A 57,671-nucleotide genomic window follows, 5' to 3' on the forward strand; every position below is an offset into this window, starting at 1 on the left:
GATATCAATGTACTGGAAGATACTTATATTTTTAAAATTCCCGCACAGGCTGTTACCGAGATCCCCATTGTCTATTGGAAATTACTCGAATCCTATGAAAAGCGAATGAGAGTGTTATAATTTGCTAAGCTACCATCGCAGAGATATGTTTTACCAGGCTTTTGGATGCTATCGGCAACAGGGTTTCGTTGAAGGGGCAGGTTACCTTTGAATACACAAGGAACGTTGCCGGGTTCGGCAAATCCTTGAATTTTTTGATCAATTGCAGTTTGATCTTTTCGTAAGGGCTTCCCACTGATTTTTTGATGCTATCCAGATAGTTAATATGAATGTCCCGGTATTTTTCATGATGAGAAGCGTAAACCGAGATTTGATAACGAAAGATTTTCGTGAAAATGTCTTCTTGTACATGAAGAAACAAATATCCCTCGTCCATATACAAAGGGGTAATGCCGATATGCTCAATTTCCAATTGGGCTTCAATGTATCCATAAATCTCCCTGCCCTCTTCCAGTAGTTGTTTGAACCTTGGGAGAGCGTATTGTAAAATTTCTTCTATAACCTCCATCACGTCATCGTCTTGCACCATTTTGGTATAAGAGAGCTTGAGCTTCTGAAAATCAGCCCGGCTCAATGATTCCGGAAAATGCTCATAGAGTAAAGATTTCCGGTTTTTAATGTTTAATAAGTTCTGGTAGTGAAAGAGCAGATCCTTCAGAATAGGAAATAGTTTTTTGATGTTCAATTCCTTATTCGCCTCTTGCAAATATGCCAACAGGATGTATTTCTTGTATTCATAGTCAATGATTCCCTCCGTAAGCCAATTGAATTGCAGCTGTTTCATTTTCAAAGAGTGTTTGGTTTCTAATAGTAAAATGAGATTTAACCGGTTAAAATTCAACTTTTATACCCAGTAGCCTTACATTTAAGTTCCCTTGAGTGAATTTAATTTTAAATTCGATAATTATATAACCGGTTGATTTGTAAAAGGTTATACAGCGTAAATTCGCTGCGTTTTCTCCCCGGTCAGAATCCCCATTTCGCATAGCCATATTCTGAATTTTATTGTTATTTTTGCTTACGAATTTAGTTTATTGGTAAACCTCTAAAGCGAAATTACTATGTCTAAAACTAGAGTAGCTATTAACGGATTTGGCCGGATTGGTCGGCTTACGTTTAAAGCATTGTTGGAGAAGGAAAATGTGGAGGTGGTAGCATTGAATGACCTTACTGACCCTAAAACCCTTGCACACTTATTGAAGTACGATTCTGTTCACGGTAAATTTAACGGAACCGTAGAAGTGGACGGGGATACTATCATCGTAAACGGAAAAAACATTAAAATATATGCCCAAACGGATCCTGCTCAGCTTCCTTGGGGTGATTTGAATATAGATGTAGTGTTGGAGTCAACCGGCCGTTTTGTTGATTCGGAAGGTGCTGGAAAACACTTGACTGCCGGAGCGAAGAAAGTGGTAATCTCTGCTCCTGCCAAAGGTGGTGTGAAAACCGTAGTATTAGGTGTGAACGAGGAAGACCTGACCGGGGAAGAAAATATCGTATCAAACGCTTCTTGTACTACTAACTGCTTGGCGCCAATGGCGAAAGTATTGGACGAGAAATTTGGTATCGAAAAAGGGTACATTACTACTATCCACGCTTACACTTCTGATCAAAGGATCCAAGATGCTCCTCACAAAGACTTGAGAAGAGCTAGAGCGGCTGCGTATTCTATCGTTCCTACTTCAACCGGAGCGGCCAAAGCAGTAGGCTTGGTATTGCCTCACCTGGCAGGCAAATTGGATGGTAAAGCGATGCGCGTGCCAATTCCGGATGGTTCTTTGACTGACCTTACCGTAGTATTGAAAAAAGAAGCTACTGTTGAGGAAATCAATGCTGCTATGAAAGAAGCGGCTGAAGGTGCTATGAAAGGTATTTTGGAATACACTGAAGATCCGATCGTGTCTATTGACATCGTGGGTAATCCTCACTCTTGTATTTTCGATGCGGATTTGACTTCTGTAAACGGTACCTTGGCGAAAGTGGTTGGCTGGTACGACAACGAAGCCGGTTATTCTAACCGTGCCGCTGACTTGATCGAGAAGATTGCAAAGCAATAAGCATATTTAAAATATCCAGTATGAAAGGGCTCAATTTATGAGCCCTTTTTTTGTAATATTATGAGATAGAAGCCGGAAATTGCTTTAATGTTACCCATTTTTTGCGTATTCAACTAAGGAAAGATTGATAAGAACCAAAAGCTCCTTTATATTTAAGGGTTCAATCAATTAAAATGACTTAAAATACACTAACGAAGAGTACACTATGGCAACCAGAGGAGGTTTTTCAAGTAAATTTGGATTTATTGCAGCGGCAGCCGGATCGGCCGTGGGATTAGGTAACTTATGGGGGTTCCCATTTGAAGTCGCAGACGGGGGAGGGGCGGCTTTCGTCTTGATCTACCTTGTTTGTTGTTTTGTTTTATGTTTCCCCGTGATGGTTACAGAAATTGCCATAGGTAGAAAAACCGGATTAAACCCGGTGGGGGCATTCAAATCTTTAGGATATAAAAACTGGAATATAATAGGAAAGTTAGGCGTGCTCAGTGGCGTCTTGATCCTCTCTTATTACAATGTGGTAGCCGGTTGGGCATTTGGCTATTTTTTGGAATTGGTACAAGGGCGCTTTGAGATCGGTTCGGAATTCGGAACCTTTACTGCAAATTTTACTAAAGTAGGCTTGTATGCTATTTTGTTTATGTTTGCCACGGCCTTTATCGTTTCCAAAGGCATCGCCAGCGGTATTGAAAAAGCTGCAAAAATATTAATGCCCAGTTTGATTATTTTGATACTGATGCTAGTGATATATGCCGTTACCTTAGAGCATGCCACCGAAGGGCTTCAATTCTATTTGATTCCCGATTTCTCTAAAATTAACCTGGAAGTTGTTTACGATGCGTTAGGGCAAGCATTTTTCTCTCTCTCTTTAGGAATGGGAGCGTTGATCACGTACGGGAGTTATGTATCCAAAAATGACAATATCATTTCTTCTGCAGCACTGATCACCTTAGCCGATATTGGAATCGCATTTATTGCCGGATTGATGATGTTCCCTTTTGTAGCGTATTTGTTAAATGGAAATATGGACCAAATCCCTTCGGGAGCCGGGTTGATTTTCGTGACCTTGCCAGGAGTGTTTGAAACCTTAGGACCCAATTTGGGGGTCATTATCGGGGCGGCTTTCTTCTTATTGTTATCCTTTGCCGCTCTCACCTCTACCGTTTCTTTATTAGAGGTTCCCGTATCGTATTTGGTGGATGAGCATCAAATCAGAAGGAATCGCGCGGTATGGTTAGTGGCTTTAGGGATCTTTTTAGTGGGAATTCCATCGCTGTTGGCCAATGGGGGCAGTGATTTCTTCTCCCAGTTTATTACCTATTTTGGCGCTGAAAAAGCCGTGGACTTTATGAGCTTTCTGGGGCACCTGGCCAATGATACATTCCTTCCTCTGGGGGGATTGATGATCGTTTCTTTTGCAGCTTATATTTGGAAAAAGGAACAGTTGTACAATGAAATTGAAACGGGAAATAGTAATTTCAAAGGCTCCTTTATCGAAAAATACATTGGTTTTGCGATTACTTATATCTGTCCGGTCATTTTAGGGATGATTTTTATCTTAACCGTGTTGAACCGCTTCTTCGGCATAGACCTTCTCGGACAGTTTACCGCTTAAGCAACCCACCCGGTTATATTTTCGAATCCCCCTGTCTCACAATGAGGTTGGGGGATTTTTGTTTCCTACCGGAAAAGTAACCCGTTATGACGAAAGTTTGACTTCATAACAATGCAAAACTGTTAAAAAGACAGAGAGCAAAACCTTGCACTAAACTACTTGTTAGTACCCGAATATCCTCCCTTCCCATGCCACTGATCGCCTGTTGTAAGAGGTGAGTTATATACCTCTTTATAGTGAGTATTGAAATTGTATTATTCAAATACTAGGTATAGTATAGAAAGTAAATTTTAAGTAAAGGAATTATTAAACTTAAAAAAATATTGTTAACTTAAAACATATCCAGCCAAAAAATGATTATCCTATAACAATGCATACCAAAGTATTGTATTCGCTTTTAACTCCTATGGTCGTTTATTCTTTACTATATTATTTTAATATCGATTATGAAACTGTCAACTTCACTTTTCGCTCTATTGGCACTTGCCTTGGCAAGTTGTATGAATTATAATGAGTATTTAGTCGAGTCGGATTATAGTTACCAAGGAAAGTTTAAAAATTATCGCTCTTATAAGTTTATCAATCAAATTAGTGCCGTTCCTGATTCCAGCATTTATAATCCTATCATTGAAGATGCTATTGCCTACCGGATGAAACTACAAGGCTATCGAATGGACGATAGCAAGCCCAACCTACTGGTATCCTATAAGATTTTTTTCAACGATCTTGAATTCAGAGGATACAACCAACCTAAAATCGAATATTGGGTGAAAACGGAAAATGATGAAGAAGCTTATGATCCCATCGAATACGATTTGAAACGGGGAACATTGTTGATCTTATTTTTTGACCGCAAAAGAGAAAAAGTCGTTTGGCAAGGATATGCAAGTGGAGTATTTGGGAATAAATATTTTGACAACAATCGCTATTTAAAAAGAGCTGTTCGCTCCATCTTTGACCAGTACCAATTCTTAGCCGAAGGGTTTATGGTCGAAAGAAAAGGAAACTAAAATTCGTGTTCTCAGTAAAACTTCAATGCAATACACAAAACCTCCAATTGGGAAGGGATACTCCCAATTGGAGGTTTTGTAGTATACCCTCTATGCATATGCAAGCCCCTTCTTCATTTAAGCCGGCTATAAGAGTTGAGCCATTCTTGTTGTAATGCCATTGCATTAGGAAAATGCAATAAAATCAACTAAATAGTACATGGTGGGGGCTGTATTCCTACAGCTCCGTACTTCTTGTGACTTTAAAAAGAAAAGCCGGTTCCTTTTCCTATTGAAGAATTCTGTATCGTTTTTTTATAAAAGACAAGAAGAATTGATTTTATTCTTTCCAAAGATTTGTTAATTTTTATGTGTAAAAATTTGAAATTTAGCACATCCTGGATACCTTAGTAAAGTGAAAATTATTGTACCGTAAATACAATTTGGTATGCTTTCTATACTTCAATTCAAGGAGCTGTCGAAAGACGAAAAGCTAAAACAAATATTGGATAAAGGGATCGTATTGTGCAGTAGGAATTTTGCCAATAAAAAGGTTTTTCTTTATGCATTGGATAAGTTCTATGTGGAGATCTGGTTCAATCAGAATATGGATTCCATTGAGAATATCCTTCCTTTTACAACGACCAGATGCTTGAAGGCTTACCTTGACAAAATTGATATAACAGACGGGTTTCAGTAAACCTGTAAAGGCTCATGTTTAAGAATTTAACACGGTAAGTGTGTCTTCCTTGTCGCGGGCAATTTGATCGCGTAGCTCTTCCATGGAGTTAAATTTAAGCTCCTCTCTCAAATATTTTTTCAATAAGATTGTCAGATATTCTCCATAGATCTCTTGATCAAAATCAAAGAGGTTTACTTCAATCGTAGTGCTGAGGTTCTCTTTTAAGGTGGGCCGGTTGCCAATGTTTAGCATGCCCTGGTACGTTCCCCCCTGATATAAAACTTCTACCGCATAAATCCCGGTTCGGGGAATTAATTTAAATCGCTCTGAAATTTCCAGATTGGCCGTGGGATAACCCAGTTTCCTGCCGATTTTGTCACCATGCACCACTTTTCCACTCAAACTGTAATCATGCCCCAAATACTTATTGGCAATATCCACTTGGCCTTCTGCCAAGGCCTGACGTATTTTGGTGGAACTGACCGTGACTTCCTTGACTTCCTGGGGAGGAATTTCTTCTACTTCAAACCCAAAAGAAGTAGCATTTTGCCGGAGGTACTCAAAGCTCCCTTCCCTGTTTTTGCCAAATCGATGGTCATAGCCGATGACTAATTTTTTGGTTTTTAATTGATTGATAATGATTTTTTTGATAAAGTCAGTAGAGCTGAGTTGAGCAAACTCCGGAGAGAATTCTGCAATAACCAAGTGGTCGATGCCGTAACGCTCAAAAAGGGCAATTTTTTCCTCTAGGGTGGAGAGGAGTTTAAGGTCCGTTTGCTCCGGGAATAAAACAAGGCGTGGGTGAGGCCAAAAAGTGAGTACTATACTTTCCCCCCCTTCCTTCCGGGCAATCTCTTTCAAACGGGAAAGGATTTTTTGATGACCGATATGAATGCCGTCAAACGTTCCACTGGTGACAATGGATTTTCCTTCGTTACGAAAAGATTTGAGCTTATGGACCTTCATATGCGAATCAGTTAGATAAGGCGTTGGCTTCTTGGATGAAATCTTCCAGCTCCCAGGCCTCTTCAAGTTGAAATTCTCCGATACGGCTACGACATAAAGCCGACATATAGGCTCCCACACCCAGAGCTTCTCCGAAATCTCTCACTAAACTCCTTACATAAAAGCCTTTGCTGCATACAACTTTAAATGTAATCTCGGGAAGGGAAATATCGGTAATCTCAAACGATTTAATTTCTACTTTTTTGGCTTCTATTTTAAATTCTTCTCCTTTTCTGGCTAAGTCATAAGCGCGTTTTCCATTGACCTTGACCGCGGAAAATTTAGGAGGTATTTGTTCGATGACACCTTGGAATTTATCCGTATGGCTCCGGATTTCCTCCTCGGTGATATGAGAAATATCTTTCTCTTGATCCACTTCAGTTTCCAAATCAAAGGAAGGAGTGGTTTTACCGATAATCATAGAACCGGTATACTCCTTTTCCCAAGATTGAATCTCATTGATAGTTTTGGTCTTTTTTTGTGTGCACAATACGAGCAATCCTGTTGCCAATGGATCCAAAGTGCCGGCATGCCCAACCTTCTTGATTTTCAAAGTATTGCGGACTTTCTTTACGGCATCAAAAGACGTCCATCCGTAAGGTTTATTCAGTAGGATGACTGCCCCCTCTTCGTTTGATAAATTATTAAATTGCATAAGACCTTAAAAAATACTCAAAATTACCTGTCAACAACCCTGTTTTCAATATGCTTCAGGATGTATCTTATAGTGAAGCAATAATAGCAGACACTCCCACAATGAAACAATAAACGGCAAAATAAGCAAGTTTGCCTTGTTTTACCAATCGTATCATCAAGGTACATGCAAGAAGTCCGGTGATAAAGGCTGCAATAAAGCCGATAGCAAGGATAAAGCTGCTGACTTGCCCGCTTGCAACCGGAGTCTCCATATAATCTTTCACTTGTAATAAAGTAGCACCGATAATGGGGGGGAGCACCATCAAAAAGGAGAATCGCGCTGCCTTTTCACGAGAAACTCCGATCATTAATGAAGTGGAAATTGTTGCTCCTGAACGGGAAATACCCGGTAAGATGGCAATTGCCTGCGCCAACCCAATAATTAGTGACTGGCCAAAACCAACCTCCTTTCCTTGCTTTTTTTCCAGAAAGGTGGTTAACAATAGTAATACTCCGGTGATCAGTAACATAGAACCCACTAACATCACCCTGCCCTCAAAAAAGCTTTCGATTTGATCTTTAAAAAATACTCCGGCGATACCTACCGGTAGCATGGAAATGATAATTTTTAAGGCAAAGGCTGTGGATTCATTCCACTGAAAGGTAAAGATATCTTTGAGCAAGTCCAGAATATCTTTCCGGTATACAATGATGGTACTCAAAGCGGTGGCAGCATGTAGTACAATCGAGACCAATAAGTTCTCCTTGATATGAATGTCTAATAAAGCTTTGCCCAGTTCTATATGCCCGCTGCTGCTGACAGGCAAAAACTCAGTAAGCCCTTGGATGATGCCAAGGATTAATGCGTCAATCGTGCTCATGTAGTTGAGGATAATAGAAAAAGTCCGAAATTAACTTTTGGGTTTTTGTAAAATAGCAAAAAATTGTACCGCAAACCCTAATAACACAACCAAGGGGCCCAGTGTGATGCCCAAAAAACCAAAGCCGTGAGGTTCGCTATCGAGGGTCATAATGATAAAACCTAAGCCAAGAATGACCAGGCCGATTAACATGTATTTGTAATTTTCAGAACCGAAGGGTAATTTGTTATTTTCCATGATTTTTTCGTATCGTATGATGGCAAAAGTAGTCTTCACGCAGATCAAATTAAAACAACTGTTGAAAAAACTACTAGTTTTAAGATAGTTTAAGCTTTTTGATGTTTGGCCTTTTCAATACAAATCATCCAATTTCATTGTTAAATACCTGGATACGGCTCTAAATGCACTGGAAAATCCAATCAAAGCCCCCAATAGAATTAAGGCGGTAAAAATAGCCCCGATGATGGTCAAATTCGTAAGCTCCTGGAGTTCCGGGATTCTTTCAAAGGCCAGCCAAAGCATAGAACCTAATAGACAAGAGGCTAAAAAACCACTTAGTGCACCTTGAAAAGCTGCCCGTTTTAAAAAGGGCATTTTAATAAAAATCGAAGTGGCGCCTACCAGTTGCATACTGCGAATCAAAAACCTTTGTGAGAAAAGGGCAAGTTTGATTGCATTATCAATAAGGATGAAAACCGTTAAAAGTAGAATACATACGAATACACCAATGACGGTTCCGATATTCCGGATGTTGTTATTGATTTCTTCCACCAGGCTTTTCGTGTATACTACCTCAAATACTCCGGGAAGTTGTTCCAAATTTACCACTACCGATTGCATTTGATCCGTTTCAAAATATTGTTCTTCCAAATACACGATATAGGCATCCCGGAGGGGGTTATCCCCTAAAAAGCTGATAAAGTCTTCCCCTGAGTCCCTGATCATTTCACGGGCTGCTTCATCTTTGGACAAAAAGTGGACCCTGGGTACTCCATTCTTTTGGTCTATATATTCTTTTTCCTCTAGTTGTTGCTGTAGGTCTGCAACTTCCGTAGAGCTGAGGTCTTTGTTCAGGAACACCCGGATTTCTATGTTGTTGCGCATTTTTTCCGAAAGCTCCTTGGCATAAAAGGATAACAAACTAAACATGCCAATCATAAAAAGAGCTGCCGTAATGCTAAATAAGACATTGGAATAGGGGTAACTACCCAGTCTTTTTTTCTTCCTCTTATGTTTCTTTTGGGTTTGCATTCTATATCTTAAGTGAATTCTGAGGGCAACTTCAATTGACCGGTTATGATCTACTGTGTATGCCACAGTGAATACCAAGGTCAATGTAGTTGCAAAAAAATGCCCTTGGAGTTTTTACAACAGAGACCTGATACGAAGATAGAAACTGTTACATAACTCTGTCAAAAATATAAAAATCCTGTAATCACCCGGCTAAGATAAACATTTACCGACAAAACTTGGGAGTCATCGTATGGATTCATACCCTTTGAGAAACCTGGATTTTCGAATAAAGTAACAATCTGTACGCTAAACCGAATCGTTGCTTGGGTTTGAGAGCTTGAATTGCAAATAATTGTTAAGGTGTAAGTTTATTACATGGTAAAATTCATATTTAAAAAGTACAACTTATAAAGGGCTAGAGGCTGTGTTTTGTTTGATTTTACTCTGTTAATGCTTGTTTTATTGATATTTGTCGACTTTCTTGAATGCTTTATACTCTTGAATAAATTCAATTTTGTTAACAGGGTAGAGGTTTTTATGTATTGAAATATTACATACCTTTGATATAACTACTGACTGCAAACAAAACTCTGAGAACCAATCATTACACGAAATTACTCTAAGGCCAATTAATTTGGATTCACTCAAAATCCTCTATCATGAAAATTTCTATTGTCACGGTAGTCTACAACAATCAGGAAACCATTGCCGATGCAATACGTTCAGTCATCCGGCAAGACTATAAAAACATTGAATACATAGTGGTGGACGGGCAGTCCACAGATGGTACGGTAGAAGTGATCCGGCAATTTGAAGGGCAAATTCATCAATTTGTTTCGGAAAGGGATGAGGGCTTGTACGATGCCATCAATAAAGGTATCCGGATGGCTACCGGTGATGTGGTAGGTTTATTGCATTCGGACGATGTGTTTTATTCGCCCACTGTACTTTCCCAAATTGCAGAAGCCTTTCAGGATGAAAAAGTAGATTGTACTTATGGAGACCTGGAATATGTGGATCGTTCTAATCCCAACCAGGTGATTCGCAACTGGATTGCCGGGGAGTTTGTCAAGAAGTCCTTTGTTTTTGGGTGGATGCCACCCCACACTACTTTTTTTGCCAAGAAAAAATACTTCGAAGAACTGGGATATTACGATACCAATTTTAAAACGGCTGCGGATTACGAACTTATGTTGCGCTTCTTGTTCCAAAATGACCTGGAAGTAAAATATATCCCTTCCAAAGTGGTGAAAATGCGGGTTGGCGGCCAAAGTAACGGAACGTTAAAATACCGGATGCTTGCCAACAAAGAAGATGAAAGTGCCTGGGTGAAAAACCGCTTACAGCCTCGTTTTTATACTCGAATCTTAAAACCCTTGCGCAAAGTAGGGCAGTTTACCTTTTCCTATTTGAGCAATGCCTATTTGTTGCCCATATTGGCGATGTTATTGATCGTTGCCGGATCTTTAAATTCGGTTTATCCCGACCTTTTCGGAATACATTATAAAATAGGCTTGTCTTTTGCTACGGCTTGGGCGGTTTCTATGATGTCCATCCCGGTGATTGTACGGGTGGCGAGAATGAAACACCTGACCGATAACCCGAATGCCCGTAGTGCGCATAAAACTTCAACGCCTACACTCGGGGGGATTTCATTGTTTATTGCCTCCATTCTTGGTATTACCCTCTGGACGCCTTTTGAGGTGAACCATGGTTTCCAGTTTATCATCGCAGCCATCTTGATTCTCTTTTTTGTCGGACTGAAAGACGATATTTTACTGATTGCTCCCATGAAAAAGTTGGCTGCACAAATAGTGGCGTGCTTGTTAGTCATCCTGGGAGCAGACATCCGTATCGGAAGTATGTTTGGCATCCTGGGTGTGTTTGAGCTTTCCTATTGGGCTAGTGTGCTGTTTACGTTGTTTATCTATATAGTGATTATCAACTCCTACAACCTGATAGATGGGATTGACGGGCTAGCCGCAAGTATGGGAATTGTAGCAGCCTTGTCCTTTGGGGTTTGGTTTGCCTTGTCTGGCTATCACCCCTTGGCAATATTGGCTTTTACCCTTGCCGGGGCCTTGAGCGGTTTCTTAAAGTTTAACTTTTCCAAAAGCTCCAAAATCTTTTTGGGAGATACAGGGTCTTTATTACTCGGGTTTGTGATTAGCTTGTTGACCGTACGGTTTATCATGTACAATGAAGTTGCCAGTGGGCCTTTGCATGTTCAGAATGCACCCTTTATCGCCATTTCGTTTTTGATCATTCCATTATTTGATACTTTGCGGGTGTTTATGATCCGGTTGTCACAGAAGAAATCACCCTTTTACCCCGACCGCAACCATATACATCATTTGCTGATTGACCGGAATCCAAGTCATAAACGGGCAACCTTGTTTCTGGCGTTGACCAATCTGGTTTTCTGTCTGATATCTTATCAAATCTTTAAAAATGCCACACCTACGGCAACTTTAGTGATGTTGCCTCTCTTTTTCGGGCTATATGTCTTAATGTGTTATATCCTGAAAAATACCCAAGCAGGCATTTTTGAGAATTTTATCATGAAATACTTGCCCTTCCTGCATCCGGTATTCTGGAACAAGGGCTTTGATCAGGAAGAGAAGAAAGAATCTGCCTTTTTCCTTGCGGAGGAGAGTTGAATCCCTGTAAGGCACTCCTGAAATTCTAAAAAGAGCCTGGAAGTTTGCATTCCAGGCTCTTTGTTTATTTTTTCCATTTATTGAATAGGATATTTGCCATAATTCGGGGTTCCCAATAGGCAAATTCGGCAAACTCATGGAATGTGAGTTGCTGAACGTACTTACTTGCTATTTCATCATCCGCATCCAACTTCTTCGTTAATACCTCTTTACTAATAACGGTAAAGACCGGTTCAAAAACCGAAGCCAGTTCCTGATGGTTGATGAATTCATTGTCCGGCAAGCCTTCCTTTTCGCTTAGCTCTTCTGTCAGGGGCATTAAGCTTTGACTAATGGCTATGAATGGATAAAATTTGTTCACAAATACAAATAGCCCCTTATTTTCAGGGGTGAGGAATATTGCTTCGTGATACGAATGATTGTCCTCTAATTTTCTCCGGAGGAGGAATTTTAGTGTATAGTCTGTTTGTGCGTCTACAAGTTTGCAATGCTTCTCAAATTCACTCCAGTCTACTTTGGTAAAGATCTCTGCACCTTTGCTGAAAAAACCCGAAGCGTTAGGTGGAAATACCAAGTTATCATTTTCCCCAATCATAATTTTTTTCTTAGTTTACTAAATAACTCAGTAATAACGGTTAATTTCTATATTGGCTGAAACAGGGTTAACAAATAAAAGGAAGCGCTTGACAAAATCGGTTTTTGTGTGAATGCGCCAGAGAACCTCAATTCTTTTTGCTACCTCATCAACCTTACAATCGATTTTGAATTTAAGTGTGCAATTATCCTATTTATCTTTATAGCAAACAAGTATTCTTCTGTTTATGAAACGTGTACATCATATTACTACAAGTATTTTCTTATTGGTTTTTTGTGGTTTTAATATTTTACTACTGCATCCGGCTGTTTCCCAGACGAAAAAGAAATTAACCGTTGCTTTTTACAATACCCACCAACTTTACGATACGATTGACAATCCCAAGACAGACGATAATGCCTACTTGCCGCTTGGGCCTCAAGCCTGGACATTGGAAAAGTACCACCTGAAGCTGGAAAACATTGCCCGGAGTATAAAATCAATAGGGCATAAAGGACCTGATATTCTTGGTTTAAGTGAAGTGGAAAATAGCAAAGTCCTACGGGATTTATTACAGAAGCGCATATTAAAGAAAGCAAAATACCAAGCGGTTCATTTTGACTCTCCACACCCTAAGGGATTAGATGTGGTTTTGCTATATAAGAAAAAAGTATTGGAGGTGATTTCTCAAAGGGTTTTTCCTGTGTATTCGGAAGACGGCCGTTTGCAGGGGAGTGATATTTTATTGGTTTCAGGTAAAATCAAACAAGACGAATTTCATTTTATTATTTGGCATGTTGAGAATAATGAGAATACTTTATTTTTGGAAAAGGCAGGATTAAAGGTTTTAAAAGAAGTTTTACAAAACCTGCACCAACGAACCCCTAATGCCAAACTACTGGTGATGGGAGAGTTTGATAGCAATCCGTTGGAAGAGACTTTGGGAGAAGACAATTTCTTAACGAACCCCTTTCAACAAACGGAATCACCCTCTTCCGGTAAGATAATAGTCTCTCAGAACTTGGTTCGGGCTTCGGAAGGGTATTCTTATAAAAAAGACTCTGCGACTATACTGCCTGCTAAAACGGACAGCGAAGGCGGTGAACAGTGGCTGCCTGTATTCATACAATTAATCCGTTAACGCTGTTTTAATTTTGATCACAACCGATTTAGACGTAGGGGTATTGCTGATCTCGGCCGTACTGTTTACCGGGACTAATACATTGGCTTCCGGAAAGTAAGTGGCCACACATTGCTTGGGAATGGGGTAGGGTACCACGATAAATTTTCTGGCAATTCTTTCTTCGTTATCGTAATAAGAATATAGATCAACGATTTGTTCGGGGCTGAGTTGAGCGGATTTGATATCTTCCGGGTGCATTAAGATCACCCTCCGTTCATTGTAAATCCCCCTGTACCGGTCGTTTAATCCGTAAATCGTAGTGTTGTACTGATCATGACTGCGAATGGTCATCATTAAATACTCGTCTGCCAGAAGCCGGATAGACGAACACGAATTAATGGTGAACTGGGCTTTGCCATTAAGTGTATTGAATTTTCTGTCCCGGGCACAATTAGGTAAATAGAAACCGTTTTCTTGCCGTACTTTTTGATTGTAATGTTCAAAGCCTGGAATGACAGCTTCTATAGCATCCCGGATCGCATCATAATTATGAGTCATTTCGTCCCAATTAACGGATGTTTGATAACCCAAAGTAGCTTTGGCCAACCGGGCTACAATGGCAGGTTCGCTCAATAGCTGTGTGGAAGCCGGTTCTAAACGGCCTTGCGTTTTATGTACGATGCCCATGGAGTTTTCAACACTGACAAACTGGGGACCCGATTTTTGCATATCTTCTTCCGTGCGCCCCAGACAAGGCAAAATCAACGCTTCATTGCCATGTACCAAGTGGCTGCGATTGAGTTTGGTGGAAACATGTACCGTTAATTTACAATTTTGCAAAGCTTGTGCCGTGTATTCCGTGTCAGGGGTGGCTGACAGGAAATTGCCGCCCATGGCAAAGAAGACTTTGGCGCTTCCATTGTACATTGCTTTGATGGCCTCTACCGAATCAAAGCCGTGATGCTCAGGAGGAATAAAGTTGAAGTTTCTGCCCAGGCGCTCCAAAAATGCTTGACTAGGTTTTTCCCAGATACCCATTGTGCGATCTCCCTGTACGTTGCTATGCCCTCTTACCGGGCATGTACCGGCTCCGGGTTTGCCAATGCTGCCTTTCATCAAGAGGAGGTTGACAATTTCCCTGACATTGCCCACCGCATTTTTATGCTGTGTCAGTCCCATGGCCCAGCAGATAATGATGCGTTTTTTGGATGCCAGTAGCTCGCAAGCTTGCAGGATTTTGGCTTTTTCGATGCCTGTTTCCCGGATCAATTCGTCCAGGTCGTATTGTTTTAAGTCATTTGTAAAAGCCTCGAATCCTTCCGTATGTTGCTCGATAAATTCTTTATCCAACACGCTCCCGGGTGATTGCGCTTCTTTTTCCAACAGGATTTTGTTCATGGCTTTTAGCAATGCAACATCTCCATTAATTTTAATTTGCAAGAAAATATCAGTCAATAGCGTACCCTTGCCCAACATTTGAACCGGATCTTGCGGATGTTTAAAGTATTGAAAACCTGCTTCAGGCAAAGGGTTTACGATGATAACTTTGCAACCGTTTTTCTTGGCTTTTTGCAAAGCGGTAAGCATACGGGGGTGGTTGGTGCCGGGGTTTTGCCCCATAATCATAATCACTTCTGCCTTATAGAAGTCTTCTAAAGTAACCGAGCCTTTGCCGATACCTAAGGTTTGAGATAAACCGGAACCGCTGGACTCATGGCACATGTTGGAACAGTCCGGCAAATTATTGGTGCCAAATTGTCTTACAAACAGTTGGTATAGAAAAGCTGCTTCGTTGCTGGTGCGGCCGGATGTATAGAAAACCGCCTCGTCCGGCGAGTTCAATGAATTCAGATGCCGGGCAATCCATTGAAAGGCTTTTTCCCACGTAACCGGTTCATAATGTTCACTGCCTTCCCTTAATAGCATAGGCTCAGTCAGCCGGCCTTGTTTGCCCAACCAATAATCGGATTGTTGGGAAAGGTTGGTGATTGAGTATTTTTTGAAAAAGTCTGAGGTAACCCGTCTGATTGTGGCCTCTTCAGCCACTGCTTTAGCCCCGTTTTCACAGTATTCGCCCAATTTAGAACGTTTTTGAGGGTCGGGCCAGGCACAACCGGGGCAATCGAAGCCTTGTTGTTGATTAAGCTTAGTCAAAACACTTAGTCCTCTGAAGGGGTCCATTTCTTCGAGAATATGTTTTGCAGCGGATAAAATGGCAGGAATACCTGCCGCCATTTCTTTTGGTGGGGAAAGCTTTAAGCCCGTAAAATTAGCCGGGGGTTGGGCTTCTATTTTCTTTTTGGAAGGCCTTGATTGAGTGCTCATAATCGCATATTATTCTTGCTCTGCCAATGGGTTGGGGAAGTTGTCTTTTTCTTCTTCACTGGCTTGCTTGTGAAGGCATTGAAAGTCTTTCTCTATGCTAATGCTTAGTTCCCTTTTGCCGAATTGAATGGTATTGTATATGCCTGTTTGGTTGTTGTTGGCCCATTGCATTACCTGGTCCTTGGGGACAATAATTTTAACTTCGTTTTCAAGGAAAGAAGAAAGTACTTCATTGGCTCTTTCTTCGCTGACGACACTATAGATAAGGTCGGCTTCCGGATGAATTCCAAAGGGTACCCTTTCCGCTACCCGGCCGTTTTCTGACAGGTTTGCAACTTCCGATTTATTTAACCGGATTCTGAGTGAATTTCCTAAAAACCTGAGTTTCATGTTTGCTCTAATTTAATTCTATGAAAACTTAAAGGTCGTTTTTCTTCTTGTTTTATGTTGTTGTTGGTTCTGGTTGTCAAATGGCTTGGGATTACCCTTCAAACAAGAAGAAAGTTATTTTTATGTTATGGAAATGAATTAACCTTTTTCTTTTTCCTGAAAAATGTTTCAAAAAGGCTTCCTCTGTGTTATTTTTTTCAACAATAGCTTTGGTTATTCTTTTCAAAAAGTGCCTTGATGAGCCGATTTTGATTCCATTTTCGGTTAAAAACTATACGTTTAAACCACTTCTTTTCTAAAAACTAATCAAATTTATTCGTTTGCACAATGAATCGGCTGTTACTTTTTATTTGCAATTCTCCATTCTCCGGAATACACATTAAACTGTTGGTTTCTTAAAAAACCGACCAATGTGAGTCCAAATGCTTTTGCCGTATCTACAGCCAAACTGGAGGGAGCACCAATAGCACAGAAAACCGATACTCCTGCTTTGACAGCTTTTTGGATTAATTCAAACCCCGCTCTTCCACTTACCAACATCACCTGGGAATGTAACGGGAGTAAGTTTTTGTAAAGAGCAGCTCCTATCACTTTGTCCACGGAGTTATGACGGCCAATATCTTCCCTGGCAAATAATATATTGGCTTCCTTCTCAAAAAGTGCTGTGGCGTGTAGCCCTCCGGTATAGCCAAATACTTGTTGTGCTTCTTGTAACCGCTCAGGCAAAGAGAGCAATACTGCCGGGTTTATTTGTATGGTTTCTTTAGGAAGGGCAGGGCAAGCGGTCATTTGAATGGCTTCGATGGATGCTTTCCCGCAAATACCACAGCTCGAATTGGCCAGAAGGTTCCGTTTGAGTCTGTTTGTGTCGAAACAATGACCGGCTTGCAATTCAACCCTTACTATATTAGGGGAAATTTCATGGCTGTCTTCCGAAGTACAGTATTTAATTTGAAAAACCTGTTGATAGGAGTCGATAATACCCTCTGCCAATAGCAATCCTATAGCCAACTCAAAATCATGTCCGGGAGTGCGCATCGTAAGAGACAGTTGCATCACTTTGCGTTGATGCACAGGTCCATAGCCTAAACGGATTTCCAGAGGTTCTTCTACTGCCAGCAAGTCTGTGGTGCATTGTTTTTGTGTTGCTTGGTATTTTTGAATATCGACAGGTTGTACTATGGGTTGTGGCATAAGTTGCTTATAGGTTGAATTATGTTAATTTTGACTTATCCTTGGTAATTAAGAATACTCTCTTAAGTTTACCGATCATCAACTAAATGACGAAAATATAATGAATTCAAAGATCAAACTCTTTGGGATAGCCCGTGAAATTATTGGCTCCTCCGAATTGGAATGGGAAATCGCAGAAGCGTCTACTGTACAACAACTCTTGGATTCGTTAAAATCCAACTACCCCCAACTTGCGAACTTGAAATCCTTAGCTGTGGCGGTTAACAGTGTTTATGCAAAAGAAGGGGATAAGGTATCCTCCTCAGACGAAATTGCTTTGATTCCACCGGTAAGCGGGGGCTGATAGACCAACCGTTAACAGAGAATACGCCCCCTGTTCTGAACGGATAAGCAGTTGGTTACAAATGCTTAGAGTACGAAGTGAAATACCCTATTAAGAATTTAACGCTGAATACGATGATGTTTAAAATAGTAGACCAGCCTCTGAACCCTCAGGAAGTCATTGATTTGGTTGCCGGAGAGGAAGCAGGGGCTATTGATGTATTTATTGGGACAGTGCGTGGAAGTACGCAAACGAAAAAAGTTCTTCGCTTGGAGTACGAAGCCTATGATGCAATGGCTATCCGGGAGATGGAAATGTTGGCAGAAAAAGTCAAAGGTATTTGGCCTGTACATAAAATAGCGATTTATCACCGGAAAGGGGTGTTGCAAGTAGGGGATATTGCGGTTGTATTGGCAGTGTCTACCCCACATAGAAAGGAAGCTTTTGAAGCTTGTCAATATACCATTGACCGCTTGAAAGAGCGAGTGCCTATTTGGAAAAAAGAGGTGTTTGAGGATGGGGAAGAGTGGGTGGCAGCTCATCCATAAGGAGTGAATAGTTTGTTAGATGTAAAGGTTTTTGAAAATCATGATCGTAAAAAGTATTACCATATTTCCCGTGAAATCCCTTGATGGGATGAACGTAGACAGGGCAACACTAACTACCGGAGGGGGCTTTGAAAATGACAGGGAATTTGCTTTGTTTGATGAAAGGGGCAAAACTATCAATGGGAAACGCTTTCCGCGAATTCAACAAATCCGGACAGCATACGATTTGGCAAACCGTGAAATCACGTTAAGCCCGGAAGGGCAGACTGTACGTTTTCATTTAGACCGTGACCGTAGCCAAATGGAAGAATGGTTTGGGGATTTTCTGGGTGTACAAGTGCAAATCAAGCAAAATGCAGAAGGAGGGTTTCCTGATGACAGCGAGCGACCGGGACCAACCTTGGCAAGTCATGAAAGTTACGAAGAGGTAGTAAGTTGGTTTCCTCATATCGATCCGGCTACGATTATCAACCGTTTCCGGATGAATATAGAATTGCAAGGAGGGGGGAAGCCTTTTTGGGAAGATCAACTTTTTAAAAAGGACATGTCTGGTTGCCGTTTTTCGATTGGGGAAGTAATTCTGCGGGGAATCAAACCTTGTGCCCGCTGCCCGGTGCCCACTCGTGACCCGCTGACCGGTGAGGGGTATTCGGGTTTTCAAAAGGAATTTATGCATTTCCGGAAAAGCACTTTACCTGAATTTGTTTCTTTAGAGCAGTTTCCGCATTTCTATATGTTTGGTGTGAATACGAATACGGAAGAGAATCTAAAAGGAAAGGAGATTCGAGTAGGGGATGCGTTAACCTTGCTTTAAATACAACCTTTGTCTGGGTATCAAAAGCGTTAGAGGTTCTTAAGAAATGATTTTTGATTTAAATATGATTAAAGTCATATCCTATACAGTTGTGTGATCATCTTTTTCATGTCTTTCGGTGCGTACATTTGTGTATAGAAGTTTTTAAGGCAATTATATAGTTTGTTTTAGACCAGTTAATGATATTGCTTTTCACTTCATTTGATCTTGTATTTTAAATGGTATGTGAAGATCTTGACTACTATGGTAAAGACGTCTTGTTTATATGTTTAGATAGATAATTTAGGTGAAACAGGTCTCTTTGAAATGGATGGTTAAGATTCTAAAAAAGCAATTGAAAATTGTTAAAGCTAAACTTGTAGGTCAATACTTGTTAATTTAATGAGTAACGCTTTTGATCCGACTAAGGTAGCCCGGGAATATCCAGGCTACTTTTTTCATTTAGGGTGATTTGTGTTTTCTAATGCCCGCATGCTATCTCAAAAAATGAGAAAAACCCTTCGGAAAGTCAATTTTGAAGGGTTAAAATAGTCGGTTAGAAAAATCTAACGGGTATTTAGGGTTGAGGTTCCATACTTCTGATCCACTCTTCAATCAATTCCACTCCTTCCTTGTGAACCAAAGTCCGGCCCAGTTCGGGCATCATCACTCCGGGGTCATTGGAAGCAATCCGGTACATAAGAATGGATTCGTGGGGTTTTCCGGGAACAATGGTATAAAGGCGTCCTCCGGAGCCCCGTCCGGCAGCAACCGGGGTCTTGTTTACCCCCCAGGTCGTAGAGTCGGATTGGTGCCAGTTTAAAAACAGGCCGGATGTATTGGCCGGGCCATGGGCATTGTGACAGTGCGCACAATTGGCATCCAGCCAGGCGCGTGCCCGTAATCCCAAGGAGGCTTGACTGGGGTTGTCCCACACGGCCATTTGGGGGATTTGGTCCGGAGAAGGGAGACCCGCTAGCTTCCCTTGTGCTGCCCATTGTACAAGTTGGTTGGGTTTTTCATCTTCAAAAGGAGAGGGGCGGTTCAGTTGTCGCGCTGTAGGTCCGATAGGAATGATTTTATCGTCAAAGGCGTGGCATCCTTTGCACTGGTTCATGTTTGGAACCACATAATTGGTTTTCATCTTCTTTCCTTTCTCATTGATCCAGGTTACTGCTTGAATGTTCCCGGCCACGTCCAAGTAGGCTTCGGTTTGGGCTTCATTCCAAACATAGGGAAAGGCTACCCAACCCTCTTCTTGGTGCATCAGAATCCGGGTTTCAATCAATTGCCGTCCTTTATGTAGCTTGCGAAAATCTTTGGGGTAATAGAAGGTTTTGGCAATAATGGTTCCGACAGGGAAATCAAATGCCTGTTCGGGTTTGTATTGCATCGGGCTGCCATCCGGCAATTTTACTACCCGGAATTTATATGCATAATCCGTAAACAAGGGGCTGTTTAATTCATAAGCAAATACCCCTTGGGCCGGTTGTAATTCTGCAATATCTCCCTTGAAAAGGCCATAGTCAGAGAGCCTTGTGTTGGGGGCAAACGTTGGCTGGGCAGATTTGGATAATTGTATCCAGGAGCTGCCTAACATTACCATTGCGAATATTCCTATAAGAATATATAAGTGTTTTTGCATAATGTTTTTCTCAATCTAAATAGATCTTAGAGACAGTTTGAGGTTTTAGGTAGTGTGGTGTTCTCTCTAAGCTTCAAGAAAATGAATTCTAGTTGTGGAGTATTGTTTCTGTCATGTAGTGAATAAGTGAAAGTCATTACTCATAATTTCACTCATTCACCGGGTTGGTCACAGAATCTATTAATCGTTTACATTGGCTACTTTAGCCGGGCTTAAAGATTTCAACTCACAAGTAAATAAGGAAGTATCTCTGGATAAGCCTTTAAATTTGTTAGCGGCATCCAGGTTAGCAAAGGTGCCGTTTTTATTATTAGAAATACAGATTTGGTGAGAGGCTTTTAAGCGGCCGTTTTCGTCTACGGAATTCTTTTCGGGAATGCCATCGTAGATGATATGGGGGACTTTCCGTCCGAATTTGAAGTAAAATAACCAACCGAACGGGCTGATTTTCCGGGCGGAACGATTGGGCCGGATAAAGTCATTGTGGTGTACATAGATTTTTTTGGGATACGCATTATATTCTTGATCCTTGATCTCTTCTTCCGTGATATGATAACTGACAATCACCACACTGGCTGTACGGTTGTTGTGAATTTTATTATGGAACACCTCTACATTTTCCGTGGCCATGATCATCACACCGGTGCCCGGAGGAACTTTATTGACAATGTTGCCTTTCGGTGAAAAATTCTTGTAATTGTTTTCTTCTATCAGGTTGTCAAATACCCGTATATTCCGGCCGTGTTTTTGGGGAAGGTCAGGCAAGTCAAAGACCAGGATCCCTCCGGTATTGTTGTATGCGTGATTGTTGTATACATCGGCATTGATCGAATTTTCAATTTCTATCCCGGCCACATTGTGATAGGCTACACAGTTTCTGACAATAATGTTTTTCGATTGTCCCACATACACACCGGCATCGGAAGAGCCAATGGCGACACAGGAATCCATCAACACATTATTGCAGCTGACCGGGTAAAGTGCATACGCTCCGTTGTTTTTGTTGGGCTTGTTGGTCCATTCGGCTTTGATGTTGATAAAACTAATGCCATCGATATTCTGCGTCTTGATACAATCGCCTTTGGCGTCTTGTACGGTAAAGTCACGTAAGGTAATATTTTCCCCTCCGGTAATTTTCAATCCTTCGGCACCGGTAATTTGTCCTTTAAAGGATAAGATGGTTTTGTCCATCCCCTGCCCCTTGATTGTAATGTTCTTTTTTCCGTCCATAGAAAGGCTTCCTTTGAACTGGTAAAACCCTTCTTCAATTTCTATCACATCGCCATCCTGGGCCATAATCAGCCGTGTTTGCAAGGCTTTTTCTTTGTCTTGGTAATTCGTGCCTTCCTGGGCAAAGGTATAGGAGCCTGTCAGGATCAGGAAAGCGAGGCTAAGGTGAAAAGCATATGTTTGCAATCTGTACATAAGTAAAAGGAATTTGTGGATAAATTTTTTCATTTTCGTCAAAAACAAATAGCATTGCCTGTGCAAAGCCTGAAGGCATGGTGTCGAGCCGTATTCTTTTGGGAATAATCGATGTTGGTTGTGTAGGTGTACCCGGCTTTCAATTTTTGTCAGGGTGCGCCAAATGGCCCGGGCTTTCTTCAAAATTGTCAGGAATTTTCAATTGGTAAAGAAAAATTTGGTGAATAGCTCAAGTAAATGGTCAACTGCTTTACCTGCGATGTTCCTGAAATGAAAAGTTAAGAAAAAAACATATAGTATACTCTCAATAAATCTAAACAAGCAAGCTTGCTGACACCTATGACCCTACCTTTATTTACTAATAAAACAATTATTTTAGCCTCTAATTCGCCAAGACGGAAACAATTATTAAAGGAGTTGGGGGTGGAGTTTCAGTGTAGAGTGATGCCGGTTGAGGAAAAATACCCGGAAAGCCTACCTCCCGAAGAGGTGGCTCAATACCTTTCACAGTTAAAAGTCCGCCCGTTTCTGGCTGAAATTGCAGCCAATACTTTGGTGATTACGGCAGACACGGTAGTCGTAGCCGAAGGGCGTGTATTAGGCAAGCCTCAGGGAAATGAAGAAGCCAGGCAGATGCTGGAGAAAATCTCCGGAGCCTCTCATAGCGTATACACAGGCGTAACGATCACTACTCATGTAGAACAGGTCTCTTTTACCGAAGAAACCCGGGTTTGGTTTAGAAACTTGAACGCCCGGGAAATTCAAACGTATATTGAGCATTTCCAACCTTTTGATAAGGCAGGTGCGTATGGTATTCAAGAGTGGATAGGGATGATCGGGATCGAAAAAATTGAAGGCTGCTATTACAATGTGATGGGGCTTCCTGTAGGGCAACTATACCAACAGTTGAAAAAATTATGTGTTGAGTAAGAATTTTCTATTTTTGCGGGATCAAAATCCACTGGGGTAACCCCTGTTTTTTATCAAGATATGCCGCACTTGGGAGTTTAAGAAGGTTCCAAGAAGGTATATACATGGTTTTTTTAGTGAGTTGCAAGCAAAAAAAATATACAGTCTTTAATTAAATGTTATGGTATTATATCTTATTCCATTTATCTCAGGAGCGATTGGGTGGTTTACCAACTATGTAGCTATTAAGATGTTATTTCATCCCCGGCAAGAGCGGGATTTATTTCTGGTTAAATTACAAGGAATATTTCCCAAGCGGAAATCCATGTTAGCAGAGAGGTTGGGCAAAGTTGTGGCCAGAGACTTGTTTACGGCTGAAATGATTACGAATAAAATCGACACCCCGGACAACCGCTGCCAGTTGAAGAAAGGGATCATGCAGGAGATGGAAGATTATCTGATGAATAAATTGAAAGCGGGGAATCCGGTAGTAGCGATGTTTGTCAATGATAAAATGATCGATCAGATTATGCAGCAAATTGATAAATCGCTGGATGAAATGGTGCCGAGGTTGATGGGGCAAATTACCGGTAAGGTGGGTAATATCAATATCGAAGAGACGGTAAGAGAAAAGGTCAATAATTTTTCCGATGAGAAATTTGAAAACCTTTTAATGTCTGTCATTAAAAAAGAATTGACCTTTATTGAAGTTGCCGGGGCCGTGTTAGGATTTTTTATCGGTGTGGTCCAAGTGGCTATTCTTACTCTTTTTCCTGCTTAAGAGATTCCTTCTCTTTTTCTTGTTTTCCAAGAAATTTTCCTAAATCTATACCGAAGTACCGTAGTGATGCTAACAAAAGTGTCACTGCGGTGGCTTCGTCTATATTTCCGACAAAAGGAATATTGTCCGGAATAAATTCCGCTAACCCTGCAGTAGGATTCAGCAAATAGACCAACGACAACAAGCCGACTAAAAAGACAAAGGTTTTTTTCACAACACGTCAGTTTGGTTTATACACGAGTATACGAAAAAATATGCAAATGCTTTGGAGATCCCCAGCCGGTTTTTTTAAATTATTGATGCCATTGCTACTTGAGCGGATTGACGCTTGGGGTTTATTGTCCGGTTAAATTTTGAGTTTTTACTTTGTCTGCAAATATGCGCTTGTAAATAGGTCTCCGGTAGAGAAAAAGACAAAACAACAGGGGGTACAGTAAGTAGTCCAATACTAGCATTGGTGTGTGGTATTCTACCTCGTCCGTAATGATGGTGTGTTGTTTGGAGGTTTGTTCCAGTTGGTGAGTATGTTGCCAAGTCGACAAGAAAAAAGGCAATTGGATGCCCTGATCCGTAAAGGCAATGTATTGATTATCCAATTTGAAATTGACGACTTGGGATTTCCACCTCTGTTTGAATAGTACAAAGTCTAATTCCAGAATGATGAGGTCACCGGTATGATTGCCCTCATACCGTAATAACCGGAGAATGGGGTAGGGAGGGGTCAGTTGTTGCAAAAGTTGATCGTCAAATTTTTGCCATACTTTGACCAAAGGCTGTGGCACGGCCGTCTTTACTTTGAACTTCATGGTAAGTGAGTCGCTTTTGAGTGATTGTCAAATAGTTAGTTTTTTAGTCGGTTTTACATGTACATAAGAGGAATAGCCCGGTCATAACGATGGATAATTCCAGTGCATTTACCCTTGGGTGTTATGAATGCCAATTCCTCGGTGGGTTAGGACTGTTTATCCGTAAAAAGGCCAAAACCGACTCTAGAAATATAAGCTTTTTTCAAAGATTCTGAGAGAAAAAAGAAGGAAGAAATAAGTTTTTAAATTCTGGTAAGATATTTTGTGATAGCTTGCATATTTTCGCTGATAAAGTGTTATCTTTGCAGCCCTAAAATGATTACTAAAAGTAAATAAATTTTTGCCAATGGTAAAGAAACATTATGAGACAGTATTCATTGTAACTCCCGTTTTATCTGAGCAACAGATAAAGGATACTGTCGACAAGTTTAGAAACTTGTTAAAAGAATTAGGTGGAGATATTTACCACGAAGAAAGCTGGGGAATCAAAAAACTGGCTTACCCGATCAATCACCTGAAAACAGGTTTTTATCAATTGTTTGAATACAATGCTTCTCCTGAATTGATCGCAAAATTGGAGTTGGAGTTCAAGCGTGATGAGAAAGTGATTCGCTTCTTAACGGTGGCTCTGGACAAATATGCGGTAGAGTACAACGAGAAAAGAAGAAAAAAAGGAACAACTGTTAAGAAAGATTCTAAAGAAACTAAAGAACAGGAGGTGGCATCATGACATTACAAAACGAACCCATCAACAGACAAGAGCAAACCAAGAAGTATTGCCGGTTTAAAAAACACAGAATCAAATATATCGATTATAAAGATCCCGATTTTTTGATGAAGTTTTTGAACGAGCAAGGTAAAATTTTGCCTCGCAGAATCACTGGTAACAGCTTGAAATACCAAAAGAAAGTAGCCCGTGCAGTCAAAAGGGCTCGTCAATTGGCCTTGTTACCTTATGTAGCTGACGGATTGAAGTAGTCTGCTATTTTAGTTGGAAATTGTTTTACAAAGCAATCCTGATTTTAAAATGGAAATAATTTTAAAAACCGATATCAAAGGCTTAGGGTATAAGAACGATATAGTAAGTGTGAAGCCGGGCTATGGTAGAAACTACCTGATTCCTCAAGGGTTCGCAATGCTAGCCTCTGAAGCCAATAAGAAAGTTAGAGACGAGAACATCAAACAAGCTGCCCACAAAGCAGAGAAAGTCAAACAAGATGCCGAAGAGTTAGCAAATAACATTGGCGAATTGGAATTGGTGATCGAAGCAAAAGCGGGGGAAAGCGGTAAAATCTTCGGGGCTGTTACTACGACTCAAGCAGCTGAAAAACTGAAGGAGAAAGGTTATGATGTAGACCGTAAGAAAATTGGATTTACTTCTGAAATCAAAATGTTGGGCGATTACACGGCTGTGTTAGACCTGCATAGAGAAGTGAAGAAAGAGATCAGTATCAAAGTAGTAAAAGCCGAATAGTTTTTGCTCAAACGTATATTACAAAAAAATGCCTGACGGAGTAATCTGTCAGGCATTTTTTGTGTTAAGCCACCGGTGAACTTACTTTGAAGCGGTTACCGATGGCTTGCTTTATTGCTTTACAAACATTTTGTTCGCTTTGAATTTCGCATGCCGGATGTTCAGAATGTATACTCCGGGTTTTAAACCTTCGGTAGAAAGCCTTGCTGTATTGTCTTCAAAAAGCACTTGTTGTTGGCGAACCAACTTGCCAAAGGCATCCAGGAGAGTAATTTCTGCCTGTTGGAGTGTTTGAGTCCCTTGAATATAAAGATAAGCCTGCGTTGGGTTGGGAAATACATTGAATTGCTCAGGCAGGCCGGTAGTCAACTCCGGAATGGTAGTGACCAGGGTATTTTGTGTAGTATTGGTCACAATGGGTGGGTTGTAGTCAAAGTAAATCGAGGCCGTATTTTTCACTACGGTATGTTCCGGCAAGCCCGCCTTGGGCCGGATCTCATAGAGAAGATAGCCTTCGCTTTCCTCTACCTTGCCTTGTTGAGCACTGCTGGCACTGTCGGGTAAGTGGATATTTTCAAAGTAAAATTCCAGTGCTCCTTCTTCGCTCCGTTGGATGTTGACCGTATGGCTGACATCCAGAAGTTGGAAAGTGTTCCAATCAAAATGATTGTCCAAGGTATCGCGAATGGTAATGTTATACGCCTCGGCATTTCCCACATTCTGAAAGCGGATCAGGTATTTGACCGCTTGGTTTTTCAAAGTAAAATTCTCCTTGCCTACTCCGGCCGGAACGGTCTGTTTGTCATTGGGATCGTAAGCACACTCCAGGGGTTGTTCCAACGTATCACTCAGCACCTGGATGGTTTGTTGGGCAGCGTCTTTGAGCTGTACCTCGTAAAAGGACTTCAAGGTATCGCCTATATTATCCACTCCCGGTAACTTGAGCAACAATTCGATTTTTTGCTTACTACCCAAACCCACTTGGTCGAGGGCATAGGTGAGAGTTTGCCCGTCCACCTCCAGCGGGAAGGGGGTACTTTCCAGGTAAGTTACCGTTGGGTCCAGCGTGACTTTTACTGTGGCATCAAAGTCAATAGAGCCCGTATTTCTCAAGGTAAAGTAATAAGGGACTTCAAAGCTACAACGGGGCGCCTTGGAAGTAAAAGTAGCAGCCGCTTCATAAACCTCTTTAGGTTCCAACCCGAAGTTAAATTCCTGGTCTTTGTCCGCAGGTAAACTAATCTCATGCTGCTTGGCCGTAGTAATGCCCCATTTTTCCTGATTGTAATCCAAGGTAAGTTGGTAATCGCCCGGTTCTCTTCTTATGGCAAAGATGCCTTGTTCATTGGTATATACGGTAATATTGCCGGGATTTAGCCTCAATTTTTGATTAGAAAGAGTAGGTTCTCCTTCGTCAAATTGTCCGTTTGTATTCAGATCGGCAAAGACTTTTCCGGTTAGTTGATAGCTTTTATCACTGAGTTTGTAAAGGTTGGTCATATAGGGTTTTCCTTCAGCAAAATACAAGATTTCATTTTGATACAGGTGTACAGAACGAGGCTGAGAAGAAAAACTTGGGTCTGTCATGGTGCTTTCTATCATCCGGGTACCTTCTGAAGTACCGTCTGTTACATAAAGTTCTCTATGACTGTCAGTTGGAGACGCTGTGAAATAGACTTTTCCTTGGTGTTCAAGATAGGAAGTTGGAAATCTAATGTCTTTTTGAAATGTTCCTGAAGGTGTTCCATCGCTGATAAATAAACCAGAATTAACTTTACCGATAACTATATTTGTAAAAGCCTTTTCTACTGCTATATATGTATTATTCAAACCTACTGCAGAAGTACCTTCTTCAGTCCCATCTGTTTTCCAAAGATTATTTCCCCCTTGAAAATAATAAGATCCTTTCATAGACTTTGGAGAAATTTGGGTGGGATCATTACGATATAATTTAAAATTAATATCATAGAAAGGAAGATCGACTGGCAAATTTATTTTTTCAGTACCTATTTCAGTTCCGTCTGTTCTCCAAAGTTGGTTCTGATTTTCATACTTTCCGTCCTTTTTTATATAAGACTTACTTGCAAATAATATATGTTTTTCAAGGGTAGCGACCAAGTTTATGCCTCTAGCTGAAATCTTTTTTATAAACTTTGTGCCCTCCGTTGTTCCATCACTTTCCCAAATTTCATGATAATATCCACCTTCGTTCATTTTGAAAAAATAAAGTTTATTATTAAAAATGGATATACTGACTTGAAATGTTAGGTTGTTCCCAGGATAAATTTCTTTTAACATCATTGTACCTTCTTTGGTCCCGTCTGTTTTCCAGATTTCTGTTCCATGAATACCATCATTCGCTATAAAATAAGCTTCTCCTTTGTAAGTAAAGTCATACATTTTTAAGGAAGATGGATAATTCATAGTGGATAAATAAAGTCCACCTGAAAGTCCAGGCTTAATATCTTTTACCATGCCGATTGATTCATCTTTTCCAATCTTCCAAAGTTCTAAACCATAAGTAGTATCACTTGCAGAAAAATACAAATTGTTTCCTCGTTGTTCTGCAATAAAACCGAGAAGGCCTTTTACGTTTATACTGTGGAAATGGGTAATGCTTCCTTTTATTCCATTAGATTTCCAAATTTGTACAGTATTATTCAGTGGAACTGATAAATATAAGTTTTCTTGAAATGAGTATAATTTTACAAGGTTAACACTCTCAACAGAATTTACCATGTCAATAACTTCTACTTGATCATTTGCATACCTCCAAAGCTTTATTTGTTCTGGTTGTTTTTTTGTGGTGACGGTAGCAAAAAATGCCCCTTTGTCATTGCTTGCAATGGGTTGTAATATGACGTAATTCTTCTTCAGGAGATTCCAAAGAGGTAAGTAGTACCGGAGCCTGTGCAAAAAGAAATGTCTTTGTAACGAGCACAAAGACCAATAGGGTAAAAATCCGTTTCATAGAAATGTATTTGAATATGAGGAATTATTTATATGCCAGCGAAAGTACAAACAGGTCGGTAGGATATTAAAGAAAGTAGATGGGTTTTTTGGGGAAAAGAGGGAAGGTGTAAGTAATAGGAGGAGAATTGTATGGAGAGAAATAATAAAAAGCCCCGGAAAACTCCGGGGCTCAATATGGATAAAAGAAGTACTTAGTCTTCTTTCTTTTTCTGCATGTCTTCTTTCAATTGAGAAAGAACGCCAAGGTCGCCCAAGGTAGCTTTTGACTCGCTTTCCTTGGCTGCTTTTTCAGCAGCAGGCTTGGTGCTTGGTTTTTTGGCAGGAGCAGCTTTCTTCACTGGTTTTTTCTCTTCTTTGTACGTATGCACGTGCGAAAGGATGATTTTCTTGTCATCTTTAGAGAATTCCAATACTTTGAAGTCAAGTGCTTCACCTACTTCAGCAGCACTGCCATCTTCTTTCTTCAGGTTTTTGTTCAACGCAAACCCTTCGATTCCGTAAGGCAATTCCAAGGTAGCACCTTTATCGTTTTTGTTCAGAACAGTACACTTATGCACCGATCCTATGGTAAAGGTCTCTTCGAAAGCTTCCCAAGGGTTCTCTTCGAGTTGCTTGTGACCTAAAGCCAATCTTCTCTGCTCGATATCCAATTCCAATACAACTACTTCCAATTCTTCACTTACTTTGATGAATTCGGAAGGATGCTTGATTTTCTTGGTCCAAGACAGGTCAGATACGTGTACCAAACCATCGATACCTTCTTCCAATTCGATGAACAGACCGAAGTTAGTCAAGTTGCGAACGATACCTTTGTGGTGAGTACCTACCGCATACTTGATCATCAGGTCAGACTTGGTCCAAGGATCTTCGGAAAGTTGTTTGATACCCAAAGACATTTTTCTTTCGTCTCTGTCGATTGTCAATACTTGAGCCTCTAACTCATCACCTACTTTCAAGAAGTCTTGAGGGTTGCGTAAGTGTTGAGACCAAGACATTTCAGAAACGTGGATCAAACCTTCCACACCCGGAGTGATTTCCAAGAAGGCACCGTAATCAGCAACATTTACAATCTTACCTTTTACTTTGGTACCTACAGTGATATCCTCTGGTAATGAATCCCATGGGTGAGGAGTCAATTGCTTCATACCCAAAGAGATACGTTTCTTGGCATCGTCAAAGTCCAGAACCACTACGTTGACTTTTTGGTCTAAGTTCAACAGTTCTTCCGGATGGCTGATTCTACCCCAAGAAATATCAGTAATGTGCAACAATCCGTCTACACCACCCAAGTCGATAAATACACCGAAGTTGGTCATGTTTTTGATCACCCCTTCGAGTACTTGACCTCTTTCCAGGTTGTTGAGGATTTCTGCTTTTTGCTTTTCGAGATCTTTTTCGATGAGTACTTTGTGTGAAACAACCACGTTGTCGTTCGCGTAGTTGATTTTCACTACTTTCAACTCCATTTTCTTACCTACAAAGACATCGAAGTCGCGGATAGGCTTCACATCGATTTGTGAACCTGGCAAGAAGGCCTCGATACCGAAGATATCCACGATCAAACCACCTTTGGTTCTACGCTTCACCGTACCTTCGATCACCTCATCGTTGTCAAGAGCGGATTGGATTTTTTCCCAAGCTCTTACAATTTTCGCTTTTCTGCGAGATAAAATTAATTGACCGGCTGCGTCTTCTTGGTTTTCAATGTAAACCTCTACTTCATCACCGATCTTTAAGTCTGCTAAGTCTCTGAATTCGTTCAAAGCTACCAAACCGTCAGATTTTGACCCGATGTTGACTACTACATCCCGGTCGGTGATACTCACCACTGTACCTGAAATTACTTCTCTTTCAGTAATTTCATTCAGGGTTTGATCATACATTGCCAAGAGTTGCTCTTTCTCCTCCGGGCTATAGTCGTCTCCAAAGCCCTTTGACTCTAACTCGTTCCAGTTAAAATCTTGATTTTCAATAGATTCTGCCATATAAAATAAGCACTTGCTACATCTTTGTCCTAGTGCTATCAAACAAAGAATTTTGGGTTAAAAATGAAACATGTATTAAATTGGAGTGCAAAAATACGAATATTTACTTGTTAAGTAAATGCTTTTGATAAAAAATAACTGAGTTCTTCAAAAGAAAAGACACTCTCGACTAGTAGTCTGCCTCCAGGCGGCAAATATTTACTGGAAAAATACTACACGGACTCTGTAAGAGCTATTCAGCCAAGCCAAGGCTATACTGGTCATATTTGGTTTTGAGAGTAGGATATTGTTTGGGTAGAAACTTGCCCGTTTGATAGCTTTAACATTTGATCAGGTAGCGATCAAAAGGGATATTTCAATTTCAGCCTCATCCTTATTGGCAATTACTGCCTAGTTTTGGATATTTCGTATCTTCGGGCAAAATTCTTGTTTTTGAGGTTTATGAAAATTGCTTTTTTAGCTCCGTTTTATCCTTATCGTGGGGGAATTGCTCAATCGAGCACTGCCTTGTACAAAGCCTTGGAAAGTCTAGCCGAGGTAAAGGCCTTCAATTTTTCCTTACAGTATCCTTCTTTGTTATTTCCGGGAAGCAGCCAGTTTGAAAACGCAAAGGACTCCAATTTGAAAATTGATTCTGTCCGTTGTTTGAACAGTATCAATCCCTTGAGTTACTTTACCACAGCCAATAAAATCCAAGGGTTTCAGCCTGATTTACTCCTGACCCGTTATTGGATGCCCTTTTTTGCACCTTCTTTGGGATTGGTGTCCAAATTGGTCCGGAAGAAGGGGGCCCGGGTCATCAGCATTACCGATAATATCATCCCTCATGAACACCGCATGGGAGATCAAGTCCTCACTTCTTTTTTCTTAAAACAAAACGATGGTTTTGTCACCTTGAGTGAGGCAGTAAAACGCGATTTATTACAATTTCGCCCCAATGCCAAAGTCTTATTTCATCCACATCCTTTATATAGTCATTTTGGGAAAAAACAGGAAAAGGCACAGGCGCGGAAATTGCTCCAGCTTCCCAAAGAGCGGAAAATTATCCTGTTTTTTGGTTTGATTAGAGCCTATAAAGGATTGGATACTTTGTTAGAAGCTTTCGGGAAATTAGATGCTTCTTACCATTTGCTGGTGGCTGGGGAGGCCTATGAAGATATGGAAAAATACCAGGCGTTGATTGCTCAAAACCCTAATAGAGACCGGGTGCAAATGCACAATCACTATATTGCAGAGAGTGAGGTTCCAAACTACTTTTCGGCTGCGGATGTATGTGTACTTCCGTATAAAACCGCCACCCAAAGTGGTGTGACAGCGATCTCTTTTCATTTTGATTTACCTGTAATTGTCACGGATGTGGGAGGATTAAAACAAATGGTGGGCGAGTTTGAAGGGGGAGGCGTAGTACCTCCTGAAAATCCGGATCAACTTGCCAAGCGTATTCAAGAATATTTTCATCATAACCAACAAGAACAATACTCTCAGGCAATTCAGAAAAATAAAAAAACATATTCCTGGGAGCACTTAGCAGTGGAGTTAATTCGGTTTTCCGAAGGGCAGGCTCGCTAATTGGAATGGAATCACGCAGGTTGATACAATGCTTTTTGTGTTGAAAACAGGAACTAAGGGAAAACCTGATTTTTTACTTTTCGGGAGATGTCTCAAAAAAGACTCATTTCCAAACCAAAGCAGTGGTTTGGAAATGAGTCTTTCCTCTAAGAGGAAACCATTCTAAAAAGAAGATTGGTAATGGTTTTTGGAAAAGTCTTCCCAACTGATGCCTTTGTCGTATCCTTCTATGAGGTATTTCAAAACCGGGTCTAAGGTTTCAGGTTTCTGGTAACCCGGTAAGGGAGTGATAACTTCCATTTTTTCATTGAGAAAAACAATGGTGGGAAAGCTCAAACGGCCATTGAGCAAGGCGGCCGCCAATTCATGATAGCCTTTCCGGCCTTGTTCTATAAAGTTAAAGGTTTCCCCTTGAAATTCTATAGATGCTTTTTGCTCCGCATCCAGCTTGACCGCATAATAATTTTCATTGATATAGCTGGCAATTGTAGGGTTTGAGAAGGTATGGGCATCCATTTTTTTACACCAGCCACACCAATCGGTATATACGTCTATGATGATTTTTCTGGGGTTCTGTTTACTTAAGGCGGAGGCTTCTTCTATCGAATACCATTTAATCTTATCTGCTTTATTTTGGGGGGTGTTGGCTTGAATTTCCGGAATTTTCCGATTGTCGGTTTGTTTCTCACTTTGAGAAATATGAGGAGTGAATGCCCAAAGGCCTACGGCTATAGCAAATATTACAATTGTTTTTCTCATAGTTGCAGATTCAATAAGATAAAATAAGTGGAACTTAATACATACTAAAAACTTTTCTGCAAAGTAAAAAAGTTCAAGGGACATTAGTCTAGCATGGCCGCACCAAATACTCCGGCACTATCCCCCAGTTTGGGTTTTAAAAACAAGGTATCGAGCCGGTTGTTAAATACATGCTTTTTGGTTTCTTCCACTCCTTCCGTATACAGTAGGTCGATGTTCCCCACACCGCCTCCCAGTACAATTACGCCCGGGTCCAGGATATTGATTACTTGTGCAATGGCTTTCCCATAGTATTTAATCAATCGTTTAATGGTTTTTACGGCATTCATGTCTGTTTCTTGCCGGGCACGTACGTAAATTTCCGGGAGCAATAGAGATTTGTTTCCTCCCAAAGCGTAGTAGTACCTTTCCAGGGCTTTTCCGGAAAGAATTGTTTCCACACAACCGGATTTCCCACAATAGCAGTGCCCTCCCGAATCGTGCAGAAAATTATGCCCCCATTCTCCGGCAATGCCTTGCCGGCCGTTTATTACCTTGCCATTGGCTACGATACCCGCTCCCACACCGGTACCCATAATGACCCCAAAGATGACTTCCGCATTGGGGTACATTTCAGGGACAATACCCACTTGCGATTCTGCCAATGCAAAACAATTGGCGTCATTGGCAATGGAGATTCTCACTTTTAATGCTCTTTCCAGGTCGGCTTTCAGAGGTTTGTCAATCAAACAGGTGGTATTACTGTTTTTGATGGTTTGTGTTTCCGGGTCCAGAAGTCCCGGGGTTCCAATGCCTATTTTAGAAGGCATTAAGCCTGTTTCTACCACCATCCGGTCAATAAGCTTTTCTATTTGATGGATGATATGGTAGTAGCCCTTTTCTTGTTCTGTCGGTATACGCAGCCTGGTAAGTATTCTTTTATTCTCATTTGAGTCAAGGACCACACCTTCGATTTTGGTCCCGCCTAAGTCAATGCCCCAAAGTGGTTTCATAATTCAGTGTTGTTTTATGTTGTTGAATAAAGGTTGTAGTGTTGTTGGTTTCAGTTGAGTAAAGTTATCAATGGTCAGGTCTGCCCGGTGTAATTCTTGATAGCTATGGCTGGTTGTAATACCAATGACGATGCATCCGGCCTCTTTACCTGCTTCGATCCCGGAAAGAGAATCTTCAAATACGAGGCATTTTTTGGGAGGAAGCCCAATGGTCGATGCCGCTTTTAAGTAAACCTCCGGATTGGGTTTTCCGTTTGCGACCATTTCATCGTAGATAACTGCTTGAAAGAAGTGGCCCAGGTGGGTATGGGATAAAGTGAAATTAAGGTTAGCTTTTGGGGCAGAAGTGGCAATGGCACATGGAATACGGGCCTCTTGTAGCCGGGCTAAAAACTCTGATAAGCCCTCAACCGGTTGAATAGCGTCTTTATAGAGTTTCCTGAACATTTGTTCTTTCTCCTCCGCATATTGTTGTATTTCCTCAGGAGTTAACGAACGACCAAATACATAGGGAATCCACTCAACGTTTCTTCTGCCATATACCCGTTGTACCAGATTTGCTTCGCTAAGGTATATTTGGTGTTTTTTAAAAAAACGCTCCAAACAAATCTTGTGAAAAGGATTACTGTCGATAATCACACCGTCCATATCGAAAAGAACTCCGAAAGGAGGGGTGATAAACTGATCTGTCATATACGTTCTTAAGTTAGTAGGTGTTTGTCAGGCAAACATCTATACAACAAAGTATTTACTGAAATTTAAACAAAAAAATCGTATTCCCAGAGTAAGGGAGGGGGAGTTTCCGAATAATTCTTATGGCAGATCATGTCTGAATTTTATTCTTTGGATCGAAAGCTCTCATTTCAGGAAACCCGTTGCAGCATTTTGAGCCTCCTAAATGGAGGATTTTTTACTACTCAAGGGGAGACCTTTTGAAGCTCTTAAAGGGGCATTTCCCGCAAGGAATTTTAGACAGGAGCTTATAGTTTTTGGGATTGGACCTGCTGGAAAGAACTTCCTGAAAATGCAAAATCATACAGAAGCCTCTCACAGAGAATAGTCCGTTTTTGTAGAACAAACACAATACTCCCTTAGCTTTAAAAAAATATTAGCTTCGTCTTCTGAGAAGGGAATTCTTCAGTATGAGCGGGTTAGGATAATACAATCTTTGCCGTCTTTTTTACCTTTTTGAATTTCCAAATCAGAACCTTGAGTGTCCAAGGTGCTAATCAATTGGCTTATCTCTTCAAATAAGGGCCTTGTTTCGACTGGGTAATGTTGTTTTGCTTTTTTCTTTTGCACCATTAGCCAGAATAAAAAGAAAACAAGCCCGATAAAGCAAAATCCTAAAACCATTCTGGTAATTTCCATGAACTGAGAAGAGGCGGCTGCAGGTTCGGTAGCTTCGGCCAGACAGGGAATGGTGGACATGAACAGGCTTAACAAGGTGATGCTGCCGGTAATTTTGAAGGAGTTCATTGCTAAAGCTTGTTTTGAAAAACAAATCAGTTAGTAAGTTGAGTTGTAGAGGAAATGAAAAAAAATGACGAAAGAGAACAAGGTGAAGGATGATGTAATTGCCTTGTTTTCTTTTATTTATACAAGCAATCTTACATTGCTACATAAAAATACAAAAAATAGATTTTGGTATAAATGAATAGGAGATAATTTTTGCCTAAAATAAACTTTTGAAAAAATCCGCAGTTTTAAAATTTCTTACATGTGTGATTTACTCCTCTCTGTTTATCCGGAATAATAGCCTTGAGATTTCCATAAATAAATATTGTAAACCTTACGTTATTTTAAAAAAGGTTGAATAGAACCTTCTGCTTAGAGAATGGTTAAGTAGTATAATTGTAAATGTTTGTTAACAAGATGTAGTACTTTTGTAAAGTTGGGAGGCTAAAGGAAATTGATTATGGCGAAAGATTATTTCATTGAAATTGATATTGAGCAGAAGCAAATTTCATTTCAAAAGAACTTTATGGAGGAGGTACTGGGAGAGCCTGCAAACACGCCTTCCCGTATGTCAATAGATCTGTTTATAAGTAACTACTTGCCCCCCAGGCAAAGTAAACAAGCTCGAAAGTTTTTTGAAGATGCTCTTTCTACAGGGGCTTTGTCGGATAAAAACAATGCTTTTCCCATACACAATAAACTCGAAGAAGAAGTCTCTCTGGCCCTGAAAAGTATGATGCCCCTACAAATCCAAAAAGGAATGGGGGGGGCAATCGTAGGAATGGTTGAAGTAATGGAAGTGAAAAAAACGATCTCCCAGGAAGCCAGAAGTCAGGGGAGGGAAGGGTTGTTTGCCAAAATGTTCTCTTTTTTCTTATAATCTCCCGGTCCCATACCTTAATTTTGTATCTTTCCGGTCTACTATTTTTTTCGAAACTTATGGAGGCGGAAGCTACAATTGATTTTTTATTAAATCTCTGTTCACGGCAAGTTACGGACGAAGCGGAGCTTACCGGAAAGCATATTGCTAACTGGCGTCAGCAAAACCAATTGGCCGTTTTACAACTGGCCAAAGGGATGATAGAACAAGCCCAGATCCGGATAAAAAAAATCCCTGTCAAAACTTTAGCGGCCTTTCTGAATTATTGTTCCTATGAGGAAGAGCCAAGTTTACAAAACAAATGGGCTACCTTGTTGGTGAACTTGGTTAACAATGACCATCCCTCTCAAGTATCATATCTTTTTGTAGAGTTATTGAATCAACTCTCTCCCTTGGAAGGAGCGGTGCTGGATTATGTGTACCGGGAGTCATTTCTGTTAGACGAAGCAGAAAATCCATATTTTAAAAGACTTGAGTTGATTCAATACTGTCAACATACCTTTCATACTACGTATGAGGACAATCAATTGATTGTGGAAAATTTGCTAAGGTTGAGACTGATGGAAGAAAAACCTGCGACTTTGATCAAAAGTGAGGACACCGAAGACCTGCAATTGGTCTATTCAGATCAGTTGCGACTGAGCAAGTTGGGGGTGCAGTTACTTTCGGTTTGTATAGAATATTAGGGTAGAGGGTGGTAACCGGATATAAAATAGCCTGACAGGCTATAAGGGCATCCTGTCAGGCAGGTGGGAGGTAAATAGCTAGTCTATGCTTCTACAGCTTCGGCATTGGCTTCCAATGTCCGCTGAATTTCATTAGGTACAGGCGTGTATTCGGCAAATTGCAGTTTAAAACTTGCCCGTCCTTGGGTTAACGACTTGAGAGACGTGGAATAATTATCCAGTTCGGCCAGGGGGACTTTGGCGTTGATCACCTGGTAATTTTTCCGGGAATCGATTCCCATAATCATGGCTCTGCGCGTTTGCAAATCGGTCATGATTTCTCCGGTTAGTTCTTCGGGTACTAAAACTTCCAGGTTGTACAAAGGCTCCATGATTTTAGGTTTGGCATTTAAGAAGGCCCGTTTAAAAGCCTGCATACCGGCAATTTTGAAGGAAATATCATTGGAATCTACCGGGTGCATTTTACCATCATGTACCAATACTACAATGTCTCTGGCATAGGAGCCGGTGATGGGTCCTTCTTCCATCTTTTCCATCACTCCTTTCAGAATAGATGGCATGAACCGGGCATCGATGACTCCCCCGACTATGCAATTATAAAAGATGAGTTTTCCGCCCCAAGGCAAGTCTATTTCATCTTTGCCCCGGATATTGAAACCTGTAGGAGTATCCATGTCTTTCTGATAAGGCAGGATGGTCATATGTACTTCGGCAAATTGTCCGGCCCCCCCGGATTGTTTCTTATGCCGGTAAATTTCCGAAGCTTGGGTTTGAATGGTTTCCCGGTAGGGGATGCGGGGTTTTTCATAGTGTATATGCAGGTTGTACACGTGTTCCAGGCGCCATTTGGTAACGGCTAAGTGCAATTCCCCCTGTCCGGTAAGAATCAACTGTTTCAACTCTTTGGAGTATTCGATGTGTAGGGTTTGGTCTTCCTCTTGCAGCTCTTTTGCGGCTTCTCCTAGTTTTTCATCATCGTTTTTGCTTTCAGCAACAATGGCGGTTCTGATTTTCGGATCGGGGAATTCCATCTCCTTGAATTTTACCTCAAAACCGGGGGCATGCAAAGTGTGATTCGTACTGGTCGATTTCAGTTTGATGGTGGCACCAATATCCCCGGCCGTGAGTTTGTTGACAGGTTTTCGCTGGTTGCCATCCATGATAAATAACTGGTTTATTCGCTCAGTGATTTGGGTTTGGGCATTGAGTAAGTCTTTGCCTACCTCTATCGAACCGGAACATACTTTGAAGAAGGACAATTTTCCGAGGTAAGGTTCGATCAGGGTTTTAAAGACAAACAGGCTTACGGGTTTTTGGGGGGTACATTCAATGGTTTTGCCATCTTGCGTCTCTTCGGGATGCATTTCCATAGAACCGGGAGCCACATTGTCAATAAAACCCATTAAGCGCCCGCTGCCCATGTTGCGTTTTCCCGACAGGCAGAAAACCGGAAACACATCGTGCTTCATCATGCCTATTTTGAGGCCCTTGCGCATCTCATCTTCTTCCAGGTTCCCTTTTTCAAAATACAACTCCATCAGAGCTTCATCGTTCTCGGCAGCTTTCTCTACCAACTCATTGTGCAGTGCTTCTGCTTTTTCCCTTTCTTCGGGAGGGATGGGTAGCTTTTCCGGTTTTCCCCCTTCCGGAGGAAATTTATACATTGTCATTTTCAAAAGGTCAATAATGGTATTGAACCCCTCTCCTTGATTGACCGGATATTGCATTAAAACCACAGCTTCGCCAAACCGGGCTTTGGCCGCAGTAAAGGCTTTGTCAAAATTTGATTTGGGGTGATCGATTTGATTGATGGCCAGGAGGGTAGGTTTCTGCAATTTTTCGATATGCTCCCAGATAAGCTCTGTACCTACTTCCACTGCATACTGACTGTTGATGAGCATTACACAAGTATCTGCTACACGAAGGGACGATACAATTTCTCCCACAAAGTCATCCAAACCCGGAGTATCGATGATGTTGATTTTATATCCTTTCCATTCCGCATGCATCGAAGTGGCATATACCGAGTTGCCCCGTTCGTGTTCGATTTCATGGTAATCGGAAAGAGTGTTTTTCTCTTCTACCGTACCTCTCCGGTTAGTGATACCGGCCTCGAATACCATGGATTCGCAAAGTGTGGTTTTACCGGATTTAGCACTCCCCAACAGTACGATGTTTTTAATGTGCTTATGGTCATATACTTTCATTGGACGATCAGGTTATTGGTTGAAGTAAATGAATAGAATCGGAGTAGCTTTGCTTCATGAGCAAGTTAAATTTGATAGGGTAAATAATTGATGACCGAAGTCAGGGTAGTAGTGTGTTTTTGGTCTGTTTGAGGACTGTGTTATATCTGTGGATAGGAATATTTGGCTGTTAATACGTTCCAATCCCCTGCTCAATTTGCTGCTTGGGCATATAGGATTTAGCGTTGAAGGACTATTTTGATCGTGTATTTTGTAGCCCTTGTACAAAGGCTATTATTCACTAGGGAATTCTTATTGCAAACAAGTCAATTTTATGACTTCCTTGTGATGATACTTTCTAATAATCAGCTTACTATCAGTTCTTTTTTTTGAAATATTAATAGCAAATCACGATCATTAATTAATATACGAAAATTATAGTTTTGAAAACAGTGTGTAGATGATTATTATAAAAAGTTGTAAAAATTAGTGAAAAGAAGAAGGAGGAAAATTCATTTCTACAATGAAAATGAACACGGGTTAAAAAACATTCTTCTCAATCTGCTCCGGCTTCGGAACAATAGGCTTCCCAGGCTTTTCTGCTTTGCTCCAAACCCAGGTCAATGGCTTTTTGCAAATCCATACAGGCTTCTTGCTGCTGTTGGAGGTAGTGGCGGGTCAATCCTCGGTTGTAATAATATGTGGCATTGTCAGGCGCAAAGCGAATGGCCATCGAATAGTTTTCCAAAGCTTGAATATAGTTTTTTAAGGCAAAATAAGCATTGCCCCGGCTTGAGTGGGCTTCTGCCAATGCCGGTTGAATTTCCAGTGTTTTGGAAAAGTCTTGAATAGCGGCAGTGTAATGTTTGAGTTGATAGTGGGCCAAACCGCGGTTGAGATAAGTATTTGCATCTTTTTTATCCAACAGAAGGGCCGAGTCATAATCGGCAATGGCCCCTTTGTAATCTCCTTGGCCATATTTTAAGTAGCCACGGTTGGTATAGGCAGAGGCAAAGCGGTTGTCATGGGCAATCACTTTATCCAAGCTCTGAATGCTTTCCTGGCTTTGCCAGGCAAATTTGCCGTATACTGTTAAATTGTATTGGGCAAGGGAGTGGTTAGGATCAACTTCCAGCGCTTGTTGAAAATCCTTGATAGCGTCTGCGTAATTTTTTTGCTCGGCAAAGAGCATTCCCCGGTTAGACAGAAAAGTAGCCTCCCGTGGGTTTAATTCAATGGCTTTCCGGAAGGCATTCATCGCTTCAGGATAGCGGGCCAAGTGTTGAAACGCTAAACCCAATTGGTTATAAATATCGGCTTGGTTGCTTTGTAAAGTGCTGATTTTGGAAAAGCCGGAGCCCGGTTGAGCACTGCCCAGATCATACTTTTTGAAATAAATTGTATTGGTTTGAGTGGGGGGGAGTGTCAATAGTTTTTGCAGAAATTGAATACACTGTTCATAATGTTCAGCGCGGTAATGTACATGCGCCAGGTTATAATAAGCTTCGGCATGGTTTGGGTTTAGCCGGATTACGGTATTGTAATCAATCATTGCTTTGGCTAGTTTCCGGGTTTGTTCATAGCAATGTGCCCGTTGGAAATAGGCTTCTGTATAATCACTTTGGAGGGCAATGGCCGCATCGTAATATTCAAGGGCACTCAAGTAATTACCATTATCCGATAAATGTTGGGCATGCTTGAACAACTTACGGGCTTCCCTTCGCTTTTGTGCTACAGAAGCAAAGTCCTGTGACTTATTCTCCGGATAATAATCAAAAGTTTTTTCCTGCGAAAAAGCTTCCGCATAGAGTAATAAACAAAGCCCGAAAAGAAATACGATTGTTTTCAAAGTAAACCGACAAATTAAATTGACCGGGAGGCAAAGACATCTTGCTCCTTCTTCAATTTAATCAGTAATCCTCTGAAATGGAAACGATATCCCCTTCTTTCGCCAGCTTTGTCTCTAAAAAGACCTCCTGGGCTTCCTCTAAGAATACGTCTAAGGACTTGTAACGGGAGGAAAAATGCCCGAGATAAAGTTGTTGGACTTGTGCTCTGAAGGCAATACCAGCCGCTTGCCGGGCGGTGGAATGATAGGTTTTCCGGGCTCGCGCCAGATGTTTTTCCAAAAAGGTGCTTTCGTGGTACAAGACATCTACTTTTTGGATATAAGGTACAATGTCTTCCAAGTAACGGGTATCGCTACAGTAAGCATACGAACGGCTTTTTTTGGGTGGTAAGGTCACCTCTTCAAAACGGACCAGCTCATTTTCATACCTTACATCTTCTCCTGCTTTCAATGCTTTGAGAAGGGGGAAAGGCAAGCCTCTGGGAAGCTTTTCGGGAAGGAGATTTCTTAGTTTGGGTTTCTCTTTGATCAGAAAGCCCCAACAGGCAATGCGGTGCTCCAAGGGAAAAGAAGAAACTTCAAGTTCATCATTTTCAAAAAGGAGTCTCTGGCCTTCTGCTTGAAGTGCATGAAATTGTAAAGGAAAGCTCAAAGTGGTTTCCGAATAGCGAAAAATACTGCGTAGCATCTCTTTTAAACCCAAGGGTGCATAGAGGTGCAAGGGTTTAGTTCTTTTGAAAAGGTGCAAGGAAGATAGTAAGCCCGGAAGCCCGAAAATATGATCTCCATGCAAATGGCTGATGAGGATATGTTCGATTTTATGCGCATTGATTTGGTACTTGTTTAATTGTTGTTGAGTACCTTCTCCGCAGTCAATAAGTAGGCGTTGCTTATTTACTTGGATGTATTGTGCCGAGGGTTTCCGCTCTTTGTAGGGTATGGCCGCACTGGTGCCCAAAAAGTGTATGTCAAAACTCATAGTATTCTTAATCTCCGTTACTGCCGTATGCCGTCAAATTTTACTCTTTCCCAAAAAAGCTTCAAAAAAGAGAGGCTGGTATTTCCCTTTATTTATAAAGACAGGTCTCAGTCCTCTGCGTTATGGCAGAAACCGAGACCTGTCAAATGTGATTAATTCCGTTGTTTTATTTGTCAGTCAAACCGTTCATTAATCCTCAGAAGCAGTATCCTCTTCCGAATTCAGATCTTTTTCAATCTCATTCAAAAATACAAAGTCAATGGCCTCTTCCAAAGTTGGCAGGATATTGAGTACGCCATCTAATTTTGAAATTTTTACTAATTTCATCACATGGTCGCTAATCCCCACCAAAATCAATTGGCCGTTCAAGTCTTTAGCCAACCGGTTAGCCACCAAGATAGAACTCAAGCCTGACGAATCTATGTATTTTACTGCAGTAAGGTTTAAAATCAAATTAGTGGTACCCGCTTGAAAAAGGGTCACGAATTCTGATTTGAGCAGGGGAGCTTTGATGGTATCCAGTTTGTCCTCTTGGAGCTCCAAAATGGTATATTTCTCGCTCTTATCTACAGAATATTTCATAAAAATTAATTTAGAAAGTGAAACTAAGCCTGTTCAATTACAGACTCGATACTAGTTTTTATATCTGCTAAAATATTATCGTAGGGAGTTTTTACAAAATTTTCTCCGGTAATACGCTCATAAAGTTCAATATAGCGTTGGCTTACTTGTTCTACAAATTCCTCCTGGATTTCGGGAATGCTTTGGCCTTCTAATCCTTGAAAGCCGTTTTCGATCAGCCATTGCCTCACAAATTCTTTGGATAATTGTTTTTGCACTTCGCCTTTTTGTTGTCTTTCCTCATAGCCTTCCGAGTAAAAGTAGCGAGAGGAATCCGGGGTGTGTACCTCATCGATCAAATAAACCTTTCCTTCGTAGATGCCAAATTCGTATTTCGTATCTACCAAGATTAGGCCCATCTTCTTGGCGAATTCCTGGCCAAAGGCAAAAAGCTTTTGCGTATACGCTTCTAACTGGGTATAAATTTCCGGGCTTACGATTTCTCTTTTGAGAATTTCTTCTCTGGATATGTCTTCATCGTGTTCTCCGTCCATTGCTTTGGTAGCCGGGGTAATGATTGGCTTAGGGAAAGGATCGTTTTCATTCAAGCCTTCCGGCATAGGTACTCCGCACAAAGTGCGTTTGCCGGCCTTGTATTCCCGCCAGGCATGCCCGGTCAGATAACCACGGATGACCATTTCAATAGGAATGGGTTGACAACGTTTCCCAACGGTGACATTTGGGTGAGGTACTGCTTCTACCCAGTTAGGTACTATCTCTTTAGTCATCTCTAAAAATTTAGAGGCAATGGTATTCAATACCTGTCCTTTGTAAGGAATCGCTTTGGGCAATACTACGTCAAAAGCCGAAATACGATCGCTGGCGATCATGGCCAGTTTGTCTCCGAAATAATAGATATCCCTTACTTTTCCTTTATACTCCCCGGTTCCCTTACTGAACTCCAATTGGGTCTCTTTAATCGCTTCCATTCCGATTGGTATATTAATAGTTAATTGATTTTCTTAAATTAATTTGTCATGAGTTTTTACGGTTCGCCGGTGTACCGGATTTATTCTTTCATAATCAACTCTTTGGCACTTTGGTATGCATGTTGACTAGGTTGGTCGCCTCCGATCATTTGTGCTATGGCTTGAATACGCTCTTCATCGCTCAATTTTTTAATTTTACTGACCGTTTTATGGCTGGAGTGATCTTTATACACAAAATAATGTGCATTGCCTCGGGCCGCCACTTGGGGTAAATGACTGATAGAGATGACTTGGTGTTTTTGGGCCATTTCAATCATGATTTTACCCAGCTTAATGGCAATTTCTCCGGAAACCCCTGTGTCGATCTCATCGAAAATGATGGTGGGTAGAGAGATTTTACTGGCCAGAATATATTTGATAGCCAACATTACCCTGGAAAACTCTCCGCCGGAGGCTACACTTCTCAATTCCTGAGGAGCAATGCCCCGGTTAGCACTGAACAAAAATTCCACTAGATCAGTACCCAACTCCGAAGGAGGACCCTCAGAAAGTGTAATTTGGAAATTGGCATTGGGTATTCCCAAGTCGATCAGGATACTGATAATTTGCCGGGCAATTTCACCGGTGACGGCAATACGGGTAGCCGATAGGATTTTTGCCTTTTCCTGAAACACCGCAAAACGCTGTTCCTTATATTCTTTGGCTCTTTTTAAATCCTCGTCAAAGTGTAATACCTTTTCTACCTTTTCCCTGAGACTTTCGCGCAAAGCGATCAGCTCATCCACACTTTCTACCTTATGCTTTTGCTGTAAGGTGTATATCTGGTTGAGTTGGTCGGTAATCGTTTCGATTTTTTCCTGGTCAAACAGGATGGTTTCTTCCTCCTTTTCGACTTCATAAGCGATGTCCTGGATTTCGATACTGGCACTATCCAAGCGCTGGTGCAACTCTTGTAAGGCGGGAGAGTACTCTGATACTTTGCCTAGGGCCTGTAAGGTGAGCTTGAGGTGCTGTTCAATGGCATATTCCGATTTATTCAGATACTCCAGGCACTCATTTAAGTTGCTTTTGATTGCTTCGGCATTTTCTAAGAGTTCCCGCTCTTTTTCCAAGGCCGGTACATCTAATTGCTCCAAGTCCGTTTTGGATAGCTCTTCGTAAAGGTGCTGGTTGTAGTCAAATTCCCGCTGGTATTCCTCATGCTGCTTTACCAAGTTGCGATACTCGGCTTCCGCTTTTCTAAACTCCTGAAAGGCATGCCGGCAGGTATCCAGTTCCGGTTGGTTTTGCGCATATTTGTCTACAATTTCCAACTGGTTTTCATTTTCGCCCAAGTTGATAGTATCATGTTGAGAGTGGATATCTATCAAGTGCGTACTCAATACCTTCAATACCTCTAAGCGCACAGGGCTATCGTTGACAAAAGCCCGGGATTTGCCGCTAGGGGCAATCTCCCTGCGCAAAAGGGTTACGTTCTCGTACTCCAGGTTTAATTCGTCAAATAAGTCTTGTAGGTGGTAGTCGGTAATTTCAAAACTGCCTTCAATCACGCATTTGGTGCCCGCATCATAAAGTACCTTGGTATCGGCCCGCTTGCCTTGAAGCAAACCCAAGGCCCCAAGCATGATCGATTTACCCGCTCCGGTTTCCCCGGTAATAATATTCAAGGAGGCGGAAGGGGTGATTTCCAAATGCTGGATTAAAGCATAGTTTTTAATCAGCAGAGTTTTTAGCATATATGGTCTAATATAGTTGACTGACTAAAGCGACAAAAATAGTTTTTTTTATACTAATGTAGAAATAGTGACTACTTTAATTTAAAGTATAAAAATATTGGCTTAATTGCTTGTTAATTAGCTTTTTGTAGTGATACCCTTAAAGTGAAGGTCGAATGTAAGGGGTGGAATTTTTTTATAAATTGCTAATATTATTGGCGTTTTTATGCTCAAAGTGATGAAAGGAGTACCTTCTGTGATCCTCTGGTGTAAGGCTTCTCTGTATTTACAATCTCAAAAATAAGTTTGCTGCCTGCACTAACCGACAGGACTTTAAACCTTGATAGGAGTCTCAAGCCTTAAACTTTTTTAAAGCTAAGGAATTTCCATTGAAAATCCATTTCTTGTAATTTTCTCTCTTGTATCTTTTAGAGAGGGGGCTGGCCGATGACAGAGGAACTTTACCGGGTGCCCTTCAGGGTAGGCTCGGAGGGATCAGGAAAAAAGAACCGGACCAAGGAGTCCGGCTATTTATTATATAACTCATAAACCAAATTAAATAGATGCTTAATTCATCCAATTGAAAAAAGAAGTTTTCATGGTTTTTGAGTGACTAACTATGTCGTATTTCTACAGATAATTGACAAGGGTTATTTGTAAAAGGTTGGAAGAGGGTTCGAATAATTTTTTGCATTGTAAAATATCCAAAATACTCAATTAAATTCTATAGGATGCTCTACCCGCATTCCCTTTGAATCAGTTTTTTTTAGTATCCTTGCCTGATAAAAACATTTGGCTTTTGGGGTAGTTAATTTGGTGGGGTTACTGTGTAAATGACTGAATGGAAACAAGAATCCGTGCTACTGATCGTGAAAACGATTGGGTATGATTTTTTTATTGAGTGGAAATCTGCATCACTTAATTTTTTTCTAGAACAATGGATAGAAGTAATAGTATGATCAAACAGGTATTTTTTTATTGGGTAATGGTCATAGTTTTAAGTTGTGCCGGGTGTAGTGAGAGTGTGATTGAAACCGGAGGGAAGTTGCGTGGAGAAGAGTACTATCCCTTGGTAGTAGGGCGGTATACGGACTATGATGTTCACCATATCCTTTATCACGAATTTGATGAAGATGAAATCTTTCAATACCAGATGCGCGAAGTATTGGCCGATACGTTTCGAAACAATGAAGGACAATTAGTTTATCGTATAGAACAACTTGTCAGGGAAAATGAGAGCGAAGATTGGGAGATCGATTCTGTTTGGACTGCTTATTTGGACAAGGCCCGTTTGATCAAACAGGAAAGCAATGTACCTTATATTAAACTTACCTATCCGCTTACATTGAATAAAGCATGGAATGGCAATGCTACCAATACCCTTGATGAGGAATTGTATACGATTGACAGTGTGGAACATACTTGGGATACCGGGGAGTTGTCGTTTGACAATGCCGTGACAGTCCGGCATCAAAAGGATAGTAGCCTGATCCATAAAGATGTACGTTTTGAAGTGTATGCCGAAGAAGGAGGGATGGTATATAAAAAGTCAGAGGTCTATCAATATATCAACGATTCGCAAGATCCCGATTTTGGCAAAAATATCATTGCCAGCGGTTATTTTCTTGAGATGAAAGCCAGAGATACGGGATATATCAAATAACAATAGCCAGGTAGAGGACAAACCTGGCAAAATGATGCCGGACTTATAAATCTTCCACTCGCAAACCCTTTCTTTTTAACCCCCGCAGCAAGTTTACCTCAGGGTGAAAGGGAGTCTGTCGTTCCATATGTTCGGCCAGTTGCCAAGCAAAGTAAGGCGCTAAAGAAACCCCTTTGGTGCCCAAGCCATTCAATATGCCCAGGTTGGGGTGTTTGGGGTGTGAGCCGATGAAAGGCCTTCGGTCGTAAGTGGCAGGCCGGATACCCGCTACTTGTTTTTCAATCTCATAAGGTGCATTTATCAAAGCCTCCAGCTTCTCTATGAGTTGCATCTTTCCTTTTTCCGTAGCTTCCTTATTCAAATCATGGAATTCATAGGTTGCGCCTACTTTGTAAATTTCTTTTTGGTAAGGTAACACAAAGCAGTTGCGGTTAATGATGTGTTGAAAAGAATGCTTTGGGAAGCGTAACCAGAATAACTCTCCTTTTACACAGCGGTATTCTAACCAATGAAACAACGGGTTTTCAGCCGATTCGTTTCCATCGCAAAAAATCAGTTTTTTAGCCCGGTAGTTTTTCCATTGAACATAGTCTTTTTCAATCACCAACTCCTCCGGGTTTAATTGTGCGTCCACAAAGCGACTTTGCCGGTCCAGCCATTGAGCGAAAGACGAAAGCATATGGGCCGTGTGTACATAACCGCTTTGAGTTACTTCCATGCCGCCAAAGGGATCTTTTACGGCACCATCGTATAATCCGTTGGCATGGAATTGCTTGATGTAGGGATCAAACTTTGGGTCGGAAGAAGCCGCTAACCAATCATTTTGCTTTTCCTGACTGTCGAAAGGAAAGTACATCGGAGTAGGATGGAAGATAGGAGTGTTTAAGGTCTTTTCCAACCTTTGGTAAAACTGCTCAAGGTAAGGGAATAGTTGATCTGCCAACCAGGTTTTTACCATTCTCCTTCCGGTAATAGGATTGAAAATTCCCGCAGCCACCATAGAAGATGCCTCTTCCTGACGGTTGTCAACTACCAATACCTCTTTTTGCTGTTCCAAAAGTGTAAAAGCCAGAGTGGTACCGGCAATTCCCTGGCCCACAATTATATAATCATATAGCATATTCCTGTCGTTTATTTAGCTGACGGATGGTCAATGAAAATTCAGTGAAGAAACGGAGAATCATCAGAATGAAGGATTGAAAAGTTAAAGTAAGATGGTTTGGAATCAATATCACTCTTTAGCTTTTCAACCCCTCCCTTTTTCAGATTTGCTTAAATCGTCAAACCACCATCGGCCGTGATTACCGAACCGGTACAATAGCGACCGGCATCAGAAGCAAGTAATAGCGCTATCCCGGTAATGTCTTCAGGTTTGCCCAAACTTTTTAAAGGCTGTTTGGCCATTACACCTTCCAGAATTTGCTCATTGCTCCAAAGCGACTTGCTGAATTTTGTTTTGATCAGACCCGAACAAATCGCATTCACACGGATATTGTCCATTCCCCATTCTTTGGCCATGACTTTGGTAAGCATTACCAAACCTGCTTTGCTCACACTGTAAATACCCAGTCCATAGCCAGGGTTGACGCCTTCCACACTACTAATGTTGATGATAGATCCTCCTCCGCGTTGTTTCATTGAGCGGGTGACTTTTTGACTCAGGTAAAAAGGTCCTTTCAAGTTGACATCGATGATCTTGTCAAATGTACGAAGTTCCGTTTCGGCAATAGGGCCAAATACGGGGTTGGTAGCAGCGTTGTTGACCAAAATATCAATTCCGCCAAAAATATTTTCAGCCTCGGCTACCAAACGATCAATTTGAGCGGTATCCCCTACATTACAAACGATGGCAGCAGCTTTGATCCCTTCTTCTTTCATTTGTGCGACAATGGGTAGCAAAGCCTCTTCTTTCCGGCTGGAAATAATGACTTTGGCTCCTGCTTTTCCGTATACCCAGGCGATCGCTTCCCCTATTCCTTTACTGGCTCCGGTAATCAACGCTACTTTTCCTTTCAGGTTGAAATTTTCTTCAAGTTTCATACTGTTTTAATTTGTGTTGTTTTAATGGTTTGATGATGTCCTTTTCTTTTGGTTAAGAGGTACTATCCCACAGTACAGTAGTACCCTGGGAGGTTTTTATGGTTGTGTTTAAATGAAAAATACCAGCCTATGGATAAGCTGGTATACATAAATTTGTAGAAGCGAATGTACTAATCTTTTTTGAGTTCTTCCCGGAGTTTTTTGGGTAATTTTGAAACCACCAGGTCATAAGAATGTTTCACCCAGAGTTTCAGTTCTTTATCGTTCATATCTGAACTTACCAAAATGGTATTCCAGTGTTTCTTATTCATATGATAACCGGGCAATACGGCCGTAAAGCGTTCCCGAAGCTCTTCTGCTTTTTCCGGGTCACATTTTACATTAATGCTCTCAAACAGCTCAATGTCCGTAAGAGCAAACATCTTTCCCATGACTTTAAAAACCAAGGTGTTTTGATCGAAAGGCAGATCTTCGGAAGTGCCTTTAAAGCTCAGGCAATACTCCCGGAATTCATCAAGGTGCATACAGATGTGTCAGGTTCGTAGGGTGTATGAAATAATGAGTGGCTATCCTATGAATAAGCGCCTGACCACCAATACAACTATGGCAATGAGGAACATAGCAATAGACAACTTATTAATGCCATGCATCATTTTGAGGCTAAAGCCAGGTTTGTGATTCGGGTCTTTTTTTCTGAAAAAGTAACCCAATACTTCGCCTAATGCAAAATAATCGCCAATGGAATTTTTATTACTTTTTGAGCTCATAATTGAGAGGTATTTAAAGATTATAAGTAGCTGTGAATACCGGATCCTGCCCTGTTGCCTGCTTGTGATTGTATCGTGATACAAAGCTATTTAAAATTTGTGACTTATGTTATTCCAGCTCCACCCAGTTATCATCTTCTTTGATCAAGCCAATGAGTTCGTCAACGGCATTTTCAGCAGGCACGTTTCGCTTGACTACTTCTTGTCCCCGGTAGAGAGTGATCTTACCACGGCCGGAGCCTACGTATCCGTAATCGGCATCGGCCATTTCTCCCGGGCCGTTTACAATACATCCCATAATCCCGATCTTAACTCCTTTCAGGTGGTCGGTGCGTTTCCGAATCATGGCAGTCGTTTCCTGCAAGTCAAACAATGTGCGGCCGCAAGATGGACAAGAAATGTATTCGGTTTTGGTCATCCGGGTTCTGGCGGCCTGTAAGGTGCCAAAAGCTACCTGGTTGTACAATTTGATTTTGGAGAACAACTCCTCTTTATCTTTCGATGACAATCGATCGGTTACTAACATCACGCCTTCACCAAAGCCGTCAATCAACAGACCTCCCAAATCCGTAGCGGCATAGAGTTGTAGTTGATCATCGCTAAGTTCGGGAAAGGTGCGTTGGGCAATTACCGGCACCTGGATTTTTTTATCATACAGAGAAAAGAAGATTCTCCTTAGGGCAGGCATCGCATGTGACTGTTCGGTTGCCAACAACAGGACTACGTTTTTGCTTTCTTTTAACCTTTTCAGTAATACTTCATCCACTTCACTGTCATACACTCTCAGAAAGTTAAGTTGGGAGTGTTTGGTGGTTTCCGAAAGGAAAGTAGCCTTGCTGAAAAGCGGTAAAGTATTTTCCTTGTCTGCCACATTTGTCCAAACTTCGCTGTCTACAATCTCTTTCACCCCATTGGGCAACATAAAGGACAGCTTGTTTTTTCCCGTATAAATATAATCACAACCTTGCTCATTCATCGACCACTTATCAGGCTCGGGTAAGTAGAAGTGACCGACCTGTTTCAAGTCTTTCATCCGGATTTCTCCACAGTGACTAAGGTCTGCAATGACCCTGGGTACATTTGAACCGCCAATATTCGCTACTTCAATGGTTGTGCGTTTTTCGTATTGGAATGGGTTTTTATGCAATGTTTCCAATGCCGGAATGGTCGTGTTATCCAGTTCGCGTTGGGTATAGCGGTCGATCAGGGCTTGTGCTACAGGAGCCTCTTTCTCCGGGTCTTCTGTTAGGGACACTCGTACGGTGTCGCCCAAGCCGTCTTCCAGAAGTGTACCAATACCCACAGCCGATTTGATACGGCCGTCCTGGCCATCTCCCGCCTCGGTTACACCCAAGTGTAAAGGGTAGGGTTTAAAGCCTTCTGCGTCCAGCTTTTGCACTAACAAACGGTAAGCCTGTACCATCACTTGTGTGTTACTGGCTTTCATCGAAAGTACGATATTATAATAGTTCAGGTCTTCACAGATTCGTAAAAATTCCAGGGCCGATTCCACCATTCCCAATGGGGTGTCGCCATACCGGCTCATAATCCGGTCAGACAAGGAACCGTGGTTGGTGCCAATCCGCATGGCTGTACCATGTTCTTTACAGAGATTTACCAAGGGGGTAAAGCGCTTCCGGATACGGTCCAACTCTGCTTGGTAAGAGGCATCATCGTATTCAATCAGGTCGAATTTCTTTTTGTCAGCATAATTCCCGGGGTTGATTCGAACCTTTTCCACGATCCGGGCCGCCACCTCTGCAGCATTGGGGGTGAAATGTATATCGGCAACCAACGGAACATTACAGCCCCGCTTTTGTAATTCTTTTTTAATATTTTCCAGGTTCTGTGCTTCTTTGATACTGGGTGCCGTAATCCGCACATATTCACAGCCTGCCTCTACCATGCGAAGGGTTTGTTCCACCGTACCCATGGTATCCATTGTGTCGATGGTGGTCATGGATTGTACCCGTATGGGGTGTTGTGCCCCCATAGGTACATCGCCTATGTTGACTTCAATGGTTTTTCTGCGAGCGTATTCTGTAAAACTGTTACAATATTGAAAAGGATGAATAGCCGACTGTTGTTCCATGGATATTTTGTTAAGCTTTGAACGGTTTGTCTTGAAATCTCTTATCCATCCAACCACTTGATAATTTCACTTGTTTGATTCTACAGGCGAATGTGATTGGCATACCGATGGCAAAGTTATAGAATAATCAGGAAACCGCTTAATACTTGGCAAGCATCTGTTCACAGTAATGATAAATCAAGAAAGGAACGGAGTCAGGTGGTCTGAAGAGGGGCAACTTACGAAGGACCAGGTATAGGGTTGGGCAGTACAATCGCCCTACTCAAGGTACTTTTGTGTGCCTGTCAACCAGCTTTGGGCATCTTCAGGGGTGTTGAAAAATTCAATCTGAAATTGACTTTTAAGCTTTTTAAAAGCGAGTGCCGATAGTTGGTTGGTTGTGCGGGTGAAATAGGTTTCGGATTTGACGATGGCCAGCTTTAACTTAAAGCCCAGTTTCAAAAACAAGTTGGGGATATAATTGGTAAGCAGCCAGCCTACGGTTAAAGGATCTAGCTTTTCCAATTTGGATTCATTGATCAGAATACGATGGACATGATTGGCCTCCGCAAATTGTAAGGTGTGTTGATGGGCAAACTTAAAATCCCCGGAAGGAACCCGACCTTCTATTCGTACCTCCAAAAATCGCGCATCTTCGTGAAAAATAACTTTGGTATGCCGTTCATCGAGTATCAAATCCATAAACCTCTTTTGTTGAAAAAAGAATAAGCTGCTAGTGAAAACAATTGATCAGGATTATGCCGGATATTTTTAGAAATACTTTCTGTCTAAAATTTCCTTAAGGATGACTGCGTTTTTTGCCCCCTCCTGACTGCGTAGCATTTTTACTATTTTATGCGTCTTTTGTGTCGTTTTCTTTTTCTTGGCGTTTTCAATGACATTTTCCGTGATTTTCGACTTATAAGCGGTTTTTTTCTTCTCTACCCGGACTTCTTTTACCGGAGTATAACCCAATTCTTCTTCATCTTCCTCCTCCATTATCACTTCTTTGGGTTTTTGCGGAGGAGGACTGGGTTGGGTAAATTGCTTAAGCAGTTCTTCAAAAGAAAGCGGGGTTTCCTCTCTTTGGGATGTTTGGCTTTGTTGAGTATTACCGTAATCGTATTTTGTTTCATCCTCAAAGTCGATTTCATCCTCAAACTCATCAATGTCGGAATAGTCGGTTTCCCGTTTGCTTTGAGGCATGGAGGGATATGGCTGAGTTTGAGGTTGGGCTTTGGTCCGTACCCTCTCAGGGCTGTTCACCTCTGCAGGTGTAGGCGGAGCTTTTTTCTTCTTGGTTTTTTTTCCGGAGAGAAACCAATAGATCAATAAGCCAATAACGGATGCAATTATTTCCAAAAAATCTTCCATATCTACGTGTTCGGTTCGTAACAAATCTAATAAATAATTTTATTTTTGTCTTTTTGCTTGGCAAAAGAGTCTTGGAATTTTTACCAATGAAGGCAAATTTTTTTGCGAAATAGTTTGTCAGGCAGGAAAGTTTCTTTCCGTTGGGGTTGGGCGCTGGTTTTCAGTCACCCTTACAGAAAGAAATCAATAGCTCAGAATTCAACAAAGATACAGGGAGAGCAATACCTAAGATAATCAGTTCCCCGGGGAAGGTCTCATTCATTCATCGCACTTGTATTGAACAATACATGATTTTTTTATGAAAGAATGGTCAATAATGTACAAATGCTTAACCAAGTAAGCCAATGCTGTTACAAAAATTAGAGGTCAGAGGGTTTAAAAGCTTTGGCGATAAAGTTGTCTTTAATTTTGACGAAGGGGTGACGGCCATTGTCGGTCCAAACGGCAGTGGCAAATCCAATGTAGTCGATGCGATCCGTTGGGTATTGGGAGAGCAAAGCACCAAAGCCCTGCGTTCGGACAAGATGGATAATGTCATTTTCAATGGAACCAAAAACCGGAAACCCTTGCAGATGGCGGAAGTGTCTCTGACCTTTAAAAACACCAAAAACCTGTTGCCCACCGAATATTCCGAGGTAACCATCTCCCGGAGGTATTACCGCTCTGGAGATGGAGAGTATTTGTTGAACGGAATTGCGTGCCGCCTGAAAGATATCCAGAACCTGTTTATGGATACCGGTATCGGCTCGGACAGTTATGCCATCATCGAGTTAAAAATGGTGGATGAAATTCTGAACGACCAAAACAACTCGAGGAGGCATTTGTTTGAAGAGGCTGCGGGCATCTCAAAGTTTAAAAAACGTAAAAAAGAAACCCTTAAGAAACTTAACGATACCGATGCCGACCTGGAAAGGGTAGAAGATCTGATCCATGAAATCAGTAAAAATATGCGCTCACTGGAGCGACAGGCCAAGCAAGCCGAGCGGTACTTGGTACTGAAAGAAGAGTATAAAAAATTTAGCCTTTCCCTGGCTTTGATGTCCGTGGCATCTCATATAGAAACGTTGCAATCCTTAGCGAAGAAAATAGAAACCGAGTCGGACAGTAAACTCAAGCTGGACAAACAAACGGCCGAGTTGGATGCGCAAATTGAAAAAGAAAAGACGGAAATTATCAATAAAGAGAAGCTTTTGGCTTCGAGGCAAAAGACGCTCAACGAACACGTTCATAAAATCCGGCAATACGAGAGTGAAAACAAGATTCGCAACGAACGATTAAAATTGTTGACAGACCGTTGTCATAAATTACAATTTCAGGTAGAGGAGGATCAAAAAAGCAATGAACGAGCGAAGTTCAGCTTGGAAAGCTTGGGGAAGGAGCGCGACCAAGTAGAAAAAATGCTGAATGAAACGGAGTTGGTGTTGGAAAACCTGAAGAAAGATTATGAATCGCAAAAACAAAAAAATAACCAACTCAAACAACAGGTAGCCGAGCTGAACAGCCGGATGAAGAGCAAGCAGGATTTGGTGTACCAGTTGAAAAAATCCTTGGAAATCAGCCATGTGCAACAATCGGCTTTGAGGCAGGAATTAGACCGGGAAAGTACCGCCACACATGAACGGACGGAAGATATCGCCAAGTTTGATGAAAAACTGGTGGTGTTGGAAGATACACTGACCCGGAAAAAGAGCTTGTTGGAAGAGATGGAACAAAGGCAAGTACTCGTAGAAAGCCAGTTGGAAGCCACCGAAGGAGCTTTGTCAACGCTCCGGGACGAGCTGTCGCAAACTTCCCGTTCCCTGGATGCTAAAAAGAATGAATACAGCCTGACCAAAGCGATGCTGGACAACCTGGAAGGCTATCCGCAAGCCATCCGTTTTTTGAGGCAAAGCACCGAGTGGGGGAAAGATTCCGTCTTGTTGTCAGACATCATCACTTGTGAAGAAAAGTATAGAGTCGCCATTGAGAATTACCTGGAGCCTTATCTGAATTTTTATGTAGTAGAGTCGGAGTTGCAAGCCATGGCAGGGGTAAATATGCTTAGCGATGCAGCCAAAGGTAAAGCTAATTTTTTGATACTGAATCATTTTAAAAATTACCAGACGCAAAGTTACCGGCAGTTTGAAGATGCCATTCCCGCCATAGAAATCGTAGAATACGATGAAAAATATCAGTTTTTGGTACATTACCTTTTGGAAGAGGTGTATGTAGTGACCCAAAATCAAGAGAGTTTGCCCCAAACAAAAGAGGCTACCTTTATCACGCAGAACGGTAAAATTATCCGGAAAAAATATTCTGTTTCCGGTGGAAGTGTTGGCTTGTTTGAGGGGAAGAAAATCGGAAGGGCCAAAAACATTGAAAAACTAAGCGAGGAAATCAAACAGCTGGAAAAGCGTCAGGCAGAATTGGAGAAGCTAATAGAGCAAAAGCTGACGGATATGCAACGGCTGAAAGAAGAGTTGAAAAGGGGAGAAATTGAAACGCTCAAAACGGAAGTGAGCCGGATAAATGAGGAGTATATCACCATCAAAACGAAAAAAGAACAATTCGCCTCTTTACTGGAAGATCAAGCCAATAAGCGGGAAACCATCTTCGAGCAATTGGAGCAGCTCAACGAAACGATTCGCGAAAATACACCGAAAGTTGCAGAGGAAGAGGAAACCTTGTTAAACCTTCAGGATCAATACGAAGAGTTTTCGGAAGAATTGATGCGGCATAACGAAGAAACCAGTTCCAAGTCTGCCGTTTATAATCAACAAAACATTTTATTTCACCGGCAAACCAACCAGTTAGAAAGCCTGGAAAAAGAGATTTCGTATAAAGAAACGGCTTTTGAAAGAGGTACGGCCCGCCTGCAAAACAATCAGGAAGAGGTGAAACATACGGAAACGGAAATCCGGCAGTTACAGGAATCCTCCGGTGTGAATGAAGAGGAATTGATTGCCTTGTATGAAGAGAAAGAGTCGATAGAGGCGGGAGTAAACGAAGCGGAGAAGGACTATTACAATGCCCGGGGGCTCATCACGGAAGTGGAGCAACAGGTCCGTTCTTGCCAACATAGAAGACAGGCCCTGGATGAGGTGCTTTTGAAGATGAAAGAAGAGGTCTCACAAACCAGAATGGAAATGGCTTCTGTCAAAGAACGGGTATCTGTGGAGTTTGAAGTAGAGTTGGAAACCCTGGAGTTGGCTGAAGAATATCGAGAGACACCTATGGAAACCTTAAAAGAAGAGGTGGAAAAGGTGAAAGGAAAACTTGACCGGATGGGGCCTATCAACCATATGGCCATTGAGGCGTACCATGAAATTAAAGAACGTCATGATTTTATCATCGAACAAAAGGACGATTTGTTAAAGGCAAAAGAATCCTTGGTTCAGACGATTAACGAAATAGATCAGGTAGCCCGGGAAAATTTTATGAAGGCCTTTACGGAAATCCGGGAGAATTTCATTGAGGTTTTCCGCTCATTGTTTACCGAAGAAGACAGTTGTGATTTAACCCTGGCTGACCCGGACGATCCTTTGAACTCAAAAATTGATATCATTGCCCGGCCCAAAGGGAAGCGCCCTTTGACCATCAATCAGCTTTCGGGAGGAGAAAAGACCCTGACGGCTACGGCTTTGTTGTTTTCCATCTACCTGATTAAGCCGGCTCCTTTCTGTATTTTTGATGAGGTGGATGCCCCTCTGGACGATGCCAATATTGATAAATTCAACAAGATCATTAAAAAGTTCTCTGAGAATTCACAATTTATCATCGTTACGCATAACAAACGTACAATGGCTAGTACCGACATTATTTATGGGGTGACAATGGTGGAACAAGGAGTGACGACTGTGGTACCGGTAGATTTGAGAGACGTAGAGAATCAATTTGAAAGTTGATCGGAATAGGTTGTGGGTGAAACATCTTATGCCTTGATTGGTTCTTAGGAAAAGGGCTTGTTTATGAACAGGTTGCTTTGGACTTGTAATATCTTTTTAGAAGTTTTTATAAAACAAAAATTACAAAATTTCAAGAGCGAAAGCCGGGGGAAATAGTTTGCTCT

At 41.3% G+C, this 57,671-nt stretch carries 53 protein-coding genes (1 of these 53 only partly in view); 20 read left to right on the forward strand and 33 right to left on the reverse strand.

Features of this window, described 5'->3' with window-relative positions; all coding sequences use genetic code 11:
• Positions 1-120: the end of an MBL fold metallo-hydrolase gene (locus AAG747_RS26050; protein ID WP_346824190.1), read on the forward strand. The gene continues 2,073 nt to the left of window position 1, outside the view; only the last 120 of its 2,193 coding nucleotides appear in the window; its start codon lies beyond the left edge, outside the window; the stop codon is at positions 118-120.
• A gap of 4 nt (positions 121-124) precedes the next feature.
• On the opposite strand, the gene AAG747_RS26055 is transcribed toward AAG747_RS26050, so the two are convergent.
• Positions 125-844 carry a hypothetical protein gene (locus tag AAG747_RS26055; RefSeq protein ID WP_346824191.1) on the reverse strand — a complete coding sequence of 240 codons (720 nt, stop codon included), beginning with the start codon at positions 842-844 and terminating at the stop codon, positions 125-127.
• 277 nt (positions 845-1,121) lie between these two features.
• Between AAG747_RS26055 and gap the strand changes: the two genes are divergently transcribed.
• The 4 genes from gap (at position 1,122) to AAG747_RS26075 (ending at position 5,421) form a co-directional block, all read left to right on the forward strand.
• Positions 1,122-2,120 carry a type I glyceraldehyde-3-phosphate dehydrogenase gene (gene gap, locus AAG747_RS26060; RefSeq protein ID WP_346824192.1) on the forward strand — a complete coding sequence of 333 codons (999 nt, stop codon included), beginning with the start codon at positions 1,122-1,124 and terminating at the stop codon, positions 2,118-2,120.
• A 205-nt stretch (positions 2,121-2,325) separates the two neighbouring features.
• Entirely contained in the window at positions 2,326-3,732 is a 1,407-nt protein-coding gene (locus AAG747_RS26065) for a sodium-dependent transporter (protein ID WP_346824193.1), read from the forward strand.
• A 446-nt stretch (positions 3,733-4,178) separates the two neighbouring features.
• Entirely contained in the window at positions 4,179-4,742 is a 564-nt protein-coding gene (locus AAG747_RS26070; RefSeq protein ID WP_346824194.1) for a DUF4136 domain-containing protein, read from the forward strand.
• A gap of 427 nt (positions 4,743-5,169) precedes the next feature.
• The gene (locus AAG747_RS26075) at positions 5,170-5,421 is read left to right on the forward strand and encodes a hypothetical protein (protein ID WP_346824195.1); all 252 of its coding nucleotides are present in this window, start codon (positions 5,170-5,172) and stop codon (positions 5,419-5,421) included.
• Positions 5,422-5,439: 18 nt separating this feature from the next.
• Here the strand turns inward: AAG747_RS26075 and AAG747_RS26080 are convergent, their stop codons facing one another.
• The 5 genes from AAG747_RS26080 to AAG747_RS26100 form a co-directional block, all read right to left on the reverse strand.
• Positions 5,440-6,369 (reverse strand): bifunctional riboflavin kinase/FAD synthetase, encoded by a 930-nt coding sequence (locus AAG747_RS26080; RefSeq protein WP_346824196.1) that lies wholly within the window; start codon positions 6,367-6,369, stop codon positions 5,440-5,442.
• 7 nt (positions 6,370-6,376) lie between these two features.
• Complete coding sequence (gene truB, locus AAG747_RS26085; RefSeq protein WP_346824197.1) at positions 6,377-7,063, reverse strand: tRNA pseudouridine(55) synthase TruB; 687 nt, start codon at positions 7,061-7,063, stop codon at positions 6,377-6,379.
• 67 nt (positions 7,064-7,130) lie between these two features.
• Positions 7,131-7,925, reverse strand: a complete 795-nt coding sequence (locus tag AAG747_RS26090) for an undecaprenyl-diphosphate phosphatase (RefSeq protein WP_346824198.1) — start codon at positions 7,923-7,925, stop codon at positions 7,131-7,133.
• A 30-nt stretch (positions 7,926-7,955) separates the two neighbouring features.
• On the reverse strand, positions 7,956-8,162 hold the full coding sequence (locus AAG747_RS26095; protein WP_346824199.1) for a DUF3098 domain-containing protein: 207 nt from the start codon (positions 8,160-8,162) through the stop codon (positions 7,956-7,958).
• Positions 8,163-8,276: 114 nt separating this feature from the next.
• Entirely contained in the window at positions 8,277-9,176 is a 900-nt protein-coding gene (locus AAG747_RS26100) for a cell division protein FtsX (RefSeq protein ID WP_346824200.1), read from the reverse strand.
• Between the two features lie 641 nt (positions 9,177-9,817).
• On the opposite strand from AAG747_RS26100, the gene AAG747_RS26105 reads away from it, so the two are divergent.
• On the forward strand, positions 9,818-11,818 hold the full coding sequence (locus AAG747_RS26105; protein WP_346824201.1) for a glycosyltransferase: 2,001 nt from the start codon (positions 9,818-9,820) through the stop codon (positions 11,816-11,818).
• Positions 11,819-11,882: 64 nt separating this feature from the next.
• Here AAG747_RS26105 and AAG747_RS26110 read toward each other — a convergent pair whose 3' ends face one another.
• Positions 11,883-12,413, reverse strand: a complete 531-nt coding sequence (locus AAG747_RS26110; RefSeq protein WP_346824202.1) for a hypothetical protein — start codon at positions 12,411-12,413, stop codon at positions 11,883-11,885.
• Between the two features lie 226 nt (positions 12,414-12,639).
• Here AAG747_RS26110 and AAG747_RS26115 point away from each other — a divergent pair, with 226 nt between their 5' ends.
• The gene (locus AAG747_RS26115; protein ID WP_346824203.1) at positions 12,640-13,533 is read left to right on the forward strand and encodes an endonuclease/exonuclease/phosphatase family protein; all 894 of its coding nucleotides are present in this window, start codon (positions 12,640-12,642) and stop codon (positions 13,531-13,533) included.
• Here the strand turns inward: AAG747_RS26115 and AAG747_RS26120 are convergent.
• The 3 genes from AAG747_RS26120 to fdhD form a co-directional block, all read right to left on the reverse strand.
• Positions 13,522-15,840 carry an FdhF/YdeP family oxidoreductase gene (locus AAG747_RS26120; protein WP_346824204.1) on the reverse strand — a complete coding sequence of 773 codons (2,319 nt, stop codon included), beginning with the start codon at positions 15,838-15,840 and terminating at the stop codon, positions 13,522-13,524. The two genes, AAG747_RS26115 and AAG747_RS26120, sit on opposite strands and share 12 nt — an antisense overlap.
• A gap of 9 nt (positions 15,841-15,849) precedes the next feature.
• Entirely contained in the window at positions 15,850-16,230 is a 381-nt protein-coding gene (locus AAG747_RS26125) for a DUF7009 family protein (RefSeq protein WP_346824205.1), read from the reverse strand.
• Between the two features lie 339 nt (positions 16,231-16,569).
• The gene (fdhD, locus tag AAG747_RS26130) at positions 16,570-17,424 is read right to left on the reverse strand and encodes a formate dehydrogenase accessory sulfurtransferase FdhD (RefSeq protein ID WP_346824206.1); all 855 of its coding nucleotides are present in this window, start codon (positions 17,422-17,424) and stop codon (positions 16,570-16,572) included.
• A 100-nt stretch (positions 17,425-17,524) separates the two neighbouring features.
• Between fdhD and AAG747_RS26135 the strand changes: the two genes are divergently transcribed.
• The 3 genes from AAG747_RS26135 (at position 17,525) to AAG747_RS26145 (ending at position 19,108) form a co-directional block, all read left to right on the forward strand.
• Positions 17,525-17,767, forward strand: a complete 243-nt coding sequence (locus AAG747_RS26135; RefSeq protein WP_346824207.1) for a MoaD/ThiS family protein — start codon at positions 17,525-17,527, stop codon at positions 17,765-17,767.
• Positions 17,768-17,880: 113 nt separating this feature from the next.
• Positions 17,881-18,294: a molybdenum cofactor biosynthesis protein MoaE gene (locus AAG747_RS26140; protein ID WP_346824208.1), complete on the forward strand. Its 414-nt coding sequence runs from the start codon at positions 17,881-17,883 to the stop codon at positions 18,292-18,294.
• A gap of 40 nt (positions 18,295-18,334) precedes the next feature.
• A complete protein-coding gene (locus AAG747_RS26145) occupies positions 18,335-19,108 on the forward strand; it encodes an MOSC domain-containing protein (RefSeq protein ID WP_346824209.1) in 774 nt (257 codons plus the stop codon).
• Between the two features lie 556 nt (positions 19,109-19,664).
• On the opposite strand, the gene AAG747_RS26150 is transcribed toward AAG747_RS26145, so the two are convergent.
• On the reverse strand, positions 19,665-20,732 hold the full coding sequence (locus AAG747_RS26150; protein WP_346824210.1) for an SO2930 family diheme c-type cytochrome: 1,068 nt from the start codon (positions 20,730-20,732) through the stop codon (positions 19,665-19,667).
• A gap of 180 nt (positions 20,733-20,912) precedes the next feature.
• Positions 20,913-22,157 carry a parallel beta-helix domain-containing protein gene (locus AAG747_RS26155; RefSeq protein WP_346824211.1) on the reverse strand — a complete coding sequence of 415 codons (1,245 nt, stop codon included), beginning with the start codon at positions 22,155-22,157 and terminating at the stop codon, positions 20,913-20,915.
• Between the two features lie 339 nt (positions 22,158-22,496).
• On the opposite strand from AAG747_RS26155, the gene AAG747_RS26160 reads away from it, so the two are divergent.
• A complete protein-coding gene (locus AAG747_RS26160; RefSeq protein ID WP_346824212.1) occupies positions 22,497-23,087 on the forward strand; it encodes a Maf family nucleotide pyrophosphatase in 591 nt (196 codons plus the stop codon).
• Between the two features lie 160 nt (positions 23,088-23,247).
• A complete protein-coding gene (locus tag AAG747_RS26165) occupies positions 23,248-23,847 on the forward strand; it encodes a DUF445 domain-containing protein (protein ID WP_346824213.1) in 600 nt (199 codons plus the stop codon).
• On the opposite strand, the gene AAG747_RS26170 is transcribed toward AAG747_RS26165, so the two are convergent.
• Together AAG747_RS26170 and AAG747_RS26175 are read right to left on the reverse strand one after the other, a co-directional pair.
• Entirely contained in the window at positions 23,828-24,061 is a 234-nt protein-coding gene (locus AAG747_RS26170) for a YkvA family protein (protein WP_346824214.1), read from the reverse strand. The genes AAG747_RS26165 and AAG747_RS26170 overlap by 20 nt on opposite strands.
• A gap of 121 nt (positions 24,062-24,182) precedes the next feature.
• Positions 24,183-24,653, reverse strand: coding sequence for an SRPBCC family protein (locus AAG747_RS26175; protein WP_346824215.1), 471 nt, complete (start codon positions 24,651-24,653; stop codon positions 24,183-24,185).
• A 346-nt stretch (positions 24,654-24,999) separates the two neighbouring features.
• On the opposite strand from AAG747_RS26175, the gene rpsF reads away from it, so the two are divergent.
• The 3 genes from rpsF to rplI are packed head-to-tail and all read left to right on the forward strand — an operon-like array spanning position 25,000 to position 26,127.
• Positions 25,000-25,383 carry a 30S ribosomal protein S6 gene (rpsF, locus tag AAG747_RS26180; RefSeq protein WP_346824216.1) on the forward strand — a complete coding sequence of 128 codons (384 nt, stop codon included), beginning with the start codon at positions 25,000-25,002 and terminating at the stop codon, positions 25,381-25,383.
• Positions 25,380-25,631, forward strand: coding sequence for a 30S ribosomal protein S18 (gene rpsR / locus AAG747_RS26185; protein WP_346824217.1), 252 nt, complete (start codon positions 25,380-25,382; stop codon positions 25,629-25,631). The genes rpsF and rpsR overlap by 4 nt, the downstream gene beginning before the upstream one ends.
• A gap of 49 nt (positions 25,632-25,680) precedes the next feature.
• Positions 25,681-26,127, forward strand: coding sequence for a 50S ribosomal protein L9 (gene rplI, locus AAG747_RS26190; protein WP_346824218.1), 447 nt, complete (start codon positions 25,681-25,683; stop codon positions 26,125-26,127).
• 111 nt (positions 26,128-26,238) lie between these two features.
• Here the strand turns inward: rplI and AAG747_RS26195 are convergent, their stop codons facing one another.
• Positions 26,239-28,527 carry a DUF7619 domain-containing protein gene (locus tag AAG747_RS26195; RefSeq protein WP_346824219.1) on the reverse strand — a complete coding sequence of 763 codons (2,289 nt, stop codon included), beginning with the start codon at positions 28,525-28,527 and terminating at the stop codon, positions 26,239-26,241.
• A 764-nt stretch (positions 28,528-29,291) separates the two neighbouring features.
• Positions 29,292-31,085: a 30S ribosomal protein S1 gene (gene rpsA, locus AAG747_RS26200; RefSeq protein WP_346824220.1), complete on the reverse strand. Its 1,794-nt coding sequence runs from the start codon at positions 31,083-31,085 to the stop codon at positions 29,292-29,294.
• A gap of 441 nt (positions 31,086-31,526) precedes the next feature.
• Here rpsA and AAG747_RS26205 point away from each other — a divergent pair, with 441 nt between their 5' ends.
• Positions 31,527-32,654 (forward strand): glycosyltransferase, encoded by a 1,128-nt coding sequence (locus AAG747_RS26205; RefSeq protein ID WP_346824221.1) that lies wholly within the window; start codon positions 31,527-31,529, stop codon positions 32,652-32,654.
• A 162-nt stretch (positions 32,655-32,816) separates the two neighbouring features.
• On the opposite strand, the gene AAG747_RS26210 is transcribed toward AAG747_RS26205, so the two are convergent.
• The 4 genes from AAG747_RS26210 to AAG747_RS26225 all read right to left on the reverse strand — a co-directional run bounded on the left by AAG747_RS26210 (position 32,817) and on the right by AAG747_RS26225 (position 35,884).
• A complete protein-coding gene (locus AAG747_RS26210) occupies positions 32,817-33,413 on the reverse strand; it encodes a thioredoxin family protein (RefSeq protein ID WP_346824222.1) in 597 nt (198 codons plus the stop codon).
• Positions 33,414-33,496: 83 nt separating this feature from the next.
• Positions 33,497-34,405 carry an ROK family protein gene (locus tag AAG747_RS26215; RefSeq protein WP_346824223.1) on the reverse strand — a complete coding sequence of 303 codons (909 nt, stop codon included), beginning with the start codon at positions 34,403-34,405 and terminating at the stop codon, positions 33,497-33,499.
• A gap of 3 nt (positions 34,406-34,408) precedes the next feature.
• The gene (locus tag AAG747_RS26220) at positions 34,409-35,098 is read right to left on the reverse strand and encodes an HAD family hydrolase (protein WP_346824224.1); all 690 of its coding nucleotides are present in this window, start codon (positions 35,096-35,098) and stop codon (positions 34,409-34,411) included.
• A 444-nt stretch (positions 35,099-35,542) separates the two neighbouring features.
• Positions 35,543-35,884 (reverse strand): hypothetical protein, encoded by a 342-nt coding sequence (locus AAG747_RS26225; RefSeq protein ID WP_346824225.1) that lies wholly within the window; start codon positions 35,882-35,884, stop codon positions 35,543-35,545.
• Positions 35,885-36,323: 439 nt separating this feature from the next.
• Between AAG747_RS26225 and AAG747_RS26230 the strand changes: the two genes are divergently transcribed.
• Both AAG747_RS26230 and AAG747_RS26235 read left to right on the forward strand, forming a co-directional pair.
• Entirely contained in the window at positions 36,324-36,743 is a 420-nt protein-coding gene (locus tag AAG747_RS26230; RefSeq protein WP_346824226.1) for a hypothetical protein, read from the forward strand.
• A gap of 59 nt (positions 36,744-36,802) precedes the next feature.
• Positions 36,803-37,429 (forward strand): Abi-alpha family protein, encoded by a 627-nt coding sequence (locus AAG747_RS26235; RefSeq protein ID WP_346824227.1) that lies wholly within the window; start codon positions 36,803-36,805, stop codon positions 37,427-37,429.
• Between the two features lie 83 nt (positions 37,430-37,512).
• Here the strand turns inward: AAG747_RS26235 and AAG747_RS26240 are convergent, their stop codons facing one another.
• From AAG747_RS26240 to recN, 6 genes are all read right to left on the reverse strand, one after another.
• Entirely contained in the window at positions 37,513-39,636 is a 2,124-nt protein-coding gene (locus tag AAG747_RS26240; protein ID WP_346824228.1) for an elongation factor G, read from the reverse strand.
• Positions 39,637-40,171: 535 nt separating this feature from the next.
• On the reverse strand, positions 40,172-41,464 hold the full coding sequence (locus AAG747_RS26245) for a tetratricopeptide repeat protein (protein ID WP_346824229.1): 1,293 nt from the start codon (positions 41,462-41,464) through the stop codon (positions 40,172-40,174).
• Between the two features lie 61 nt (positions 41,465-41,525).
• Positions 41,526-42,443, reverse strand: a complete 918-nt coding sequence (locus tag AAG747_RS26250; RefSeq protein WP_346824230.1) for a ribonuclease Z — start codon at positions 42,441-42,443, stop codon at positions 41,526-41,528.
• Between the two features lie 189 nt (positions 42,444-42,632).
• Positions 42,633-43,025, reverse strand: a complete 393-nt coding sequence (locus AAG747_RS26255; RefSeq protein WP_346824231.1) for an STAS domain-containing protein — start codon at positions 43,023-43,025, stop codon at positions 42,633-42,635.
• Positions 43,026-43,048: 23 nt separating this feature from the next.
• Complete coding sequence (locus AAG747_RS26260; RefSeq protein ID WP_346824232.1) at positions 43,049-43,993, reverse strand: phosphoribosylaminoimidazolesuccinocarboxamide synthase; 945 nt, start codon at positions 43,991-43,993, stop codon at positions 43,049-43,051.
• An 80-nt stretch (positions 43,994-44,073) separates the two neighbouring features.
• Positions 44,074-45,729, reverse strand: coding sequence for a DNA repair protein RecN (gene recN, locus AAG747_RS26265; RefSeq protein WP_346824233.1), 1,656 nt, complete (start codon positions 45,727-45,729; stop codon positions 44,074-44,076).
• A gap of 916 nt (positions 45,730-46,645) precedes the next feature.
• On the opposite strand from recN, the gene AAG747_RS26270 reads away from it, so the two are divergent.
• Positions 46,646-47,371, forward strand: coding sequence for a hypothetical protein (locus tag AAG747_RS26270; RefSeq protein WP_346824234.1), 726 nt, complete (start codon positions 46,646-46,648; stop codon positions 47,369-47,371).
• Between the two features lie 43 nt (positions 47,372-47,414).
• Here the strand turns inward: AAG747_RS26270 and AAG747_RS26275 are convergent, their stop codons facing one another.
• From AAG747_RS26275 to AAG747_RS26305, 7 genes are all read right to left on the reverse strand, one after another.
• Entirely contained in the window at positions 47,415-48,491 is a 1,077-nt protein-coding gene (locus AAG747_RS26275; RefSeq protein WP_346824235.1) for an NAD(P)/FAD-dependent oxidoreductase, read from the reverse strand.
• A 152-nt stretch (positions 48,492-48,643) separates the two neighbouring features.
• On the reverse strand, positions 48,644-49,411 hold the full coding sequence (locus AAG747_RS26280; RefSeq protein WP_346824236.1) for a glucose 1-dehydrogenase: 768 nt from the start codon (positions 49,409-49,411) through the stop codon (positions 48,644-48,646).
• 170 nt (positions 49,412-49,581) lie between these two features.
• A complete protein-coding gene (locus AAG747_RS26285; protein WP_346824237.1) occupies positions 49,582-49,935 on the reverse strand; it encodes an MmcQ/YjbR family DNA-binding protein in 354 nt (117 codons plus the stop codon).
• A gap of 42 nt (positions 49,936-49,977) precedes the next feature.
• On the reverse strand, positions 49,978-50,178 hold the full coding sequence (locus AAG747_RS26290) for a DUF6728 family protein (protein ID WP_346824238.1): 201 nt from the start codon (positions 50,176-50,178) through the stop codon (positions 49,978-49,980).
• Positions 50,179-50,287: 109 nt separating this feature from the next.
• Positions 50,288-52,270, reverse strand: a complete 1,983-nt coding sequence (gene ispG / locus AAG747_RS26295; protein WP_346824239.1) for a (E)-4-hydroxy-3-methylbut-2-enyl-diphosphate synthase — start codon at positions 52,268-52,270, stop codon at positions 50,288-50,290.
• A gap of 258 nt (positions 52,271-52,528) precedes the next feature.
• On the reverse strand, positions 52,529-52,951 hold the full coding sequence (locus tag AAG747_RS26300) for a hypothetical protein (protein WP_346824240.1): 423 nt from the start codon (positions 52,949-52,951) through the stop codon (positions 52,529-52,531).
• Positions 52,952-53,020: 69 nt separating this feature from the next.
• Positions 53,021-53,647: a hypothetical protein gene (locus AAG747_RS26305; protein WP_346824241.1), complete on the reverse strand. Its 627-nt coding sequence runs from the start codon at positions 53,645-53,647 to the stop codon at positions 53,021-53,023.
• A 320-nt stretch (positions 53,648-53,967) separates the two neighbouring features.
• On the opposite strand from AAG747_RS26305, the gene smc reads away from it, so the two are divergent.
• Positions 53,968-57,507, forward strand: coding sequence for a chromosome segregation protein SMC (gene smc, locus AAG747_RS26310; protein WP_346824242.1), 3,540 nt, complete (start codon positions 53,968-53,970; stop codon positions 57,505-57,507).
• Positions 57,508-57,671 lie beyond the last annotated feature (164 nt).

It is taken from the genome of Rapidithrix thailandica (genome assembly GCF_039710355.1).
GTDB classification, from domain to species: domain Bacteria; phylum Bacteroidota; class Bacteroidia; order Cytophagales; family Flammeovirgaceae; genus Rapidithrix; species Rapidithrix thailandica.

Bases quoted from the DNA above. Each gene is read 5' to 3' on its own strand.
- AAG747_RS26220 (WP_346824224.1), bottom strand. From the start codon at position 35,098: ATGACAGATCAGTTTATCACCCCTCCTTTCGGAGTTCTTTTCGATATG.
- AAG747_RS26230 (WP_346824226.1), top strand. From the start codon at position 36,324: ATGGCGAAAGATTATTTCATTGAAATTGATATTGAGCAGAAGCAAATT.
- fdhD (WP_346824206.1), bottom strand. From the start codon at position 17,424: ATGCCACAACCCATAGTACAACCTGTCGATATTCAAAAATACCAAGCA.
- AAG747_RS26140 (WP_346824208.1), top strand. From the start codon at position 17,881: ATGATGTTTAAAATAGTAGACCAGCCTCTGAACCCTCAGGAAGTCATT.
- rplI (WP_346824218.1), top strand. From the start codon at position 25,681: ATGGAAATAATTTTAAAAACCGATATCAAAGGCTTAGGGTATAAGAAC.
- gap (WP_346824192.1), top strand. From the start codon at position 1,122: ATGTCTAAAACTAGAGTAGCTATTAACGGATTTGGCCGGATTGGTCGG.
- AAG747_RS26250 (WP_346824230.1), bottom strand. From the start codon at position 42,443: ATGAGTTTTGACATACACTTTTTGGGCACCAGTGCGGCCATACCCTAC.
- rpsR (WP_346824217.1), top strand. From the start codon at position 25,380: ATGACATTACAAAACGAACCCATCAACAGACAAGAGCAAACCAAGAAG.
- AAG747_RS26225 (WP_346824225.1), bottom strand. From the start codon at position 35,884: ATGAACTCCTTCAAAATTACCGGCAGCATCACCTTGTTAAGCCTGTTC.
- AAG747_RS26240 (WP_346824228.1), bottom strand. From the start codon at position 39,636: ATGAAAGTATATGACCATAAGCACATTAAAAACATCGTACTGTTGGGG.
- AAG747_RS26260 (WP_346824232.1), bottom strand. From the start codon at position 43,993: ATGGAAGCGATTAAAGAGACCCAATTGGAGTTCAGTAAGGGAACCGGG.
- AAG747_RS26290 (WP_346824238.1), bottom strand. From the start codon at position 50,178: ATGAGCTCAAAAAGTAATAAAAATTCCATTGGCGATTATTTTGCATTA.
- truB (WP_346824197.1), bottom strand. From the start codon at position 7,063: ATGCAATTTAATAATTTATCAAACGAAGAGGGGGCAGTCATCCTACTG.
- AAG747_RS26070 (WP_346824194.1), top strand. From the start codon at position 4,179: ATGAAACTGTCAACTTCACTTTTCGCTCTATTGGCACTTGCCTTGGCA.
- AAG747_RS26300 (WP_346824240.1), bottom strand. From the start codon at position 52,951: ATGGATTTGATACTCGATGAACGGCATACCAAAGTTATTTTTCACGAA.
- AAG747_RS26055 (WP_346824191.1), bottom strand. From the start codon at position 844: ATGAAACAGCTGCAATTCAATTGGCTTACGGAGGGAATCATTGACTAT.
- rpsF (WP_346824216.1), top strand. From the start codon at position 25,000: ATGGTAAAGAAACATTATGAGACAGTATTCATTGTAACTCCCGTTTTA.
- AAG747_RS26150 (WP_346824210.1), bottom strand. From the start codon at position 20,732: ATGCAAAAACACTTATATATTCTTATAGGAATATTCGCAATGGTAATG.
- AAG747_RS26205 (WP_346824221.1), top strand. From the start codon at position 31,527: ATGAAAATTGCTTTTTTAGCTCCGTTTTATCCTTATCGTGGGGGAATT.
- AAG747_RS26100 (WP_346824200.1), bottom strand. From the start codon at position 9,176: ATGCAAACCCAAAAGAAACATAAGAGGAAGAAAAAAAGACTGGGTAGT.
- smc (WP_346824242.1), top strand. From the start codon at position 53,968: ATGCTGTTACAAAAATTAGAGGTCAGAGGGTTTAAAAGCTTTGGCGAT.
- AAG747_RS26210 (WP_346824222.1), bottom strand. From the start codon at position 33,413: ATGAGAAAAACAATTGTAATATTTGCTATAGCCGTAGGCCTTTGGGCA.
- AAG747_RS26110 (WP_346824202.1), bottom strand. From the start codon at position 12,413: ATGATTGGGGAAAATGATAACTTGGTATTTCCACCTAACGCTTCGGGT.
- AAG747_RS26155 (WP_346824211.1), bottom strand. From the start codon at position 22,157: ATGTACAGATTGCAAACATATGCTTTTCACCTTAGCCTCGCTTTCCTG.
- AAG747_RS26090 (WP_346824198.1), bottom strand. From the start codon at position 7,925: ATGAGCACGATTGACGCATTAATCCTTGGCATCATCCAAGGGCTTACT.
- AAG747_RS26105 (WP_346824201.1), top strand. From the start codon at position 9,818: ATGAAAATTTCTATTGTCACGGTAGTCTACAACAATCAGGAAACCATT.
- AAG747_RS26080 (WP_346824196.1), bottom strand. From the start codon at position 6,369: ATGAAGGTCCATAAGCTCAAATCTTTTCGTAACGAAGGAAAATCCATT.
- AAG747_RS26125 (WP_346824205.1), bottom strand. From the start codon at position 16,230: ATGAAACTCAGGTTTTTAGGAAATTCACTCAGAATCCGGTTAAATAAA.
- AAG747_RS26165 (WP_346824213.1), top strand. From the start codon at position 23,248: ATGGTATTATATCTTATTCCATTTATCTCAGGAGCGATTGGGTGGTTT.
- AAG747_RS26280 (WP_346824236.1), bottom strand. From the start codon at position 49,411: ATGAAACTTGAAGAAAATTTCAACCTGAAAGGAAAAGTAGCGTTGATT.
- AAG747_RS26115 (WP_346824203.1), top strand. From the start codon at position 12,640: ATGAAACGTGTACATCATATTACTACAAGTATTTTCTTATTGGTTTTT.
- AAG747_RS26235 (WP_346824227.1), top strand. From the start codon at position 36,803: ATGGAGGCGGAAGCTACAATTGATTTTTTATTAAATCTCTGTTCACGG.
- AAG747_RS26270 (WP_346824234.1), top strand. From the start codon at position 46,646: ATGGATAGAAGTAATAGTATGATCAAACAGGTATTTTTTTATTGGGTA.
- AAG747_RS26135 (WP_346824207.1), top strand. From the start codon at position 17,525: ATGAATTCAAAGATCAAACTCTTTGGGATAGCCCGTGAAATTATTGGC.
- rpsA (WP_346824220.1), bottom strand. From the start codon at position 31,085: ATGGCAGAATCTATTGAAAATCAAGATTTTAACTGGAACGAGTTAGAG.
- AAG747_RS26215 (WP_346824223.1), bottom strand. From the start codon at position 34,405: ATGAAACCACTTTGGGGCATTGACTTAGGCGGGACCAAAATCGAAGGT.
- AAG747_RS26275 (WP_346824235.1), bottom strand. From the start codon at position 48,491: ATGCTATATGATTATATAATTGTGGGCCAGGGAATTGCCGGTACCACT.
- AAG747_RS26175 (WP_346824215.1), bottom strand. From the start codon at position 24,653: ATGAAGTTCAAAGTAAAGACGGCCGTGCCACAGCCTTTGGTCAAAGTA.
- AAG747_RS26195 (WP_346824219.1), bottom strand. From the start codon at position 28,527: ATGTATGACTTTACTTACAAAGGAGAAGCTTATTTTATAGCGAATGAT.
- recN (WP_346824233.1), bottom strand. From the start codon at position 45,729: ATGCTAAAAACTCTGCTGATTAAAAACTATGCTTTAATCCAGCATTTG.
- AAG747_RS26095 (WP_346824199.1), bottom strand. From the start codon at position 8,162: ATGGAAAATAACAAATTACCCTTCGGTTCTGAAAATTACAAATACATG.
- AAG747_RS26065 (WP_346824193.1), top strand. From the start codon at position 2,326: ATGGCAACCAGAGGAGGTTTTTCAAGTAAATTTGGATTTATTGCAGCG.
- AAG747_RS26285 (WP_346824237.1), bottom strand. From the start codon at position 49,935: ATGCACCTTGATGAATTCCGGGAGTATTGCCTGAGCTTTAAAGGCACT.
- AAG747_RS26255 (WP_346824231.1), bottom strand. From the start codon at position 43,025: ATGAAATATTCTGTAGATAAGAGCGAGAAATATACCATTTTGGAGCTC.
- AAG747_RS26075 (WP_346824195.1), top strand. From the start codon at position 5,170: ATGCTTTCTATACTTCAATTCAAGGAGCTGTCGAAAGACGAAAAGCTA.
- AAG747_RS26145 (WP_346824209.1), top strand. From the start codon at position 18,335: ATGATCGTAAAAAGTATTACCATATTTCCCGTGAAATCCCTTGATGGG.
- AAG747_RS26160 (WP_346824212.1), top strand. From the start codon at position 22,497: ATGACCCTACCTTTATTTACTAATAAAACAATTATTTTAGCCTCTAAT.
- AAG747_RS26120 (WP_346824204.1), bottom strand. From the start codon at position 15,840: ATGAGCACTCAATCAAGGCCTTCCAAAAAGAAAATAGAAGCCCAACCC.
- ispG (WP_346824239.1), bottom strand. From the start codon at position 52,270: ATGGAACAACAGTCGGCTATTCATCCTTTTCAATATTGTAACAGTTTT.